At 63.5% G+C, this 55,245-nt stretch carries 62 protein-coding genes (2 of these 62 running past the window's edge); 40 read left to right on the forward strand and 22 right to left on the reverse strand.

Annotated features, from left to right (window positions below):
* From rfaE1 to P9230_RS06310, 3 genes are all read right to left on the reverse strand, one after another.
* Positions 1-707, reverse strand: the 5' end (the start) of a protein-coding gene (gene rfaE1 / locus P9230_RS06300; RefSeq protein WP_082953958.1) for a D-glycero-beta-D-manno-heptose-7-phosphate kinase. The gene continues 784 nt to the left of window position 1, outside the view; only the first 707 of its 1,491 coding nucleotides appear in the window; it begins with the start codon at positions 705-707; its stop codon lies off the left edge, out of view.
* A gap of 152 nt (positions 708-859) precedes the next feature.
* Positions 860-1,492, reverse strand: coding sequence for a LysE family translocator (locus tag P9230_RS06305; RefSeq protein WP_067326679.1), 633 nt, complete (start codon positions 1,490-1,492; stop codon positions 860-862).
* Positions 1,493-1,539: 47 nt separating this feature from the next.
* Positions 1,540-2,058 (reverse strand): thioesterase family protein, encoded by a 519-nt coding sequence (locus tag P9230_RS06310; RefSeq protein WP_278117945.1) that lies wholly within the window; start codon positions 2,056-2,058, stop codon positions 1,540-1,542.
* Positions 2,059-2,215: 157 nt separating this feature from the next.
* Between P9230_RS06310 and rfaD the strand changes: the two genes are divergently transcribed.
* From rfaD to waaC, 3 genes are read left to right on the forward strand one after another with little or no spacing between them, the layout of a single operon-like run.
* Positions 2,216-3,166 (forward strand): ADP-glyceromanno-heptose 6-epimerase, encoded by a 951-nt coding sequence (gene rfaD, locus P9230_RS06315; RefSeq protein ID WP_278117947.1) that lies wholly within the window; start codon positions 2,216-2,218, stop codon positions 3,164-3,166.
* A complete protein-coding gene (gene waaF / locus P9230_RS06320; RefSeq protein WP_278117949.1) occupies positions 3,139-4,146 on the forward strand; it encodes a lipopolysaccharide heptosyltransferase II in 1,008 nt (335 codons plus the stop codon). The genes rfaD and waaF overlap by 28 nt, the downstream gene beginning before the upstream one ends.
* Positions 4,143-5,117 (forward strand): lipopolysaccharide heptosyltransferase I, encoded by a 975-nt coding sequence (waaC, locus tag P9230_RS06325; RefSeq protein WP_278117951.1) that lies wholly within the window; start codon positions 4,143-4,145, stop codon positions 5,115-5,117. The genes waaF and waaC overlap by 4 nt, the downstream gene beginning before the upstream one ends.
* A gap of 3 nt (positions 5,118-5,120) precedes the next feature.
* On the opposite strand, the gene greA is transcribed toward waaC, so the two are convergent.
* Positions 5,121-5,594, reverse strand: coding sequence for a transcription elongation factor GreA (gene greA, locus P9230_RS06330; RefSeq protein WP_027168132.1), 474 nt, complete (start codon positions 5,592-5,594; stop codon positions 5,121-5,123).
* A 276-nt stretch (positions 5,595-5,870) separates the two neighbouring features.
* Positions 5,871-6,410, reverse strand: coding sequence for a tetratricopeptide repeat protein (locus P9230_RS06335; protein WP_095781311.1), 540 nt, complete (start codon positions 6,408-6,410; stop codon positions 5,871-5,873).
* 179 nt (positions 6,411-6,589) lie between these two features.
* Between P9230_RS06335 and P9230_RS06340 the strand changes: the two genes are divergently transcribed.
* The 5 genes from P9230_RS06340 (at position 6,590) to P9230_RS06360 (ending at position 11,369) form a co-directional block, all read left to right on the forward strand.
* Positions 6,590-7,015 carry a DUF3775 domain-containing protein gene (locus P9230_RS06340; protein WP_067326696.1) on the forward strand — a complete coding sequence of 142 codons (426 nt, stop codon included), beginning with the start codon at positions 6,590-6,592 and terminating at the stop codon, positions 7,013-7,015.
* Positions 7,016-7,208: 193 nt separating this feature from the next.
* Complete coding sequence (locus P9230_RS06345; RefSeq protein ID WP_278118349.1) at positions 7,209-8,243, forward strand: extensin family protein; 1,035 nt, start codon at positions 7,209-7,211, stop codon at positions 8,241-8,243.
* Between the two features lie 185 nt (positions 8,244-8,428).
* Positions 8,429-9,181 carry an extensin family protein gene (locus tag P9230_RS06350; RefSeq protein WP_245299594.1) on the forward strand — a complete coding sequence of 251 codons (753 nt, stop codon included), beginning with the start codon at positions 8,429-8,431 and terminating at the stop codon, positions 9,179-9,181.
* Between the two features lie 72 nt (positions 9,182-9,253).
* Complete coding sequence (locus tag P9230_RS06355) at positions 9,254-9,961, forward strand: LssY C-terminal domain-containing protein (protein ID WP_067326649.1); 708 nt, start codon at positions 9,254-9,256, stop codon at positions 9,959-9,961.
* A gap of 94 nt (positions 9,962-10,055) precedes the next feature.
* A complete protein-coding gene (locus P9230_RS06360; protein WP_127217375.1) occupies positions 10,056-11,369 on the forward strand; it encodes a hemolysin family protein in 1,314 nt (437 codons plus the stop codon).
* A 35-nt stretch (positions 11,370-11,404) separates the two neighbouring features.
* Here P9230_RS06360 and P9230_RS06365 read toward each other — a convergent pair whose 3' ends face one another.
* Complete coding sequence (locus P9230_RS06365) at positions 11,405-11,827, reverse strand: GNAT family N-acetyltransferase (RefSeq protein ID WP_278117955.1); 423 nt, start codon at positions 11,825-11,827, stop codon at positions 11,405-11,407.
* Positions 11,828-11,863: 36 nt separating this feature from the next.
* On the opposite strand from P9230_RS06365, the gene P9230_RS06370 reads away from it, so the two are divergent.
* Positions 11,864-12,364: a gamma-glutamylcyclotransferase family protein gene (locus tag P9230_RS06370; RefSeq protein WP_278117957.1), complete on the forward strand. Its 501-nt coding sequence runs from the start codon at positions 11,864-11,866 to the stop codon at positions 12,362-12,364.
* Between the two features lie 117 nt (positions 12,365-12,481).
* On the opposite strand, the gene P9230_RS06375 is transcribed toward P9230_RS06370, so the two are convergent.
* Entirely contained in the window at positions 12,482-13,087 is a 606-nt protein-coding gene (locus P9230_RS06375) for an NADPH-dependent FMN reductase (RefSeq protein WP_067326641.1), read from the reverse strand.
* Between the two features lie 92 nt (positions 13,088-13,179).
* Here P9230_RS06375 and P9230_RS06380 point away from each other — a divergent pair, with 92 nt between their 5' ends.
* A complete protein-coding gene (locus P9230_RS06380; RefSeq protein WP_278117960.1) occupies positions 13,180-13,548 on the forward strand; it encodes a helix-turn-helix domain-containing protein in 369 nt (122 codons plus the stop codon).
* Between the two features lie 478 nt (positions 13,549-14,026).
* On the opposite strand, the gene P9230_RS06385 is transcribed toward P9230_RS06380, so the two are convergent.
* Positions 14,027-14,422 (reverse strand): acyl-CoA thioesterase, encoded by a 396-nt coding sequence (locus P9230_RS06385; RefSeq protein WP_066994459.1) that lies wholly within the window; start codon positions 14,420-14,422, stop codon positions 14,027-14,029.
* A 187-nt stretch (positions 14,423-14,609) separates the two neighbouring features.
* On the opposite strand from P9230_RS06385, the gene P9230_RS06390 reads away from it, so the two are divergent.
* Genes P9230_RS06390 through P9230_RS06400 form a run of 3 tightly spaced genes read left to right on the forward strand, consistent with a single transcriptional unit; the run spans position 14,610 to position 18,354 of the window.
* Positions 14,610-16,226, forward strand: coding sequence for a GMC family oxidoreductase N-terminal domain-containing protein (locus P9230_RS06390; protein ID WP_278118351.1), 1,617 nt, complete (start codon positions 14,610-14,612; stop codon positions 16,224-16,226).
* The gene (locus tag P9230_RS06395) at positions 16,223-17,434 is read left to right on the forward strand and encodes a mandelate racemase/muconate lactonizing enzyme family protein (RefSeq protein WP_278117963.1); all 1,212 of its coding nucleotides are present in this window, start codon (positions 16,223-16,225) and stop codon (positions 17,432-17,434) included. Before P9230_RS06390 ends, P9230_RS06395 begins: the two co-directional genes overlap by 4 nt.
* Positions 17,431-18,354, forward strand: coding sequence for an NAD(P)-dependent oxidoreductase (locus P9230_RS06400; protein WP_127215777.1), 924 nt, complete (start codon positions 17,431-17,433; stop codon positions 18,352-18,354). The genes P9230_RS06395 and P9230_RS06400 overlap by 4 nt, the downstream gene beginning before the upstream one ends.
* Before the next feature lie 72 nt (positions 18,355-18,426).
* Here P9230_RS06400 and P9230_RS06405 read toward each other — a convergent pair whose 3' ends face one another.
* Complete coding sequence (locus tag P9230_RS06405) at positions 18,427-19,365, reverse strand: diacylglycerol kinase family protein (protein WP_066994447.1); 939 nt, start codon at positions 19,363-19,365, stop codon at positions 18,427-18,429.
* Between the two features lie 828 nt (positions 19,366-20,193).
* Between P9230_RS06405 and P9230_RS06410 the strand changes: the two genes are divergently transcribed.
* Positions 20,194-20,715, forward strand: a complete 522-nt coding sequence (locus tag P9230_RS06410; RefSeq protein ID WP_095826559.1) for a hypothetical protein — start codon at positions 20,194-20,196, stop codon at positions 20,713-20,715.
* 56 nt (positions 20,716-20,771) lie between these two features.
* Here P9230_RS06410 and P9230_RS06415 read toward each other — a convergent pair whose 3' ends face one another.
* Entirely contained in the window at positions 20,772-21,260 is a 489-nt protein-coding gene (locus tag P9230_RS06415; RefSeq protein WP_278117966.1) for a hypothetical protein, read from the reverse strand.
* A 251-nt stretch (positions 21,261-21,511) separates the two neighbouring features.
* On the opposite strand from P9230_RS06415, the gene P9230_RS06420 reads away from it, so the two are divergent.
* A complete protein-coding gene (locus P9230_RS06420) occupies positions 21,512-22,036 on the forward strand; it encodes a DUF2314 domain-containing protein (RefSeq protein WP_347403972.1) in 525 nt (174 codons plus the stop codon).
* Positions 22,037-22,110: 74 nt separating this feature from the next.
* Here the strand turns inward: P9230_RS06420 and P9230_RS06425 are convergent, their stop codons facing one another.
* Positions 22,111-23,154: a CapA family protein gene (locus P9230_RS06425; protein WP_278117968.1), complete on the reverse strand. Its 1,044-nt coding sequence runs from the start codon at positions 23,152-23,154 to the stop codon at positions 22,111-22,113.
* A 119-nt stretch (positions 23,155-23,273) separates the two neighbouring features.
* On the opposite strand from P9230_RS06425, the gene P9230_RS06430 reads away from it, so the two are divergent.
* The 6 genes from P9230_RS06430 (at position 23,274) to P9230_RS06455 (ending at position 31,020) form a co-directional block, all read left to right on the forward strand.
* Positions 23,274-24,524 (forward strand): hypothetical protein, encoded by a 1,251-nt coding sequence (locus P9230_RS06430; protein ID WP_278117970.1) that lies wholly within the window; start codon positions 23,274-23,276, stop codon positions 24,522-24,524.
* A gap of 118 nt (positions 24,525-24,642) precedes the next feature.
* Positions 24,643-27,720 carry an excinuclease ABC subunit UvrB gene (gene uvrB / locus P9230_RS06435; protein WP_278117972.1) on the forward strand — a complete coding sequence of 1,026 codons (3,078 nt, stop codon included), beginning with the start codon at positions 24,643-24,645 and terminating at the stop codon, positions 27,718-27,720.
* A gap of 393 nt (positions 27,721-28,113) precedes the next feature.
* Positions 28,114-29,640, forward strand: coding sequence for an ABC-F family ATP-binding cassette domain-containing protein (locus P9230_RS06440; RefSeq protein ID WP_278117974.1), 1,527 nt, complete (start codon positions 28,114-28,116; stop codon positions 29,638-29,640).
* A 158-nt stretch (positions 29,641-29,798) separates the two neighbouring features.
* Positions 29,799-29,981, forward strand: coding sequence for a hypothetical protein (locus tag P9230_RS06445; RefSeq protein WP_067326607.1), 183 nt, complete (start codon positions 29,799-29,801; stop codon positions 29,979-29,981).
* A 163-nt stretch (positions 29,982-30,144) separates the two neighbouring features.
* Positions 30,145-30,561 carry a glyoxalase/bleomycin resistance/extradiol dioxygenase family protein gene (locus tag P9230_RS06450; RefSeq protein ID WP_066994423.1) on the forward strand — a complete coding sequence of 139 codons (417 nt, stop codon included), beginning with the start codon at positions 30,145-30,147 and terminating at the stop codon, positions 30,559-30,561.
* A 105-nt stretch (positions 30,562-30,666) separates the two neighbouring features.
* Positions 30,667-31,020, forward strand: coding sequence for a DUF1428 family protein (locus tag P9230_RS06455; protein ID WP_067326604.1), 354 nt, complete (start codon positions 30,667-30,669; stop codon positions 31,018-31,020).
* Positions 31,021-31,161: 141 nt separating this feature from the next.
* On the opposite strand, the gene P9230_RS06460 is transcribed toward P9230_RS06455, so the two are convergent.
* Together P9230_RS06460 and P9230_RS06465 are read right to left on the reverse strand one after the other, a co-directional pair.
* Positions 31,162-32,802: a tetratricopeptide repeat-containing sulfotransferase family protein gene (locus tag P9230_RS06460; RefSeq protein ID WP_278087240.1), complete on the reverse strand. Its 1,641-nt coding sequence runs from the start codon at positions 32,800-32,802 to the stop codon at positions 31,162-31,164.
* A gap of 170 nt (positions 32,803-32,972) precedes the next feature.
* Positions 32,973-33,368: a Kazal-type serine protease inhibitor domain-containing protein gene (locus P9230_RS06465; protein ID WP_067326597.1), complete on the reverse strand. Its 396-nt coding sequence runs from the start codon at positions 33,366-33,368 to the stop codon at positions 32,973-32,975.
* Positions 33,369-33,824: 456 nt separating this feature from the next.
* Here P9230_RS06465 and P9230_RS06470 point away from each other — a divergent pair, with 456 nt between their 5' ends.
* From P9230_RS06470 to P9230_RS06480, 3 genes are all read left to right on the forward strand, one after another.
* Positions 33,825-34,037: a cold-shock protein gene (locus tag P9230_RS06470; protein ID WP_006202520.1), complete on the forward strand. Its 213-nt coding sequence runs from the start codon at positions 33,825-33,827 to the stop codon at positions 34,035-34,037.
* Between the two features lie 238 nt (positions 34,038-34,275).
* Positions 34,276-34,488: a cold-shock protein gene (locus P9230_RS06475; protein WP_006202521.1), complete on the forward strand. Its 213-nt coding sequence runs from the start codon at positions 34,276-34,278 to the stop codon at positions 34,486-34,488.
* Positions 34,489-34,678: 190 nt separating this feature from the next.
* Complete coding sequence (locus tag P9230_RS06480) at positions 34,679-35,089, forward strand: BA14K family protein (protein WP_066994411.1); 411 nt, start codon at positions 34,679-34,681, stop codon at positions 35,087-35,089.
* Between the two features lie 66 nt (positions 35,090-35,155).
* Here the strand turns inward: P9230_RS06480 and P9230_RS06485 are convergent, their stop codons facing one another.
* The 3 genes from P9230_RS06485 to P9230_RS06495 form a co-directional block, all read right to left on the reverse strand.
* Positions 35,156-35,797 (reverse strand): MBL fold metallo-hydrolase, encoded by a 642-nt coding sequence (locus P9230_RS06485; RefSeq protein ID WP_278117976.1) that lies wholly within the window; start codon positions 35,795-35,797, stop codon positions 35,156-35,158.
* A 66-nt stretch (positions 35,798-35,863) separates the two neighbouring features.
* Positions 35,864-36,001: a hypothetical protein gene (locus P9230_RS06490; protein ID WP_164763686.1), complete on the reverse strand. Its 138-nt coding sequence runs from the start codon at positions 35,999-36,001 to the stop codon at positions 35,864-35,866.
* A gap of 139 nt (positions 36,002-36,140) precedes the next feature.
* Positions 36,141-37,034: a branched-chain amino acid aminotransferase gene (locus P9230_RS06495; RefSeq protein ID WP_278117979.1), complete on the reverse strand. Its 894-nt coding sequence runs from the start codon at positions 37,032-37,034 to the stop codon at positions 36,141-36,143.
* A 262-nt stretch (positions 37,035-37,296) separates the two neighbouring features.
* Between P9230_RS06495 and P9230_RS06500 the strand changes: the two genes are divergently transcribed.
* Genes P9230_RS06500 through P9230_RS06520 form a run of 5 tightly spaced genes read left to right on the forward strand, consistent with a single transcriptional unit; the run spans position 37,297 to position 41,271 of the window.
* Positions 37,297-37,830, forward strand: a complete 534-nt coding sequence (locus P9230_RS06500; protein ID WP_095777371.1) for a MarR family transcriptional regulator — start codon at positions 37,297-37,299, stop codon at positions 37,828-37,830.
* Positions 37,817-38,536, forward strand: coding sequence for a response regulator transcription factor (locus P9230_RS06505; RefSeq protein ID WP_059188911.1), 720 nt, complete (start codon positions 37,817-37,819; stop codon positions 38,534-38,536). Before P9230_RS06500 ends, P9230_RS06505 begins: the two co-directional genes overlap by 14 nt.
* A 51-nt stretch (positions 38,537-38,587) precedes the next feature.
* A complete protein-coding gene (locus P9230_RS06510) occupies positions 38,588-40,003 on the forward strand; it encodes an ATP-binding protein (RefSeq protein ID WP_082953957.1) in 1,416 nt (471 codons plus the stop codon).
* A gap of 54 nt (positions 40,004-40,057) precedes the next feature.
* Positions 40,058-40,219, forward strand: coding sequence for a hypothetical protein (locus tag P9230_RS06515; RefSeq protein ID WP_164746746.1), 162 nt, complete (start codon positions 40,058-40,060; stop codon positions 40,217-40,219).
* Positions 40,207-41,271: a glycosyltransferase family 1 protein gene (locus P9230_RS06520; protein ID WP_278117982.1), complete on the forward strand. Its 1,065-nt coding sequence runs from the start codon at positions 40,207-40,209 to the stop codon at positions 41,269-41,271. The genes P9230_RS06515 and P9230_RS06520 overlap by 13 nt, the downstream gene beginning before the upstream one ends.
* Here P9230_RS06520 and P9230_RS06525 read toward each other — a convergent pair.
* The 3 genes from P9230_RS06525 to P9230_RS06535 all read right to left on the reverse strand — a co-directional run bounded on the left by P9230_RS06525 (position 41,263) and on the right by P9230_RS06535 (position 42,765).
* Complete coding sequence (locus tag P9230_RS06525; RefSeq protein ID WP_066994400.1) at positions 41,263-41,622, reverse strand: tRNA-binding protein; 360 nt, start codon at positions 41,620-41,622, stop codon at positions 41,263-41,265. The two genes, P9230_RS06520 and P9230_RS06525, sit on opposite strands and share 9 nt — an antisense overlap.
* 18 nt (positions 41,623-41,640) lie before the next feature.
* Entirely contained in the window at positions 41,641-42,141 is a 501-nt protein-coding gene (locus P9230_RS06530) for a YbjN domain-containing protein (protein WP_066994911.1), read from the reverse strand.
* Between the two features lie 321 nt (positions 42,142-42,462).
* Positions 42,463-42,765, reverse strand: a complete 303-nt coding sequence (locus P9230_RS06535; RefSeq protein ID WP_066994397.1) for an accessory factor UbiK family protein — start codon at positions 42,763-42,765, stop codon at positions 42,463-42,465.
* Between the two features lie 132 nt (positions 42,766-42,897).
* Between P9230_RS06535 and lgt the strand changes: the two genes are divergently transcribed.
* The 6 genes from lgt to P9230_RS06565 all read left to right on the forward strand — a co-directional run bounded on the left by lgt (position 42,898) and on the right by P9230_RS06565 (position 48,633).
* Positions 42,898-43,752: a prolipoprotein diacylglyceryl transferase gene (gene lgt, locus P9230_RS06540; RefSeq protein WP_082953956.1), complete on the forward strand. Its 855-nt coding sequence runs from the start codon at positions 42,898-42,900 to the stop codon at positions 43,750-43,752.
* A complete protein-coding gene (locus tag P9230_RS06545; RefSeq protein ID WP_278117984.1) occupies positions 43,749-44,816 on the forward strand; it encodes a class I SAM-dependent methyltransferase in 1,068 nt (355 codons plus the stop codon). Before lgt ends, P9230_RS06545 begins: the two co-directional genes overlap by 4 nt.
* A 107-nt stretch (positions 44,817-44,923) precedes the next feature.
* Positions 44,924-45,712, forward strand: coding sequence for a peptidoglycan editing factor PgeF (pgeF, locus tag P9230_RS06550; protein WP_127245966.1), 789 nt, complete (start codon positions 44,924-44,926; stop codon positions 45,710-45,712).
* Positions 45,713-46,864 (forward strand): Xaa-Pro peptidase family protein, encoded by a 1,152-nt coding sequence (locus P9230_RS06555; protein ID WP_067326575.1) that lies wholly within the window; start codon positions 45,713-45,715, stop codon positions 46,862-46,864.
* Positions 46,865-46,919: 55 nt separating this feature from the next.
* Positions 46,920-47,534, forward strand: a complete 615-nt coding sequence (locus P9230_RS06560) for a hypothetical protein (protein WP_095801664.1) — start codon at positions 46,920-46,922, stop codon at positions 47,532-47,534.
* A gap of 163 nt (positions 47,535-47,697) precedes the next feature.
* On the forward strand, positions 47,698-48,633 hold the full coding sequence (locus tag P9230_RS06565; protein ID WP_066994382.1) for a ribose-phosphate pyrophosphokinase: 936 nt from the start codon (positions 47,698-47,700) through the stop codon (positions 48,631-48,633).
* Here the strand turns inward: P9230_RS06565 and P9230_RS06570 are convergent.
* Positions 48,630-49,514, reverse strand: a complete 885-nt coding sequence (locus P9230_RS06570; protein ID WP_095801665.1) for a helix-turn-helix transcriptional regulator — start codon at positions 49,512-49,514, stop codon at positions 48,630-48,632. The two genes, P9230_RS06565 and P9230_RS06570, sit on opposite strands and share 4 nt — an antisense overlap.
* A 131-nt stretch (positions 49,515-49,645) precedes the next feature.
* Here P9230_RS06570 and P9230_RS06575 point away from each other — a divergent pair, with 131 nt between their 5' ends.
* Positions 49,646-50,875, forward strand: coding sequence for an MFS transporter (locus P9230_RS06575; protein WP_278117987.1), 1,230 nt, complete (start codon positions 49,646-49,648; stop codon positions 50,873-50,875).
* Positions 50,876-50,947: 72 nt separating this feature from the next.
* Here the strand turns inward: P9230_RS06575 and P9230_RS06580 are convergent, their stop codons facing one another.
* Positions 50,948-51,811, reverse strand: coding sequence for an alpha/beta hydrolase (locus P9230_RS06580; RefSeq protein ID WP_278117988.1), 864 nt, complete (start codon positions 51,809-51,811; stop codon positions 50,948-50,950).
* Positions 51,812-51,961: 150 nt separating this feature from the next.
* On the opposite strand from P9230_RS06580, the gene P9230_RS06585 reads away from it, so the two are divergent.
* Positions 51,962-52,405 (forward strand): MarR family transcriptional regulator, encoded by a 444-nt coding sequence (locus P9230_RS06585; protein WP_278117990.1) that lies wholly within the window; start codon positions 51,962-51,964, stop codon positions 52,403-52,405.
* A 130-nt stretch (positions 52,406-52,535) separates the two neighbouring features.
* Here P9230_RS06585 and P9230_RS06590 read toward each other — a convergent pair whose 3' ends face one another.
* Complete coding sequence (locus tag P9230_RS06590; protein WP_278117992.1) at positions 52,536-53,189, reverse strand: glutathione S-transferase family protein; 654 nt, start codon at positions 53,187-53,189, stop codon at positions 52,536-52,538.
* Positions 53,190-53,646: 457 nt separating this feature from the next.
* Here P9230_RS06590 and P9230_RS06595 point away from each other — a divergent pair, with 457 nt between their 5' ends.
* The 3 genes from P9230_RS06595 to ychF form a co-directional block, all read left to right on the forward strand.
* Positions 53,647-54,291 (forward strand): 50S ribosomal protein L25/general stress protein Ctc, encoded by a 645-nt coding sequence (locus P9230_RS06595; protein WP_066994365.1) that lies wholly within the window; start codon positions 53,647-53,649, stop codon positions 54,289-54,291.
* 24 nt (positions 54,292-54,315) lie between these two features.
* On the forward strand, positions 54,316-55,038 hold the full coding sequence (gene pth, locus P9230_RS06600) for an aminoacyl-tRNA hydrolase (RefSeq protein WP_278117994.1): 723 nt from the start codon (positions 54,316-54,318) through the stop codon (positions 55,036-55,038).
* A gap of 94 nt (positions 55,039-55,132) precedes the next feature.
* On the forward strand, positions 55,133-55,245 hold the beginning of the coding sequence (ychF, locus tag P9230_RS06605; protein WP_095777301.1) for a redox-regulated ATPase YchF. It continues 991 nt past the right edge of the window; 113 of the gene's 1,104 nt are visible here — the first part of the coding sequence; it begins with the start codon at positions 55,133-55,135; the stop codon falls past the right edge of the window.

Here is a 55,245-nt window from a genome sequence, read left to right on the forward strand (position 1 = left end):
AGGTCGCGTGCCGCAGCGACGATCTCGTCATCGCCGAAGACCGGGCGTCCGACCGCCTCGCCGAGTTCCTTGCGGTTGGGCGTGACCGCCGTCGCCCCGGCATAGCGCGCATAGTCGCGGCCCTTCGGGTCGATCAGCACCGGCTTTCCGGCATCGCGGCAGATCGCTATCAATTCGGCCGCCACGCCGTCGAGCAGGATGCCCTTGCCGTAGTCGGACAGGATGACGATATCGGCACGCGCAAGGGCAGCCTGGAAATGCTCGACAAGCGTCGTCCGCTCGCCACTGGACAACGGTTTGATTTCCTCCTCGTCGAAACGCAGCACCTGCTGGTTAAGCGCGCTGAAGCGGCTCTTCGACGAGGTCATGCGGTCCTGCCGCTGTGCAAGGCCGTCCGTATCGGCGCCAAGATCGCCGAGCATGCGCATGAGATTGTCGCCGGCCTGGTCGGCGCCGATGACGGACACCGGGATGGCGGCGCCGCCCAGTGAAACGATGTTGGAAACGACGTTGCCGGCGCCGCCCAGGGCCACCACCTCGCCCCGCCCATGCAGCACCGGGATCGGCGCTTCAGGCGAGATCCGCTCGATGACGCCGTTGACGAAACGGTCGAGGATGAAATCGCCGACCACCAGCACGGTGACCTCGCCGAAGTGGGCGATGGTGCGATGCAAGGGCTCCGGGGAAGGCAGATGGTGCTTGATCATCTCACTGGCGCGCGCCGAGAACGGCGGTTCTTGATCGGGGTTGCAGCGCCGGAAAACCGGCGCTCTTCATTCTTCGCGATGCCGATATACCGCAATCGGGGCCAGCGCAACGGCGGGCCGGTGCACGCGCGCCGGCCAAGGCACCGGACGGATCAGCTCTTCTGCAAGGCGACATGGACGCCGAGACCGACAAGCACGGCGCCACCTGCGCGCTGCATAAGGCGCTGCGCGCGACCGGAGCGCCGCAGCCGCGCAATCATCGCGCCGGCGAGAAAGACGCAAACGATGTCAGCCGACGAGAACATCAGGTTGACGACGGTTCCCAGCACCACGAACTGCAGCCAAACCGGAAAGGTCGCCGAGGCATCGATGAACTGCGGCAGGAACGCCATGAAGAAGATGGCTGTCTTGGGATTGAGCACCTCGACCGTGATGCTTTCGAAAAAGGCGCGACGCGCCGATTTTCGCTCTATGGCAGGAAGCGTTCCGTTTCCCTGGATCTTGGCGCGGAACAGCGAAACACCGAGCCAGATCAGGTACAGCGCGCCGACAAGTTTGACGGCCATGTAAAGCGGCGGCACGGCGTGGAACAACACCGACAGCCCGGTTGCGGCGGCAAGGACATGGACATAGCCGCCGAGATGGATGCCGAGCGCCGCCGTCAGCCCCGACCAACGCCCGCGGGCCATGGTCTGCGCGGCGGCATAGAGCATGGCCGGTCCGGGAATGTAGGCGAAGATAGCCGTGGTGACGAAAAAGGCGATAAGCAGTTCGGTCGACGGCATCTTGATCCCTCACGATAGGAGCCGACTGAAGCGGGAGCTTTGCGGCCTCACTGTGGCGACGAACCGGTCTGCCCTGATTTGGCAAGAACACGCGCCATGAACTTGTCATGGTCGACGACCGCGCGCTCGTGGAAACCTTCGCCGATCAATCCATTCTCGTCGCTGCACGATACCTTGAAGCGCAGCTTTCGCCCCTGCACCGCGACAAGCTCGACATCGGCGGTGACGGTCATGCCGACGGGCGTCGCGGCGACATGGCTGACGTCGATATGGGTGCCCACGGTTCTCTCATGGCTGCTCAGGAACGGACGCAATGCCTCGACGCATGCCCATTCGATGAAGCCGACCATGAAGGCGGTGGCGAAAACCGGCGGCATGTCGCCGAAACCCGCAAAGGCCGTTGCCATGGCCGGAACCGTCAGGGAGTCGTCGACCCGCAGGGTTTGAAGGTAGTGAAGGCCGGGCTTTAAATCGGATGTCATGGCTGATACCAACGGCAAGAACGCACACCGACGGCTCATGCCACGGCCCTCAAAGGCACCATAGCTTGCTTCGACTGAAGACATATCGTTCGGCGCGCCAGAGCTTATCTCGCGAGCCGTTCTGCCGATCCATCCCTACATTCGTCGTAGCCGACGCTCCGCAACCGGCGACCTTTTATCGACACTCTCTCGCGCCTCCCCTATAAGGGCCGGAATCGGCAACGAAACAAGGCTCACAAGGATGATCATCGTCACGGGCGGCGCCGGCATGATCGGCTCCAACATCGTCGCCGCGCTGAATGCCGAAGGGCATGACGATATCTTGGTCGTCGACGATCTGACCGACGGCCACAAGATCGCCAATCTGGCCGATCTCCGCATTGCCGACTATCTCGACAAGGACGAGCTTCCGGCCCGGCTCGAGGATGGCAGGCTGGGCCGCATCGACGCCGTCTTCCATCAGGGCGCCTGCTCGACCACCACCGAATGGAACGGCAAGTTCATGATGGACGTGAACTACGCTTATTCGAAGCGCCTGCTGCACGCCTGCCTGGCACTGCGCGTGCCCTTCCTCTATGCCTCCTCGGCTTCGGTCTATGGCGGCGGCAGCGAGTTTCGCGAAGAGCCCGAATTCGAACGGCCACTCAACGTCTACGCCTATTCTAAGAAGCTGTTCGACGACTATGTCCGCCGCAATGTCTTCGACACCGATCACTCGCAGGTGGCCGGCCTGCGCTATTTCAACGTCTACGGGCCGCGCGAGGCGCATAAGGGCGCCATGGCCTCGGTCGCCTTCCATTTGTTCAACCAGGTCGAGCAGGGCCAGAACCCGAAGCTGTTCGGCGCCTATGGCGGGTTCGGCCCCGGCGAGCAGAGCCGCGACTTCATCCATGTCGGCGACGTCGCCGACGTCAATCTATGGCTATGGAAGCGGGGCTCAAGCGGCATCTTCAACTGCGGCACCGGCCGTGCCCAGCCGTTCCGCGCCATTGCCGAGACGGTGATCGATACGCTCGGCAAGGGTGAGATGGAGTTCGTTCCCTTCCCCGAACACCTGAAGGGCAGCTACCAGAGTTTTACCGAGGCGGATATGTCCCGCTTACGCGCGGCCGGCTACAATGGCCAATTCCGCACCGTCGAAACCGGCGTCAGAGACTATGTCCAATGGCTGAAAGCCCAACGATCCTCGTGATCGGCCCACGCTGGGTGGGCGACATGGTCATGGCCCAGTGCCTGTTCGCGGCGCTGAAGGAAAAGCATCCGAATGCCGCGATCGACGTGCTCGCGCCGGCTTGGGCAGCGCCCCTGGTCAAGCGCATGCCCGAAATACGCTGCCAGATCGACTTTCCGCTGATGCCCGGCACGCTCGAATTCCGCAGCCGCAGGCGCTTCGGCCGCCTGCTGCGCGGCCGCTACGACATGGCCTATGTGCTGCCGGGGAGCTGGAAATCGGCGCTGATCCCGTTCTTCGCCCGGATTCCGCGCCGCGTCGGCCATCTGAGGGAAATGCGCTACGGCCTGCTGACCGACATCGTTCCGCTGCCCGATGCGGTGAAGCGGCGCACGGCTCAGGCCTATTTCGGCCTGGCGCGCGGCGGCACCTTTCGCCCGCCGAAGCTCACCGTCGATATGGCCAATCAGGCCGATCTGCTGGCGCGGTTCGGGCTCAGCGCAAAAGAATTCGTCGCCCTGTTGCCGGGCGCCGAGTTCGGCCCGGCAAAGCGCTGGCCGAGCGAATACTATGCCGAGCTAGCCCGCGGGATGATGGCAAAAGGCCTGGGCGTCGCCTTGCTCGGCTCGAAGAACGATGCTGAGGTTACCGGCGAGATCGCGAGGCTTGCGCCGGGCTCCGTCGACCTTGCCGGCAGGACGAAGCTGGAGGATGCCATCGACCTGATCGCCGCGGCGAAGCTAGCCGTCTCGAACGACAGCGGGCTTATGCATGTGGCCGCCGCCGTCGACACGCCAATCATCGCCGTCTATGGCTCGACCTCGCCCGAAAACACGCCGCCGCTGACCGATCGTTCGGAACTGATCTGGCTGCACCTCTCCTGCTCGCCCTGCCACAGCAAGGTCTGCCCGCTCGGCCATCTCAACTGCCTTAAGACGCTCGATGTCGCGCGGGTCGCCGCCGCAGCCGACCGGTTGCTTGAAATTCCTGCGACCGCATGAGGGTTCTGATCGTCAAGACATCATCGATGGGGGATGTCATCCACACCTTCCCGGCCGTCGAGGACGCGCTCCGCAATCGCCCGGACATAAGCTTCGACTGGTGCGTGGAAGAGGCCTTTGCCGCCGTCGTCGACTTGCATCCGGCGATCGGAACCATCCACAAGGTGGCGATCCGGCGCTGGCGCAAGAAGCCGTTCGACCGCGGCACATGGCGCGAGGTGGCGGGCCTGCGACGTGCGCTTCGCTCGGGTCGCTATGACCTGGTCATCGATGCACAGGGGCTGGTGAAATCGGCCGTGGTCGCCAAGCAATCCGGCGCGCCGATCGCCGGCTTCGACCGCTCCAGCGCCCGCGAGCCCTCGGCGACGCTGCTTTACGAGCGCAAATACGCCGTGCCGCGCGAGTTGCACGCCATCGAGCGCACCAGACGCCTGTTCGGCCTGGCGCTGGGGTATCAGGCGGACCTCTCGACGCTCAACTCCGGCATAGTGCCGCCGGCAGGCGGACTTTCCGGCGTCGAAGGCAAAACGGCTTTCCTGCTGCACGGCACCAGCCGCGAAGACAAGAAATGGCCGGTCGAAGACTGGGTCGAGACTGCGCGCCGACTGGTGTCGCAGCAATTTACACCGATCGTCACCTGGTCGAACGAAGCGGAGAAGCGTGTTGCCGAGGCGATCGCCGGCGCCGTGCCGGAAACGGTGCTGGTTCCGAAATCGCCGCTAGCGGATGTCGCTGCGATCCTCGGCCGGTCGACGCTCGTCATCGGCGCCGACACCGGCCTCACCCATCTCGCCAGCGCTTTCGGCCTGCCGACCGTCGCCATATTCCTGGCGACGGAGCCCGGCCTGACCGGCCCGCGCGGGCCGTTTTCATCGACACTGCTGGCGCCCGCCGGCGGCAAAGTCACGCCGGCCGAAGTTATGGCTGAAGCAGAGCGGCTGCTCGTGCTTAGATCGGAAACGCCAGTCTAGCCCTCAAATAAATTGCACCTGGACGATCTCGTAACCCCGTGCGCCGCCCGGGGCGTTGACCTCGATGGCATCGCCGACTTCTTTGCCGATCAACGCGCGCGCGATCGGCGAGGAGATCGAGATACGGCCGGACTTCACGTCCGCTTCCTGGTCGCCGACGATTTGATAGGTCTTCTTTTCCTCGGTGTCCTCGTCGACCAGCACGACCGTGGCGCCGAACTTCACCTTGTCGCCGCTGAGCTTCGAGACATCGATCACCTCGGCGCGCGCGATCAGGTCCTCGAGCTCGTTGATACGGCCCTCATTGTGGCTCTGCGACTCTTTAGCCGCGTGGTACTCGGCATTTTCGGACAGGTCGCCATGCGAGCGCGCTTCGGAGATCGCCTCGATGATGCGTGGACGCTCTTCCTGCTGGCGCCAGCGCAGTTCTTCCTTCAATGACGCGAACCCCTCGCCTGTCATCGGGACCTTGATCATGATGCCTGACCTTTCCTGCCACTACCCCCGCTTTTCGGGAATAGCCTTGTCGTTGGGTACAAAAAGAAAACGGTCCGGCAGCCTCGGGCTAACGGAACCGTTTCACCACAATTTCCCTGAATATAGCGATCTCCGCGCGATTTTCACGCTCAAAAATGAAGTTCAGTAAAATCACCACCGCTTTCGCAAGGCCATCCGGCGCTAAATCCGCAATGCCGGCAGCAAAAAACCGGCTGCGATTGCTCGCAGCCGGCCTCGAAAAGCATCTGAGAAGAATCAGCTCCTCAGGAAACGCTCGATCTGTTCTGACAACATGCCGTATTCGCGCGAGCCTTTGCCGGTCCGCTTCTCGATTTCCTTGAGCTGCTCCTGCGCGCCGGCAAGATCGCCGATTTGCAGATGGGCCTCGCCGAGATATTCGCGCACCAGCGTGTAGTCGGGGTCGATGCGCAGCGCTTCCTCGTAATAGCCGAGGCCGACCGTGACACGGCCGGAATGGCGATGCGAATAGCCGAGATAGTTGAGAATGCGCGGATCCTGCTTGTTGGCGGCGAGCGTCAGCACCGAGATCGCCTCGTCGTAGCGCCCGGCCATCGCCAGATCGTGGCCTGCCTCGTAGATGCTGTCGTCATCCAGCATGCCGTACTGCGGCACGACGCATTTCTTCTTTTTCTTGTCCCAGACCTGACCCTTCTTGCATTGAGTGGTAGTCTGGCTGCCACCGCCACCGCCCTCGCCGGCGGTGAATGCAGGCGCCGCGAACAGCGGCAGGCTAACGGCAGCAGCCAAGACCTGAACAAGCAAACGTCTGCGCATCGGAGCCTCCTTGAGCGTGACAACGGCAGATTAACGCCGCTTCGATGCGGTTTCATCCCGAAAACCTGTCAAAAGCCAAACTATTTGGAGGTCAGGCAGCGCATCGCCTCTGCGAACGGATGTGACGCGGGCCGCAAATCCGCTATCATCAGTCGAGCGCACGACGAGGAGAAAGGCCAGTGCAGCAGCGCCTCGAGAAGGAATGGGAGCTTTCCATCGACCCGGATACCGTGCGCCTGTTCATCCTGAAGGCCAAGGCGCTGAGCGCAGCCGTCAACGAGGACTACGACGACGGCGCCGAGCACGAGGTCGAGTTCGATGGCGACAGGCACGACAATCATCATCACGACGGCCTTGTCGAGGAGGCATCGGAAGACCTCACCGAGGAGGAATTCCGCGAGCTTATCAACGACCTCAATGTCGATGAAGCGGCCGAGCTCGTAGCGTTGGCCTGGGTGGGCCGCGGCGACTACGAAGCTTCCGAATGGGTCGACGCGGTGGCGGCCGCGCGCGAGCGCGCCAACAAGCGCACCGCAAAGTACCTGCTCGGACTGCCGCAGCTCGCCGATTGGCTGGAGGAAGGCCTGGAGGCGATCGGCGCGTAACGAACCGGTAACCGATTTTGATCGCAGCGCCGCAGCGTCCAAGGCAACCTTGCGATGCCGGGCCCGTTTCCGGCCGATGGCGAGGCTGAGCTTTTGCGGATTTTGCAGACTGGCGCTGCCTTTGGCGGCGGGGATTTTGCTGGTCACGCCGGCCGATGCCAAGCATCGTCACAGGCAGCCGCTGACACCGCGCATGGAGCAGCCGTTGACGCAGCGGGCGGATCAACCACTGCGGCTGAGGAGCAAGCACCGCGTGAGACCGCGCGGCAAGCAGCAAGTCGCGCCAAAGCTGGCGCAACAGCAAACGCAGGACCAGCCGATCTTGCCCGCCGATGCTCTGGTGCCAGAACCACGGCCCGCGGAAGCGCAAAAGGCCGGCACCGCAACGCTGGAAGAGCAGAAGGCTGCCGGTCCAAAGGACGCTGACGCATCTGACCCGATCAATCAGGAAAAGTCTCGTGAGGGAAAGCGGCAGCATCCCGAGCCTTCGGCCACCGAGCCGTCAACCGACACGGAAGGCGAACCTGAGGCGCCGTCTGCGGTGCCGATTCCGACGCAACGACCCGACATCGCGGAACCGAAGCCGCCCGCTGCCGCACCGAAGCCACCTGAAAAGCCGGCTGATACCCACGACAACAAAATACTGCCCGATCCGCGCTCCGCTGAGCTGCCAGCCGACAAGATGCCGGCGGAGGAGGTTGCCTGCCGTGAGCGCCTCAAGACGCTCGGCGTCGAATTCGAGGAGCACAAGGCCGAGCACGACGCCGAGATCGGCTGCTCCATTCCCTATCCCATCGTCATGAAAACATTAGGAAAATCGATCAGTATAGGCGCCGGAGCCGAACTCAACTGCCAAATGGCGGAGGCTGCGGCACGATTTGCCGTCGAAGTCATCCAACCCGCCGCGAAGGCCGAATTTGGCGCCGATCTCAAATCGATCGGCCAGGCCTCCGCCTTTGTTTGCCGCCCGCGCAACGGTGGTGGAAAGCTTTCGGAGCACGCCTTCGGCAATGCGCTGGACATCGCGTCCTTCACACTCTCCGACGGCAGGACGATCGAGGTCGGCCCGGTGCCGCCCGAAAAAGATGCAAACTTCCTGAACACGATCCGCAAGGCCGCCTGCGGGCCGTTCAAGACGGTGCTCGGCCCAGGCAGCGATCCGGACCACGCGCTGCACTTCCACTTCGACCTCGAGCCGAGACGAAATGGCGGAACGTTCTGCCAATGAGTGGGTGCGAAGAACAGATGCCGCAATTCGGCCCCAGGCGTGAATGCCGGCGCTGATCTTTCCTTTACTCTTGCCGACTAGACTTGTGCCATCCGGGGACAGGATGCCTTTCGATGGCCGCAATATTTGGCGCCAGCCTCGCCTTGGCGCGACTAAGCACTCGTGCGCGCTCCGTTGCCGTCAGAATGACAACGGGGCTCGCAATCACAGCGGTCTCGGCCTGCACCACCGGCGATGTCTTTTCGCTGCAGCCGGCCGTCGACGTCGGCAGCCAGACCTCCGCCATGCCCGAGGCTCCGCAATATTCCGGCATGCAGAGGCTTGTTCCGTCCGATCCCTACCTGACCCAGGCAGCCTATCCGCGCATGGATGAGCCCTTGTCTTCGCCCGAGCAGATGCCGGCCGGCGAGATCGACTGCCGCAATGAATTGAAACGGCTTGGCGTCGTTTACCAGGACATCCAGCCTATCCACGAAGGCCAGTGCGGCATCGACTTCCCGGTGAAAGTTTCAGCCATCGGCAGCGTCGAGATGAAACCGGCAGCGACACTGACCTGCAACATGGCCGCGACCTTCGCCGCCTGGACCAGGAACGAGCTCGTGCCGGCAGCCCGCTGGCGCTATTTCTCCGGCGTCAGGGCGATCCACCAGGGCTCGAGCTATTCCTGCCGCAAGATCGCCGGCGAGGGCGTCTTGTCGGAGCACGGCAAGGGCAATGCGCTCGACGTCATGAGCATCGAGCTCAACAATGGCAACGACATCGACGTTCGCAAGCCTGGCCTGTTTGCGTTCCGCACCCGCGGCTTCCTCAACAATGTTCGCGCCGACGGCTGCCAATATTTCAACACGGTCCTCGGCCCGGGCTACAATTACGACCACCGCAACCACTTTCACTTCGACGTCAAGAATCGCAGGAACGGCTACCGCGCCTGCCGCTGACCTTCGGCCTACTGCCCAACCGGCCCAACACCGCATAGAGTGGGCCGGGCACAGGCTTGGGAGTGGTCTCTCGTGGGTGAGCGAAGCCTTAGGCGACGCGCGGCGATCTGGCTGGCGGCTTTCTGTGCTTTCTATCTTGGCTTTGCCTACCTTGCCGCGCCGGAATTCTGGACCTGGCGGGAGCACGGCTTCCGCACGCAGCGCTTCGAGATGGTGACGCATACGCCGCAGGGCATTCCCGGCGACCCTATCAATGTTGGACTTGTCGGCACCGAGAAGGAGGTGGTCCACGCTTTTGCCGTGGCCGGCTGGGACACGGCCGACGCCGTCACGCTCAGGACAGCGATCGACATCGGCGAGAGCGTCCTGTTCTCCCGACCCTATCCCGATGCGCCGATCAGCCGCCTGCTGTTTGAAGGCCGCGCCCAGGACCTCGCTTTCGAAAAGCCCGTCGGCGACAGCGCCGACCGGCGCCACCACGTCCGCTTCTGGCAGACAAATACCGTCGGCGATGACGGCCGCCCGCTCTGGCTGGGTGCCGCCAGCTTCGACCGCGGCGTCGGCTTGAGCCACGACACCGGTGCCATCACTCACCATATCGGCGCGGACATCGATGCCGAGCGCAACTTGCTGATCGGCGACCTCAGCACCGCAGGCATGCTGACATCGACCAGCGAGATCCCGGGGATCGGCGCGACGAAAAACGGCAGGAACGGCGGCGGCGATCCCTATTTCACCGACGGTATGGCGGTGGTTGGCGTGTTGAAGCAATTGCCCTAGCGCATCCGGCATTCTCGAAGCGGCAAACGGCGCAATTCGAAAAACGCCCAACCCGCTATTTTCGAATGCACCGCAGCAATGCTATTGACGCCGCATGCTATACGTCGAAATCGCCGTTGTGGCCGCCCTCATCCTGGTGAACGGCCTTTTGGCCATGTCGGAGCTGGCTATCGTCTCGTCGCGCCCGGCCCGCCTCAAGGCGATGATCGACCGCAATGTCAGGGGTGCCGGCCGCGCGCTGGCCCTCGGCTCCAACCCCGGCAAGTTTCTGTCCTCGGTGCAGATCGGCATCACCCTGGTCGGCGTCCTTTCCGGCGCCTTTTCCGGTGCCACGCTCGGCGAGCGACTGGCTCAATACTTGGCCTCGACCGGCATCCGCGAGAACATCGCCGACCCCATCGGCGTCGGCATTGTCGTCGCGGTCATCACCTACGCCTCGCTGATCGTCGGCGAGCTCGTGCCGAAGCAGATCGCGCTCAGGGATCCTGAGCGCGTCGCAGTCCGCGCCGCGCCGGCGATGACCATTCTCGCCAAGGTATCGGCGCCGCTCGTCTTTCTGCTCGACATTTCCGGCCGCGCGGTTTTGTGGTTGCTCGGCCAGGCCGGCGAGGCGGAAGAGAAGGTCACGGACGAGGAGATCAAGATGCTGGTCGCCGAGGCCGAGCATCACGGCACCATCGAATCCGACGAGCGCCGCATGATCGCCGGCGTCATGCGCCTTGGCGACCGCGCCGTGCGCGCCGTGATGACGCCGCGCACCGAGGTCGACTGGATCAACCTGCAATCCGACGAGGCGGCCATCAAGCGGCTTCTGATGGAGAGCCAGCATTCGCGCCTGCCTGCGGGCGACGGCAATGTCGATGCCATGATAGGGGTCATCCAGACGCGCGACGTGCTGGCCGCCCTTCTTGCCGGCAGGGTGTTGGATCCGCGCCAGCATGTGCGCACCGCGCCAATCGTCCATGATCAGGCCGACGCACTCGACGTGCTGCAAAGGCTGCGGGAATCGGACGTCCCCATGGCGCTCGTCCATGACGAATACGGCCATTTCGAAGGCATCGTCACGCCGGCCGACATCCTGGAAGCGATCACCGGCGTCTTCCGCTCGGACCTCGACGCCGGCGAGGAAGAGAACGCGGTCAAACGCGAGGACGGCTCATGGCTGCTTGCCGGCTACATGCAGGCTGACGAGATGGCCGAGGTGCTGGGCATCGACTTGCCGGAGAACCGCGACTACGAGACGGTGGCCGGCTATGTGCTGTCGCATCTGCACCACCTTCCCGCTACCGGCGAATGCGTGGACGCGCAAGGCTGGCGCTTCGAGGTGGTCGACCTCGACGGCCGGCGTATCGACAAGCTGATCGCCACCCGCCTGCCCGACGGCCACCGTCCGATGGCGCGCCGATAGCGAGCCTGGATCTGCCGGGTTTTCCCAACATCCATTCAGGCCAGTTCCTTGCGAAGAAAGACGCGGGCCTGCCCATCGAACCCGAACGGAACGCGGCCGAATTCCACATAACCGTGGCGGATGTAGAATCCAGGCGCCTGAAAGCTGCTTGTCTCCACGACGGCGCGTCTGCAGCCCCGCGCCTTTGCCTCTTCTTCGACGGCGGCAAGCAACCGGGCGCCGTAAGACAGACCGCGTAAATGCGCGGGCACGAAAAACATGTCCAAGAACAGAAGACCGAGTTCGGTACTTCCCCATAGGCCGCCCAAAGCTTTGCCCGAGCCAGCACACAATACGGCGCCTATGGGAATGCGGTCGTCCGTCCCTGTGATGGCGACGTTATAGCGGTAGAGCGCCGCGGCGGCCTCGGCTTTCGCGGCTTCGTCCGCAGACAGGATGATTGGGAATTCTTGAGTCATGCGGATTTGCGCCTGCCCTGAACATGGCGAAAACGGATGAACTTCCAGCTTCGGCCGGCGTTCCGGAGAATGCTCGTCAACCTCTTCGTGTTCGGAACCTTGAAGAGAGGGTTTCCTCTTCACAAGGCGGGTTTGTCCGGGGCCGCGTGCATCGGTGCCTGCAGGACCCGTGAGCGTTTCCCGATGCTGATTGCCGGACCTCGCTTCGCTCCGATGATGTTCAATGAACCGGGTCTCGGCTTCCACGTCAGGGGCGAGCTCTACGCGGTCGACGACCGCGCCCTGGCCGGGCTTGACCGGATCGAATCCGTTGGCAAGCCCGGCAACCTGCGCGTCCCGATCGAGGTTGAGCCCATTGAAGGCGGTCCGCATGTCCTGGCGCAGGCTTACATGAAATCCCGCCGTCTCGCGGATCCGTCCATTCGGGATATCTGGATTTCTACGACGATCGGCGTTTCAAACTTCACGCGAACGCCTAAGGTTGCGCCCGAAGGATGCCCAATTGAGATCCGACTTTCTCCAGTATGTCTGACATAAAAGCGGCAACAGAGCGAAATCCTTGAGCGATCCTCTGTCGAACGACCGAGGCTTCCGCAAATAAAAGGGGCGGCGCAAGCGCCGCCCTTAGATGATATTTTGGGAGGATGAAGCGGCTTAAGCCGCCTGGGCTTCACTGGCGATCGCGTCGGCGGCGCGCGCCGCCTTCAGCACCTTCGCCCACCAGGCAACGTCATTGATGAGCGCCGCCGCCGCCTGGTTCAGATGTTCGATCTCTTCCAGCTTCTTGTCGCCCTGGCGGACCGCAAGGAAATCGCCCCAGGCGATGTGCACTGCCGACTTGACCGGCGCCATTTGTAGCTCGACGGCGATCAGGCGAAGCTGCTCGACGGCGCGCGCGCCGCCGACGCTGCCATAGCCGACGAAACCAGCCGGCTTCTTGTTCCATTCATTGGCGGCGTAATCGATGGCGTTCTTCAAGACGGCGGTCGGCGCGTGATTGTATTCAGCCGCGGTGAAGATGAAGCCGTCGAACTCGGCGACCTTCTTCTGCCAGCGCTGCGCCACCTCGTTCTGCGACGGCGCCCAGGCCGAGGATGCGACCTCATCGAAGAACGGCAGCGGCCAGTCGCGCAAATCAACGACTTCGACGTCGATATCGGCATGCGTCTTGGCAATCTTGGCGATCCACTGCGTCGGGACGTCGGCGAAGCGGGCGGCGCGCGTCGAACCGACGACAATGGCGATTTTGGGTTTGGACATAAGCGGGCTCTCCTTGCGGGGGAATTTCGGTATCGTTTGGATACCGGCGCTATATGTGATACTGACAAAGTGGCGCGCAAGGAGGCACATTTTTGTTACCGAGGCACCCGTACAACACTGAGGACTGCCGGGCCGTATCGGAAATCCTGCAACGGGTCGGCGACAAATGGACCGTTCTGGTGGTCGGCAAGCTGGGCGGCGGACCGATGCGCTTCAATGAATTGCGCACGGCCGTCGGCGGCATCTCACAGAAGATGCTGACCATCACCTTGCGCGGTCTGGAGCGCGACGGCTTTGTCACGCGCAAGGTTTTCCCGACCATTCCGCCGCGCGTCGATTACGAGCTGACCGCGCTCGGCCACGAGTTGCTGGTGCCGGTTGGCGCGCTCGGCGAATGGGCACGAAAGAATACCAATCGAGTACGCGCGGCGCGCGCGAAATTCGATGGCGAGCATCCCTGAAGGCCTTGAAGCGCAACGTGTTGCGAGCATCGCTCCGCAGCGTTGCTGACTGAGCAAGGAGTCTGCAGTTGTGTCTTTTTGACTTGTCGTATTCGAGGGCACATCAACCTTGATGCCCGCCCGACCCTGACGGCTTTGGTCGCGCCTGAGAGGAGCACTCAGGCTTTTGACGTGGTACTGCCACGGGGCGCCAAGGAGCAGACTGCGCACATCGCTCCCTGACTCTGGTCCGCCCCGAAACCATGCACCCACGCGGTGCGCGGGAGCTCTTTTTTCACTTCTGCATAGGCAGTTATGCCGAGCAAGCAGGTAAGTGCGAGAAGGGCTGCCACGAGCCAGCCGTTCAGCATATGTTGACGCATTGTCTTTCCTCCAGCGGCACGCACCGTCGGGTGCGGAAGCAACCATCGGTTGTCGTCGGACGCACGTCCCGCGCAAGAGTTGTTACAAATTTGCCTGTCCGGGGAATCGTTCGCCGTCAGCTTTCGGCTGGGACCGGCTTCGGCTTGCCGTCGCCGTCGAGCGCCACCATGACGAAATCGGCATGGGTGACCTTCTCCATCAGGTCGGCGAGATAACGCTGCGCCCAGGCCTCAACCTTGAGCGTCATCGAGGTGCGGCCGACGCGCTCGACATGGGTGTAGATGCAGAGCGTGTCGCCGATCTTCATCGGCTTGGCGAAGGACATCTCCTTGACCGCCGCCGTCACCACACGGCCCTTGGCCCGTTCGGCCGCGCGGATGCCGCAGGCCAGGTCCATCTGCGCCATCACCCAGCCGCCAAATATGTCGCCGGCGGCATTGGCATCCGACGGCATGGCGAGCGTCCTCAATGTCAGGTCGCCGAGCGGCTTGCCGTCCGCGTAGTGCACCATCAGGGGTCCTCCAGCCGCTGCTTCCTGAAGCCGTACCAATGCCATCGCGATGTCGCAAGCTTTGCTGAAGGCGAAGGACGCGTCGCGGCTCGGTCGCTTTTTTCACAAGCCATGCCGGAAGCCCCGGCGACGACGTGAGCCGGCAATGTCTAGGCTAAGCCCGGATCTCGGAGCCCGCCCGCGCATCATGCAGACTTATCATTTCATTATCGTCGGCTCCGGCTCGGCCGGTTCGGTGGTCGCGGAAAGGCTCTCGGCTTCCGGCCGCTTTTCGGTACTGGTGCTGGAGGCAGGCGGAACCGACCGCCGTTTCTATGTCCAGATGCCGCTCGGCTACGGGAAGACCTTCTTCGATCCGGCCGTCAACTGGAACTACAAGGCCGATCCCGATCCCGGCCTCGGCAACAATGCCGACCACTGGCCGCGCGGCAAGCTGCTCGGCGGCTCGAGCTCGATCAACGCCATGGTCTTCATTCGCGGCGCGCGCGAGGACTTCGATTCCTGGGCCGCCGCCGGCAATGCGGGCTGGAGCTATGACGACCTGCTCCCCGCTTTCAAAGCGTTGGAGGACAACGAGGCCGGCGCCGACCAATGGCGCGGGGTCGGCGGCCCCTTGCACATCACCGATTGCTCGAATGCGGTGCATCCGCTGACCAAGCGCTATCTGGCGGCCGCCCAGCAGGCCGGACTGCCGTTAAATCCGGATTTTAACGGCGCCTCCCAGGAGGGCGTCGGCGTCTACCAGATCACCACCAGGAACGGCCGCCGCATGTCCGCCGCCCGCGCGTTCCTGCGCCCGGCGATGAAGCGCAACAATGTGCGCGTCGAGACCAACGCGCTGGCGACGAAAATCCTGTTCGAGGGCAAGCGCGCCGTCGGCGTCGAGTACCAGCAAAACGGCGAAACCAAGAGGGTCCGCGCGGGCCGCGAGGTGATCCTCTCCGGCGGCTCGATCAACTCGCCGCAACTGCTGCAGCTCTCCGGTGTGGGCCCGTCGGCGCTGCTCGGCGATCTCGGCATCCCAGTCGTCCACGCCAACGACAATGTCGGGGCCAACCTGCAAGACCATGTCGGCATCAACTACACCTTCAAGGGCAAGCTGCCGACGCTGAACCAGATCCTGCGGCCATGGTGGGGCAAGCTGCTGGTGGGCATGCAGTACATCCTGCTGCGTTCCGGTCCGCTGTCGTTGTCGATGAACAATGCCGGCGGCTTCTTCCGCACCGACCCGTCGATGGCGCGGCCGAACATGCAGCTCTATTTCCAGGCCTTCTCGACCGTCATCCCCAAGAGCGGCGAGCGCCCGATCCTGACGCCCGATCCGTGGCCGGGCTTCTCCATCGGCCTTTCCAATTGCCGGCCGTCGAGTCGCGGCGAGATCATGATCCGCTCGAAGGATCCGCGCGACTATCCGAAGATCACGGCGAACGCCTATTCGACCAACGCCGATGTCGACGAGATGCTGGCGGCGGTGAAGTTCGTGCGCAAGATCGCCTCGATGCCGGCGATGGCCGAGATCATCGAGGAAGAAGTTTTGCCTGGTCCGTCAATTACTTCCGATGCCGATCTGATTCAGGATTTCAGGAAGCGCTCGGGCACCGTCTACCATCCCGTCTCGACCTGTCGCATGGGTCCGGACGCTTCGCGCGCCGTCGTCGATCCCCGACTTCGGGTGCATGGGCTCGAGGGCTTGCGTGTGATCGACGCATCGATCTTTCCCGACAACATCACGGGCAACACCAACGCCGCCGCAATCCTCACCGGATGGAAAGGCGCCGAGCGGGTTCTGGAGGATCAGAAATGAAAGTCACCGACGTCAAGACCTGGGTTGTCGGCAACCCGCCGCCCGGCATCGGCGGCAAGTATTTCATCTTCGTCAAGCTCACCACCGATGGCGGCGTGGTCGGCTATGGCGAGGCCTACAACGCCACCTTCTCGGCGCATGTCACTGCCAAGATGATCGAGGATATGGCCGAGCGCTACCTCATCGGCCGCGATCCGCACGATATCGAGAACCTCTTCCGCCGCGTCTATTCCTCCGGCTTCACCCAGCGTCCCGACGTTTCCGGGATGGGGTGCTTTTCGGCACTCGAAATGGCCTGCTGGGACATCATCGGCAAGGAGGCCGGCAAGCCGGCCTACAAGCTGCTCGGCGGCCAGGTGCACGAGACGCTGCGCTCCTACACCTATCTCTATCCGCACACCGGCAGCGTCCATTCGGAAGACGCCCGCGGCCAGAACGTCTACAACGATCCCGACATGGCCGCGGCCTGCGCTCTGGAATATGTCGAGCAGGGATTCAACGCCGTCAAGCTCGACCCGGCCGGGCCTTACACGGCCTATGACGGCCATCAGCCGCGCCTGATCGACATCGACCTCTCGGCGCGCATGATCAAGGCGATCCGCGAGGCGGTAGGCACCAGGGCGGACATCCTGTTCGGAACCCATGGCCAGTTCACCGCCTCCGGTGCGCTTCGTATGGCCCGTGCAATCGAGCCCTACGATCCGCTGTGGTTCGAGGAGCCGGTGCCGCCGGACATGCCCGAGGTGATGGCGCAGGTCGCTCGCGGCACCTCGATTCCTATCGCCACCGGCGAGCGGCTGACGACAAAATTCGAATTCGCGCGCGTCATCGAGAACCGCGCCGCGACCATCCTGCAGCCGGATCTCGGCCGCTCCGGCGGCATTCTCGAAACCAAGAAGATCGCCGCCATGGCCGAGGCCTACCACATCCAGGTCGCGCCGCATTGCTATTGCGGGCCGATCGTCGGCGCCGCCAACATCCAGCTTGCGGTGACTCTGCCCAACTTCCTCATCCTGGAATCGTTGAAGCAGTGGGACGGTTTTCACGCCACGCTGCTCAAGAAGAAGATCGAATGGCAGGATGGCCACGTCATCCCGTCGAAGGAGCCAGGCCTCGGTGTCGAGCTCAACGAGGAAATCTGCGAGGCGCACCCCTATAGCGGCAAGGACCTGCATCTGCAGATGATGCAGACGCCGCTGATGCCGTGACCGCGCGCCTCGCCTACGCCTTCATCGGCCTTGGTCATCTCGGCGGCAACCTTGCCGCCAGCCTGCTGCGCCACGGCTTCGCTGTTGCCGTTTTCGACCGTGACCCAGCGGCGGTTGCGCGTTTGGTCGCGCTCGGCGCAACGGCGGCGGCGAGCCCGGCCGATGCCGCGACCCGCGCCGGCAATGCGATCACCTGCCTGCCCTCGCCGAAAGTGAGCGAAGCTGTGCTCGCCGGTTCTGACGGATTGCTGGACGGCCTGGCCGCCGGCGGCACCTGGATCGAAATGTCGACCAACGGCCGTGACGAGATCCTGCGGCTGGCCGCACTTGCTTCGGCGAAAGGTATCGAGACGCTGGAATGTCCGGTCACCGGCGGCGTGCACCTGGCGGCGGCAGGAAAGATCACCGCGCTGGTCGGCGGCGACGCCGCGCTCTACGAGCTCCACCGACCGGCCATCGAGGCGATGTGCGCGAAGTCGTTGCTGATGGGTCCTGTCGGCTCGGGGGCGGTGATCAAGGTCATCACCAACATGCTGGCCTTCATTCATCTGGTCGCCGCCGGCGAAGCATTGATGCTCGCCAACCAGGGCGGGCTCGACCTCGCCCAAGCCTATCACGCCATCGTCGCGTCTTCCGGCAACAGCTTCGTCCACGAGACCGAAAGCCAGCTCATCCTGAACGGCTCCTACGACATCGGCTTCACCATGGACCTGGCTTTGAAGGATCTCGGTTTCGCGTTGGGCATGGCCAGGGATTTTCGCGTGCCGCTGCAACTGGCACCACTCGTCAACCAGATTTTCGAGGTCGGCAGGCAGAAGTATGGCGGTGGCGCCTGGTCGACCCAGATCGTCAAGCTTCTGGAGGATGCGGTCGGCACGGAGCTTCGCGCGCCAGGCTTCCCGGCCAAGCTCGAACTGTAATCCGCCAAAACTTTAGCCAGCTATTTCAATCGCCTAATCACACCGGCGGAATCAAACCTTCAGGCAGGTGATTCAACACCTGAGCGTCAATGCGCCGGGCAATATCTCGAAAGTTGCCGGAATCCGACCTGGCGACTCGCCGTCTATGTCGACTAGCGCTCCGTTCTTCTCAACGTCGCCTAGCGGTTCGACCAGCACCTTGCGACCGCGCAGGATGGTGATCGCCGGATGGTTGCGGTGGCGCCCGCCATAGAGGAGACGGATGTCGCGGATCAGCCCAAGCTTGCCGGCGGCGCGCAGGATGACGACATCGAACTGGCCGTCGGACAGATCGGCGTCCGGCGCAATCATCATGCCGCCACCGAAGAATTTCCCGTTGGCTACCGCCACCAGCGCCATGCGCGCCTCGACCGGCTCGCCGTCGTCTATGGTGATCCTGACCTCCTGGAAGCGATAGCGGATGAATTCCAGCACTGTGCGCCAGAAGAAAAGCGCTTTGGCCGAGACCCTGCCCTTGCGCTTGTCCGCATTGACCGCGCGATCGGTGGCGCCGGAGAGGCCGAGGCTGGCGATGTTGATGAAGTGACGGCTGGCGAGCGCGCCGTGGTCGTCGATGTAGCAGACGCGGCCGGCATCGACCTTGCGCGCGCCGGCGCCGGCGATACGCGCCAGTGCTTCCTCGATTTCGTCGGGCAGGCCGAGCCCTCTGGCGAAATCGATACCGGTGCCGCAGGGCAAAAGGCCGAGCGCGCTGGTCCGGCCGGTCTCATGCTCTGCCTGCAGCAGCCCGTCCGCCACCTCGCTGGCGGTGCCGTCGCCGCCGGCCGCGATCACCAGATCGCACCCGCTGGCCGCGAGGTCGATTGCCAATCGCTCGGCGTCGCCGCTGGTCTGCGTCTCGCGCAGCTCGAAATCTCCGAAATGCCTCTTGAGCGATGCGGCGGCTTCGGACCAATGCCGCTTGAGCTTGCCCCCTCCCGCTATCGGATTGAGAACCACCCCGACCTTCAACCTGATCTCCCCCGAGGCATATTGCGTGGAAGCGCAAGGCGACTCGGCTGATGCAGCGCCACAGCACTTTGCCGGCATTCAAACGCGGGCCGACTGGCGGGGCAAGGCTCATCGTCGAAAGGACCGCGGAAAGGGGACAGGCTGTCTAAGGCGTTCGGCCCGCAAATTCCGAGACTTGTCGCATCGGTCCCCGATAATCCCGCTATCCACAGGTCCGCGTCTATTCCGCAAATTCCTTACCCGGCATACATTGAACCCATCTCAGGCGGCTACCGAACGCCCCGGCCGAAAGGCAGAAGCGCAAGGCGGATTTCCTGAGGCCCGTACGGCCCAGAACGAGAGCAGGTTCGCCTGCTGGAGGGACGGATGCCGAGACCTACGGGTGCCGCGGAAAGCGTGCGAACGCCGACGGCGGACCGATGCTGCCATGAAGGCGGGTGAAACCTTCGATGGTGCGCCGGCAAAGCCCGCAAGGGTGGAGATCGGCGTGGTCTGGAACGGACGCTGCCTTCGGGTGGCGACTGGCAGGACCGTCAAAATCAAGGCCGGCCTGGCGCGACGACTTTACGGAAGTTGCTGCCGTAACCGGTTCCTGATCTGACAGGGAGGCGCTGGGAGCAATCCCAGCGCCGACTGTTTTTTGGGCTGCCCCTTTCACCGGCCCTTTTCCCAGCGTCCTGCACCTCCCCAGCATCTGCCACTGATGCTTCCCCGCCACAGTCGCAAGCCAAGCAACGCGCCGACACTCTCAATTCACAATCGCGGCCAAATCCCGCCTTGTTCCCCGGCGATTGATCGCCTGGGAACGAAGTTCAAAGGGACAAGACCGTGATCAAGACCGCCCTTGTCGCCATGACCATTGTCGGCTGCGACTGCGACGCCAAGCTCTGCGAGTATATCGGCGAGACTCCCGCCAAATGGGCGACGATTGCCGACTGCGAAGCGGCGATGAAGAGCCAGATGCTGCATCAGCGCAATTTCAATTATCCGCTGGTTTCCGGCATCTGCCGCACCAAAGGGTCGGCATCGACTTCGGAGCTCGCAGCCAAAGCGTCAAGGCCGGAGCTGAGGCCGCCGAACCGCGTCGTCGAACCCATTGCCCCATTGCCGCCCGAGCTCAGCCGTCGGCCGAGCGTCCCGGTCGGCACGACGGTGACGGCGAGCGAGACGGAAGCCGCGCGGCCTGTTGCCTTCGAGGCCGCGGTCGACGGCGGCAGCGCCGTGCTCTATCGCACCAAGGCTGGTTATGCCGTGGTCAAGACCGATCTCGGCCGCGCGGCCAACGCGACGGTGGACATGGCAAAGCGATCGGCGAACTGGCTGGCGGGACTGGTGCCGAGCGGGCTGTAATCCAGCACCGGAAGCGCACGAAACCGGTATTCCAGGCACTTGAATATCAGCGCGCCTTACAGTTTGACCTTCAGCGTCTGCCAGAATTTGTCGATCATCGGTTGCTCGGTTGCGGTGTCCTGATCGCCGATGCGCGTGATGAACAGCAGCCCCTGATCGGCAAGACCGAAGCCGACGATCTCGAAATCGGCCTTGTCGGTACGCGTCTTCACGGTTGTCTTGATGCCGGTCAACTGCTTGCCGTAGGCGAGCTTGCGGGTCGTCGGCTCCTGTATCAGCGTGCCGCCCGCCTGAACCGACTCCTTGGTCATCTCCTGCAGCATCAGCTGATTGAGCGACACCGGATCCATCTTGCCGTATTCCTGCACCACGACGACGGTGCCGAGGGCCGAGGCAGCGAGGTATTGGGTGATGCTCTCGCCGAGATCCGTCTTGGTGACGGAAATGCTGCTCGGATGAACAAAGGAAAACCTGCCGCCGGAGAAAGTGGCGAAGTCGTTGCGGTCGAGCCGCACCCTGGCCCTCTTACCGCCGGGCAAGGTCACGTCTGCATCCTCGCCGGGATCATCGCCGTGGCACCAAGTTTCATTCGCATGTCCTGTCCTCTCCGGCGCTCGGCGCTTTCGACTCTTTGACGACCGAGAGCGCTTCCGTTCCCGTTACCATCCGCTCGTGACGGATAGACTGACCACCCCGCAAAAACCATAGGGGTACCGGAACGCTGCAGACGAAGGCCGCCGCTGGCGCGCCGGAACAATGCAGTGCCTGATTGATAATGCCGGCACGATGCGGGAAGATGAGCGCCTACCTGGAGTTGGGGGGCTTCATGACCTTTGCCGTTCGCGCCACACTAAGCTTGTTACTGGCACTCGCGCCCTTGCCTGTTCGAGCGCAGGACACCGATCAAGGTGACGACAAAACGGTGATGGTAGCCCCGGACGATGCCGAAATGGCGGCGGCGATTGCAAAGGCACGATCCAGCCTGGACGACTTCCTGGCTTTGTCCGACGCGCCGCCGCCGGGAACCGGCAGGTTCAAGCTGAAGGTCATGGTGGTCGACGGACATGCGACGGAGCATTGCTGGGTCATCCCCTTCAAGCGGACCGCCACCGGCTTTGTCGGCATATTGGCGAACGAGCCGAAACTCGTCCGCAACGTGGTATTCGGCCAGAACATCGAATTCTCCAAGGACGATATCTCCGACTGGGGATACACCAGGGACCGCCATCAGGTCGGCAGCTTCACCGTCTGCGTGATGTTCAAGAAAATGTCCAAGGAAGAAGCGGATTACATGCGCACCCAATACGGCTTCGACTGCTGAACTGCATCCAAGGCATTACAGCTGCCTTTGCGGCAAGCTCGCCGCAGCCAGTCGGCCCGGTCAGCAGTCGGCTGTCAGCCGGAAAAGATCGCGCTCAGGCGTTCGGTAACCTTCCGCTTCAACAATTCCTCCTTCAGCGCCTCCACCGGCACCAGCTGCTCATGGCCGCCTTTGGCGAGGCGCATGAAGAAATGCAGTTTGTAAGCGGCAATCTTGCCTCGCGCGGCTGCGTCCGTGCGGACGTCGACGACCAGGATCGAACCGATGCGGCCGGGCCATGGCTGCCTGGCAAAAGCCGTGCCGAGGAAGTCGCCGAGACCGTAGGCCACGAGCGCATCGCCGATGCGCTCGAGCGGCTGCACGACATGGGCGTGGTGGCCGGCGATCAGCCGCACGCCGTAACCCGCCAGCCGTCGCGCCAGTGCCCGCGTCGCAGGTCTCGGAAAATGTCGGAACTCCCAGTCCCAATGCGGCACCGCGCAGAGCAAGTCGACGTCCGCGAGGATCCCGAGCGGCCATTCGGCCGGATCGCCCGCCATGGAAATCCGCGCCCGAAATTCGGCCTCGTCAGCGTTGCGCCAAAGCGTGAACGCGGCGAAGCCGATCGTCAGCGGCCCGGCGGCCTGGTGTTGGACCGGGCCGCCGGCCGCGGTGCCGATGGTGCGGATGCCGAGCCGCTTCAGCGCCGCGACCGTCTCGTCGAAGCCGGCAACGCCCTGGTCGAGGACATGATTGTTGGCGAGCGACAGCACGAGCCTGTCACGGGCAATGCCGACGGCTGCCAGCGAATCCGCCAGGAAGCATTCGCTCATCGCGTGATGCGTGCCAAGCCGCGTGCCCGCCACCGCGCTCGGCCGCTCGACGATCGGGCTTTCGCAATTGCCGACCACGAGATCGGCCGAAGCGAGCAGCGCCGCGATCGCAGGGTCGCATTCCGGCACCGTGCGATTGGCGACCGCCGACAGGTCGCCGATGAAGGCAAGCCGCACAGTTTGCGTTGGCCCCGGCACCATCAGCGTCGCTGCCGGCGCCGCGAAACCGTTTCTGTCGCCGCCAAGCGACGGCTTCAGAAAACGCGGCAGCCACGACAATTTGTAGGAGAGCGGATAATTCGACACGCGATGCCTCAACCGTTTGCCATCGTGTGTAGACCGTCTTCGCGACAGGAGAAAGCTGCAGGCGAAGCGCCGCAAATCCGTATATTGTGGCTGGCGGGATTGGGACGGGAGGATCCATCGTGAAGCGACTGTCGGGCCTTGTGGCACTCACACTCTTGCTGCTCCTGCCGTTTGCTTACGCCAAAGCGGCTAGCCCCGACCCGGCCGCCCTGTTCGAGGCGAAGACCGTAGCGGATCGGAATACTGCCTTGGCGGCACTGGAGGCGGCGGCACCGGGCGATCCGGCATCGGCCTATGCCGCCGGCGCCGGCGAATTCTTTACCGCGCTGGAAATCCTGGCCAGCGGTCTGCATCGGCACGGTTTCGAGAGCCCGCAATCCTTCATGCTACCGCTGATGCGGCTGCCCGTGCCGGACAATCCCAGTCCCGAGCCGCTGACCTATGAAAAGTTCCGCGCCATCCTGATCGCTTTCCGCGACCGTCTGGAGAAATCCGCCGCCACGCTGGGCTCGGTGCCCGCCGATGCCGATATCGGCATGGTGGTCGACCTCGCTCATGCCGGTATCGATCTCAACGAGGACGGCAACATCGCGCCGGACGAAAGCATCGCCGCGATCATGGCCTCGCTCTCACGCGGCGTCGACGCGAGCGATGCCGCCCCTTCGCTTGCCTTCCGCTTCGACCGCGCCGACGGCTTCTGGCTGCAAGGTTACGCCGAGTTCCTGATGGCGCAGGCCGATTTCTGGCTGGCGCATGATGTCAGAGCCATGTTCGACGGCTCTTTCCACATGCTGTTTCCGCACGCGAAACTGCCGCTGCAGGACGCGCTGGTCCCGCCGGATGGCGGCATGAGCGGCAGCATCTTCGCCTCGGAATGGCGCTTTGCCGACTTCATCTCGCTGGTGCATCTCGTCAACTGGCCGGTGATCGAGCCGGAGCGCCGGAAGGCGGCGCGCCGTCACCTGCTGGAGATGATCCGGCTTTCGCGCGAGGACTGGAAAGCGATACTCGCCGAAACCGACAATGACCGCGAATGGCTGCCGGGACCGCAGCAGAAGGGCGTCAACCCGCTCACCGGCCTCGAGGTCGGCGAGGCGCAAGTGAAGGCATGGCTTGCCGCCCTGACCATGGCAGAGGACCTTCTTGAAGGCCGCGTACTGCTGCCGCATTTTCGCATCATCGGCAAAGGCATCAACATGAAGCGCTTCTTCGACGAGCCGAAACCTTTCGACCTCGTCCTGTCGATCACCGGCCCGGCCATCGCGCCCTATCTCGAAAGTGGAAAAATCCTCACCAGCGACGATTTCAATCAGATTCAGCGCGAGTTCGGCGGCGCCGGCTTCCTGATATTCGCGCTGTGGTTCAACTGAAACGAAACAGCGCGTGCGACATGCCTCCTGACAGCCTTCTGTCAGCAGGCTCGGCAGCGCGCACCCGCCATTCCACTCCGCTCTTTCCATTTCGGCCGAGTCCTCCCATATTCGGGCCATGGCCAAACGCACCGACAAGAAAACGCCCTCGCCGGCGCAAGAGGGCGCGCCGAAACGGCGCAGTCCGCTGACCGAATTCCTCGACGCCGCCGAGCCCCTGGAGCGCGGCGGCTTCGCCGAAGCGCCGCAAAGCGAGTTCTCCGGCGCGCCTCTCACCGGCTCGATCTCCGATTGGGCCGGACAGATCGAGCGCGAGGCGCAAAAGCAGCCGAAGGCCAAAGCGCCGAAGAAAATCCCCGAGCGCTCTGCTGCGCCCGGGCGCACGGCGCGCGGCACCTCGATGGGCGGCGCGGCATCGGCGAAAGAACGCGCCGCCGCCGGCCTCAACCCGGTGGCCGGCCTCGACATCAGCCTGGAGGACGCCGAGCAGGTTTCCTCGAGCGGTGTGACCGCGACCGTCGCCGCACTGTCGAGGCTCATCGAATCCGGCAATCCGCTGCACAAGGATGGCCAGCTTTGGACGCCGCACCGGCCTGCCCGGCCGGAAAAATCGGAAGGCGGCATCGCCATCAAGATGGTGTCGGATTTCGAGCCCGCCGGCGACCAGCCGACCGCCATCAAGGACCTTGTCGAGGGTGTCGAGCAAAGCGACCGCACCCAGGTGCTGCTCGGCGTGACCGGCTCCGGCAAGACCTTCACCATGGCCAAGGTGATCGAGGAAACGCAGCGCCCTGCCCTGATCCTGGCGCCGAACAAGACGCTGGCCGCGCAGCTCTATGCCGAGTTCAAGAAATTCTTCCCCGAAAACGCGGTCGAGTATTTCGTCTCCTATTACGACTACTACCAGCCGGAAGCCTACGTCCCGCGCACCGACACCTATATCGAGAAGGAATCCTCGATCAACGAGCAGATCGACCGCATGCGCCACTCGGCGACGCGCTCGCTGCTGGAGCGTGATGACGTCATCATCGTCGCCTCCGTCTCCTGCATCTACGGTATCGGCTCGGTCGAGACCTACACGGCGATGACCTTCCAGATGCAGGTCGGTGACCGGCTCGACCAGCGCGCCTTGCTTGCCGACCTCGTCGCCCAGCAATACAAGCGCCAGGACATCAACTTCGTGCGCGGCTCGTTCCGCGTGCGCGGCGACACGATCGAGATCTTTCCGGCCCACCTCGAAGACCGCGCCTGGCGCATCTCGATGTTCGGCGACGAGATCGAGGCGATCACCGAGTTCGATCCGCTGACCGGCCAGAAGACCGGCGAGCTGAAGAGCGTCAAGATCTACGCCAATTCGCACTATGTGACGCCGCGGCCGACCTTGAATCAGGCTATCAAGTCGATCAAGGAAGAGCTGCAATACCGCCTGCAAGAGCTTGAAAAGGCTGGCCGTCTGCTTGAAGCGCAACGTCTCGAGCAGCGCACGCGCTTCGACCTCGAGATGCTCGAGGCGACCGGTTCCTGCGCCGGCATCGAGAATTATTCGCGCTATCTCACCGGTCGCCAGCCGGGCGAGCCGCCGCCGACCCTGTTCGAATATGTGCCGGACAATGCGCTGATCTTCATCGACGAGAGCCACGTCACAGTGCCGCAGATCGGCGGCATGTATCGCGGCGACTTCCGCCGCAAGGCGACGCTGGCCGAGTACGGCTTCCGCCTGCCCTCCTGCATGGACAACCGGCCGCTGCGCTTCGAGGAATGGGACGCCATGCGCCCGCTGTCGATCGCCGTCTCGGCGACGCCGGGCGGCTGGGAGCTCGACCAGTCCGGCGGCGTCTTCGCCGAGCAGGTCATCCGCCCGACCGGCCTGATCGACCCGCCGGTCGAGGTGCGCCCCGCCAAGAGCCAGGTCGACGATGTCGTCGGCGAAATCCGTGAGACGACCAGGCTGGGCTACCGTACGCTGGTCACGGTTCTCACCAAGCGCATGGCCGAAGACCTCACCGAATATCTGCATGAGAACGGCATTCGAGTCCGCTACATGCACTCCGATATCGACACGCTGGAGCGCATCGAGATCCTGCGCGACCTGCGCCTCGGCGCCTTCGACGTGCTGGTCGGCATCAACCTGCTCCGCGAAGGCCTCGACATTCCCGAATGCGGCTTCGTCGCCATCCTCGATGCCGACAAGGAAGGTTTCCTTCGTTCGGAAACCTCGCTGATCCAGACCATCGGCCGCGCCGCCCGCAACGTCGACGGCAAGGTCATCCTCTACGCCGACCAGATCACCGGCTCGATGGAACGGGCGATGGCGGAGACCAACCGCCGCCGCGAGAAGCAGATGGAGTGGAACGCGGCCAACGGCATCACGCCGGAATCGGTCAAGTCGCGCATCGCCGACATCCTCGACTCCGTCTACGAGAAGGATCACGTGCGCGCCGACATCTCGCAGTTCACCGACGATGCCGGCGCCATGATCGGCAACAATCTGAAAACCCATCTCGAGGCGCTGGACAAGCAGATGCGCGATGCCGCCGCCAATCTCGACTTCGAGAAGGCCGCCCGCATCCGCGACGAGATCAAGCGGCTGCGCGAAATGGAGCTGTCCATCTCGGACGATCCGCTCGCCCGCTACGCCGACATGGAAAGCCCGGTTTCCGGCCGCGAGAAAGGCAGGCACAACAAGGGACGTGCGGTGCACCGCACCGTCGATGACGACGGCAAGGGCCTGTTCCGCAAGCCGGATCTCGATGAGATGGGCGCGGACGGCGCGGTGCCGGTGAAGAAGCCTCTTTTCGCCAGGCCCTCGATCGACGACATGGGACCGGGCACCGATATGGCAACACCCGCTGGCGCGGTCTCGCGTTCGCTGTTCAAGAAGCAGTCGGCGCAGGAAGCGCATGGCTCCGACTTCGGCATCCCGGGCGATCGCACCGGGTCGCTGTTCCGCAAGAACTCGCTCGACGAGATGACGGTGCGCCGTACCGAAAAACCCGTCGAAGGAACGGTGCCTACGAAGCCACGGCCAATCTCCCCCCTTGTGGGGGAGATGTCCGGCAGGACAGAGGGGGGCGCGAAGGAACGCGACGATAAACCCATCGTCCGCCAGCGCTCTGGCATCGGCTCTTACGAAGACCCAGCCGATGAGCGCCGTCAAAAGCGCCGGCCGAGCAAGACTGGGCGGCCGGGGCACTGATTTCTGAAGAGATTGATGTTGACATGCCGGCGGGACAGCGCTCTGTCCTGCCGGACATCTCCCCCACAATGGGCCCACAAGAGGGAGGTCGGCAGTTTCAGCGCTCCGCTCTGTCCTGCCGCCCCTTGCCATGTCCCCCTCCCGAGGTGTACCCAGTTTCCCAATTCGAACATCTGGAAAGGAGGGCTGCGTGTCTATCGATCACCACCGTCAGCGCGGCCCTGTCTGTGCCCTGCGAGCTTGCTTGCAGGGCTGACCAGGACGGTCCGGGAATTTTCCCCCGCTTCGATTTTTGGTCTGCCCTTCGTGGTGCCGCTGATCTCGGCCTGATGGCCTACCGGCGCACCGTCAAAGTGCATTGAGCCGGGCTCCGGCAAGACCAGAGAAATCGACATGGCCCTGATCAGCCTCAAATCCCTCGGCGTCACCATGAGTGCGCCGCTCTTCTCCAACCTCGACCTCATCATCGGTGCCGGCGACCGGCTGGGCATCGTCGCGGCGAACGGCCGTGGCAAATCCACCCTGCTCAGATGCCTGGCCGGCGAGCTGGACGCCACGAGCGGCGATATCACCCGGACGCGCGGCTTGCGCGTCGGCCATGTCGAGCAATCCGTCCCCGACGCGCTGCTCGACCGCAGCTTCCATCAGGTGGTTGCCGATGCCTTGCCGCCGGAGCAGCTTGGCAGCGAGCTTTGGCGCGTCGACGTGGTGCTGGATTCGCTCGATGTGCCTGAGGACATGCGCGACAGGCCGATGCGGGCCTTGAGCGGCGGCTGGCAAAGGCTGGCGCTGATCGCCCGCGTCTGGGTCACCGACCCGGACGTGCTTCTGCTCGACGAGCCGACCAACCATCTCGACCTGGCCAGGATCAGCCAATTGGAAACCTGGCTGAACGCGCTGCCACGCGATGTGCCGGTGATCATCGCCAGCCACGACCGCGCCTTTCTCGACACCACCACGAACCGCACGCTGTTCCTGCGCCCGGAAGAATCGCCGGTGTTTTCGCTGCCCTATTCGCGCGCCCGGCAGGCGCTCGACGAGGTCGACGCCTCGACGGCGCGGCGGTTCGAGCGCGACATGAAGGTCGCACAGCAGTTGCGCCGGCAGGCAGCCAAGCTCAACAACATCGGCATCAATTCCGGCAGCGACCTGCTGACGGTCAAAACCAAGCAGCTCAGGGAGCGGGCCGAAAGGCTGGAAGATGCAGCCGTGGCAGCGCATCGCGAGCGTTCGGCCGGCGCGATCCGATTGGCGAACCGCGGCACTCACGCCAAGGTGCTGATCACGCTCGACGACGCGGCGGTCGAAACGCCCGACGGCACGCTGCTGTTCAGGACCGGCAAGCGCCATATTTGCCAAGGCGACCGCATCGTGCTGCTCGGCCGGAACGGTGTCGGCAAATCGCGCTTCATTGCGATGATCCGCGCCGCCATCGCCGAACCGGGGTCGGAAGACAGCATCAAGGTGACACCGTCGACCGCGCTCGGCTACAGCGACCAGGCTCTGTCCGGCATCGGCGGCGGCGACACCCCACTGGCGATGGTCTCGCACCGCTTCGAAATCGGCGAGCAGCGGGCGCGCTCGCTTCTCGCCGGCGCCGGCGTCGCCATCGAGATGCAGGAGAAAAGGATCGCCGCGTTGTCGGGCGGACAGCGGTCGAGGCTGATGTTGCTGGTGCTGCGGCTCCTCAACCCCAATTTCTACCTCCTCGACGAGCCGACCAATCACCTCGACATTGACGGCCAGGAAGCGCTGGAGGACGAGTTGCTGAAGCATCAGGCAAGCTGCCTGCTCGCCTCGCACGACCGCTCCTTCATCCGCGCGATCGGCAACCGGTTCTGGCTGATCGAGAAGCGGCGGCTGACCGAAGTCGACAGTCCGGAAGGGTTCTTCCGCTCGGTGGCCGCGACGGAGCGCTGATAGCCACGACAAGGCCGGCCTATACGGGGGGCCGGCCTATACGGGCCGGCTTTCCGGGCGCGCATGAAAAATTCCGGTGACCTGTCGGATTGCCGCAGCATTCCTCGTCCTTGGGATGCCGACACGGTGCTGACGGCACCAACCAGGGAGAGTTTATCATGTCCATCTTGTCATCCATCAGCCGCATCGCCAGCCAATATGCGACGGCGCGCGCCCGCTACCGCAGCGAGCGCATTCTGCTTTCGCTGCCGGCCGACCTGCGCAAGGACATCGGTTTTCCGGAAATTCTCGACACGCGAAACGGCCGCTGCACAGCCACCTTCTCGACCGACGTCATTTGAAAGCGACCAACGGGTTCATGCGACGGTCATCGGCTTCACCGGCTGCGCGGCCGGTCCGGGCCCGGGCCCGCTAAAAAAATTCCGCTGCCCGTGTAGGATTGCTGTCGCCTCGTCCGTCTTTTGATCGCAACGCCCAATCAACCCGTGAAGAGGAACACGTGAAATGACCGACCAGAACCCGCCCCGCGCCAAAGTTCTTGGCGGATTGACCCCCTATCTGCAGGTCGACGGCGCCATCAAGGCGGCCGAGTTCTACAAGAAGGCTTTCGGGGCCGAGGAAGTCTTTGCCTATCCGCCGGACGACAAGGGCCGCACCATGCATATCCATCTCTATGTCAACGGCTCGACGCTCATGCTGGGCGACGCCTATCCCGAGCACGGCCATCCGCATCAGGCGGCGCAGGGTTATACGCTCCAACTCCATCTCGGTAGTGACGACGTCGATGCCTGGTGGAAGCGCGCGGTAGACGCCGGCTGCGAAGTCGTCACGCCCCTCCAGGTAATGTTCTGGGGCGACCGCTGGGGCCAGGTGAAGGATCCCTTCGGCGTCGCCTGGGCGATGAACGCGCCGGTAAAATAGGTTTCCCAGCAAGCGTCGGCCGCCAATCCCAGGGCTGACGCGCTCACCCGCGCCGGGTCGTATCCCCGCCGGCCCGGCGCTCGTTTTCAGCGAAGGAGTTTACCCATGTCCTATGTCGATGGTTTCGTGCTTGCCGTGCCGAAGGCAAATCTTGATGACTACAAGAAAATGGCTGCGAATGCCGGCGCCGTCTGGAAGGAGCACGGCGCGCTCGCCTATGTCGAATGCATCGGCGACGACGTGCCCTATGGCGAACTGACCTCGTTCCCGCGCGCCGTGCAGGCGAAGGACGACGAAGTCGTCATCTTTGCCTGGGTCGTTTACGAATCCAGGCAGAGCCGCGACGCGGTCATGGCGAAAGTGATGGCCGACGAACGTCTCAAGATGGACTGGTCGACAATGCCCTTCGACGGGAAGCGCATGATCTTCGGCGGCTTCCAGCCATTTATCGAGGTTTGAGCACAGCCGATTCGGTCCTCATCCAGGGCGGAGCAGGAACGGAGCTCCTGCTTCCCCCTGGAATGACGAGGTTGCGAGGCAGCGGCTAATCTCACAGGCCTGCGATGGCTGAGAGCAAGCGGCCTACCATCCAACCCGGCCCTATCCGTTCTGGAGCTTGACGAGCAGCGGCTTCAGCCGCTCCCCATAACGCTTCCACAGGTCGACCGAGCCCTGATACATCGGCTGGCGCACCTGCGCGGCCGACGCCGTTCGCACCGGCCGGTCGGTCTCGTGGAACGCCAGCACCTTGTCGTCCCAAGGCAGGCCGAGATGCGCCATCAGCGCCCGCGTCTGGCCTTCCTGATCGGCGACGAAATCCTCGTAGCGGACGTCGTGGACGACGCCGGGCAGAACTTTGTGCCAATGCGCCATGATATCGGTGTAGAGGTTATGGAAATCGGCGAGCTCGCCGAGATCGTAGCCGTAACGATGGCTGTCGCCGCGGAAATGCACTTTGAAGATCGACAGGCACGTGGCCGCGGCGTCGCGCGCGCAATGCACGATCTTCGCCTTCGGCAGCATCATGTGCAGGAAGCCGACCAGCAGGAAGTTGCCCGGCATCTTGTCGGTGACATGGCGGAAGCCCGGATACCGGGCATGCAGCATGTCGATATAGGCCTGCCCGGCCTCGGCAAAGGCCTTGTCCGGCATGTCGGCTATCCCTGAGGGAAAACCGCCCGGCATGCTCATCGGAAACTGCTTGCCGACGACCGACTTCAGGATGCTGAGCTCGCCCGCGCCAAAGACCTGCGGATGGCTGGCTATGATCTGCTCGACCAGCGTCGTGCCGGAACGCGGCATGCCGACGACGAAGATCGGCGTGTCGTCGGAAATGTCGCTCGGCCTGTGCTTTTCGAAGAAGGCCTTGTCGAAGGCCGACTTCATCGCTTCGAACTCGTCGCGCGTTCTCACCGGGTCGTAGTCGATGCCCTTGCGGCGGATCGCATTGCCCTCGGCGAAATAGTCGAAGGCGCGGCCATAATCCTTCAGATCGTCATTGGCCTTGCCGAGGCCGAAGGAAAGCTGCATGCGCGCAAGGCTGTCCTGCGGCGCCTTGGCGTGCTCGGCCTCCATGCCGGCAAGCTCGGCGTCGCGCTCTGTCTGGCGCTTGACCTGGGTCAGCAGAAGCCAGGCTTTCGCCATCGCCGGAGCGATCGCCACCGCCTGGCGGGCAAGATCGGCGGCCTCGGCGAGCTTGCCCTTCTCCATCAGGGCGACGCCCAGTCCGTAGAGCAGCTCGGCATCCTTGGGCCGGATCGACAGCGACTCGCGGAAGAGCGCAATCGCCTCGTCGAGCCGCCCGGCTTCCTGCAGCGTTTCGGCAAGGCCGATGCGGGCGCGGACATGGAACGGGTTGCGGCCGATCGTGCTGCGATAGATCTCCTCAGCGCCATCGAACTGGCCGAGCTGCTTCAGCGACGAGCCGAGATTGTCGCGTGCCGCGAGTTGGTCCGGGCGGATGTCCACCGCGCCACGGAAGAAATCGACGGCGGCGGCAACGCGGCCGAGGTCGCGCATCACCGTGCCCATGTTGTTGAGGAAATCGGCATTTTGGGGCTGCAGCGTGACCGACTGCTCGATGAAGTCCAGCCCTTCCTCGCTGCGACCGGTCTGGTGCAGGAGGAGCCCGAGGAAATGCAGCGCGGCGGCATGATTAGGCTGCTGCCCCAGCACCTGCCGGTAAAGCGACTCCGCCTCCTGCCGGCGTCCTGCCTGGTGCAGCTGCAGCGCCCGTTGCACATAGGGATCGAGGGGGCTCGCCGATCCTGGCTTGCCGCCCGCGTTTGCCGCTCTTCTCTGATCTCTGTTAATGGGAAACCTGCCGTGTTTGTCCGCCCGCCGGACCTAAGCCAAGCGGGCGGCAGATGCAAGTGTGTGGGCAGCGCTCCGGCGACTTGCCCGCAATGCCGCTAGCAAGGCCCGTCGCCGATGATGCGATAGTCCGCCGCGCGGGCCTCGCACGCATTCGGGAAAGTGCGCACCTCGCCGTAGCGTCTGGCGCAGACCGGCGCGTATTCGCGGGTGCAGAAGGTTTGCTCGCCGCCACCGCCGCCATCCCGGCAAGGCCCGTCACGCACGATGCGATACCCTGCCCGCTCCGCCAGGCAGGCATTGGCGAAGGTCTGGCGGTCGCCGCCGCGTCTTGCGCACACCGGTTCGTATTGCATCGTGCAGAGCTGCGGATGCGGCCCCGGCGGACGCGGACGCGGTCCTTCGTCGACGACCACGGTACAGGCCGCCAGCAATGCCGACAGTAGCAGGGCGACAAGGCCCTGCCGCGAAACGATTGCCGCAAGAAATCGCATAGGTCCCTCTCCTATCTGGCTCAGGCGCGATCGCGCCAGCTCGCGCAATTCCTCGCCATTTTGGGATCGAACGCAACCCCGGCTTGTGCTTTGCCCGGGCGAAATTTATCGCCGGTCGGCTTCTCGCACTGGCCCATGCCCGGCTTTTCACTGGCCGATGACCGGTCATGGCGCCGGGTCTATCGATGGCCTGGCGTTGGGCGCGCCGAGGGCGGCCCGCGGTGCTGTCTTGCAACCATCACATTTCCGTGTAATAAATTTGGTGTTCGGGCATTTGCGACCCGGAGAGCGGCACGTTTTGGACGACCTTTCCCCGATAGTGTGAATCTCTGACGGCCCCGTTTTTCGGCGGGGGCTTTGACCATGCGCGAATGCATGACTGCCGAAGCAACACCGGGATCAGCCCAAGGAAGCGGGCGAGCCCACGAGACTGATACGGGTGAAGGAGTTTCCCCCATGGCCCAGACCGGCACCGTAAAGTTCTTCAACGCCACCAAAGGCTTCGGCTTCATCACGCCTGACGGCGGCGCCAAGGACGTGTTCGTCCACATCTCCGCGATCGAGGCCTCCGGCCTGCGTACGCTCGTCGACGGCCAGAAGGTCACCTTCGACGTCGAGCCTGACCGCATGGGCAAGGGTCCGAAGGCGGTCAACCTCCGCGCCGCCTGAGCGGGCGACGCTGCCTGTCTTCCGCTGATGAACGGCGCGGCAGGATCATGAATCGGCTTCGCAGGAAGCTTGAGTTTTCGAGGGCGCGACGGTTCCGTCGCGCCCTTTTTTGTCCGGCAAATAGTTGTATTGGCAGGCGAAAACTTTCTCTTGCCGATAGCGCTAAAATAAAGGACAAATTTCCTCTCGGGCAGTTTGCCGGCCCGAGACTGACTTGATGGGATCAAAGGAGCTTCCCATGCCGCAGACCGGCACCGTCAAATTCTTCAACCATGCCAAGGGCTTCGGCTTCATCACGCCCGACGATGGCGCGAAGGACGTCTTCGTCCATATTTCGGCCGTGCAGGCGTCGGGCCTTCCCGGTCTTGAGGATGGGCAGAAAGTGACATTCGACACCGAGCCCGACAAGCGAGGCAAGGGTCCGAAGGCCGTCAACCTGTCTATCGGCTAAGCCGGCTCAAGACAGATCCGACGGAGACTGAGCAGGCGGGGCGCTCCCGCAGAGCTCGGAATTTTGTCGAGCCGCGAAATCGTTCGCGCAGTGCCGTTCAGCCTCCGTTCAGCCACGGTCTTCTACTAACCCCTGCTAAAGCCGACCCGCATCCCCTGAAATACGCGGGCCGGCGCGAAGGAGACCGAAAATGAACCGAATTCTCAAGACCGCCATTGTGACCGCCGGCGTCGCCGCGACCACTTTGGCCACCTTCTCGGCGGCAAATGCTGATGATTGGCGCTGGCGTCGTCATCATCACAATGGCGGCGACGCCCTTGCCGCGGGCGTTGTCGGCCTGGCGGCGGGCGCCCTGATCGGTAGTGCTCTCAGCAACCCTGGGCCGAGATACTACGATCCCGCCTATGATGACGGCTATTATGTCGACCGCCCCGTTCGCCGCTACTATGTACAGCCGCGCGTCGTCTATGCCGACCGCTATGCCGAGCCGTGGACCCGCGAATGGTACGAGTATTGCTCCGACCGCTACCGCACCTTCAACTCGCGTACCGGCACATTCACCGGCAACGATGGCGAACAGCATTTCTGTGTTGCCAACTAAGACTTAGGTTTCCAGTCCAGGCAAAAGCGCCGCCCTCGAGCGGCGCTTTTTTCTTTGCGCAGAGGATCAGGCCAGGAAGGGATTCGTCCGGCGCTCCTCGCCGAAGCGGCCGCCCGGACCGTGACCGCAGATGAAGCCGATATCGTCTCCGAGCGGCAGCAGCTTGTCTTTGATCGAGGTGATCAGCGCGGCGTGATCGCCGCCTGGCAGATCGGTGCGGCCGATAGAGCCGCGAAACAGCACGTCGCCGACATGGGCGAATTTGGCCGCGCGGTTGTAGTAGACGACGTGGCCCGGCGCGTGCCCCGGACAATGCAGCACCTCGAACGAATGCTCCCCGAAAGAGACCGTGTCGCCTTCGCTGACGAAACGGTCTGGAATGCAATTGCGCACCGGATCGGTAAGGCCGAAGCGCTTGGCCTGGTTCTCGAGATTGGCAAGCAGCGGCCGATCGGCCTCGTGCGGGCCGATGATGTCGATGCTGAGTGCATCCTTCAGATCCATCGCGCCGCCGGCATGATCGATATGGCCGTGAGTGATCCAGATCGCCTTCGCCGTGATCGCGTTGTCCTTGAGTACCGCCAGAATCTTGTCGACGTCGCCGCCGGGATCGACGACGACACCCTGTTTGTCGTCCATGTCGAAGAGAATGGTGCAATTCTGCTGGAAGGGCGTGACCGGCACGATGCCGGCATTGAGCTGACCCATGGCTTTCCTTTCGAGGTGTTGCCCTGATGTAGAGAGCACAGCCGACTGCGTCCACCGGTGATCCCTCTAAAAGAAATGGGCGGCCATAGCCGTCCATGGGAAGCCTGAAATTCTGCCAAGCCTATTCTTCATCACGGTCATGACCGCGCGCATGATGTCGGTGAGGATGGCGCCGGCGCCGACGATGATGCTTTGTATGCCCATCGCCCTGCCAGTCCCACCGGCTGCTCCGCTGCCGTCGCCGGATCGCCCGCACCCATGAGACGCCGAATTGCTGCGCAGGCGCCTAAATAAAAGGGGCGGCCCGAAACCGCCCCGTTGCACAAAAAGGCTGTGACTATCGCTATTCTGCGGCGATGGCGTGCTTTGGCTGCACCGCGGCAGAATAGTCGTTCATCAACGTCTTGGCGATCTCGCCGACCTCGAATCGGTACGGGCCGATTTCCGAGACCGGCGTGACTTCCGCGGCCGTGCCGGTAAGGAAGCACTGCTCAAAGCCATCGAGCTCTTCGGGCATGATGGCGCGCTCGATCACCTCGAAGCCGCGGTCCTTGGCCAGGCCGATGACTGTGCGGCGGGTGATGCCGTCGAGGAAGCAGTCGGGCGTCGGGGTGTGGATTTTGCCGTCCTTGACGAAGAAGATGTTGGCGCCGGTGGCTTCCGCCACCTGGCCGCGCCAGTCGAGCATCATGGCGTCGGCGTAGCCCTTGGCCTCGGCGGCGTGCTTGGAAAGCGTGCAGATCATGTAGAGGCCGGCGGCCTTGGACTTGGATGGCGCGGTGCGCGGGTCGGGCCGGCGCCATTCGGCGACGTCGAGACGGATGCCCTTCAGCTTCTGCGCCGGGTCGAAATAGCTCGGCCACTGCCAGATGGCGATGGCGCAGTTGATGCGGTTGTTCTGCGCCGAAACACCCATCTGCTCGCTGCCGCGCCAGGCGATCGGACGCACATAGGCGTCCTTGAAACCCTGCTTTTTCAGAAGCTTGCGGCAAGCCTCGTCGATCTCGCCGACCGAGTAGGGAATCTTGAAGCCGAGCAGGCGCGCCGATTCATGCAGGCGCTCATTGTGCTCGGTGAGCTTGAATATCTGGCCGCCATAGGCGCGCTCGCCCTCGAAGACCGCGCTGGCATAGTGCAGGCCATGGGTCAGCACGTGGATCTTGGCCTCGCCCCATTTGACGAACTCCCCGTTTATCCAGATGAAACCGTCCAGTTGATCGAAGGGAACGGATGCCATGGAAACCTCCCGCGGGCGGGCGCCCGCCAATCGTTGTGTCATATAGCCTTTCGTATCGGCCCCGCCACTGGGTCCGAAACCGCCGGCCTGTGTCTGGAAGCGTAGGCGGATATTCAATCCCTGGCAAACTTAGGAAGTTCCGGAAAAACGGCTTCCGCTTGCCTTTTCGTTCGCAATCCGCCGAAAAGCTTGTCAAAAATTATCATTTGCGGGAAATTACGTCAACAGTACTGACGTAATTCCCGCTTGGCATGGAGAAATGATGACGGAACGAAGCCCCGCAGCCGGAAAACCGATCAGGACGGCGATCACCGACGAGGACGGCATCGACTTTGCCATCATCGAGCTGTTTTTCTTCGCCTATCGCGACTTCACCTCCGATCCCGACCAGATCCTTGCCGATTACGGCTTCGGCCGTGCCCATCACCGCGTCCTGCATTTCGTCAACCGCAGGCCCGGACTGACGGTTGCCGAGCTGCTCGACGTGCTGAAGATCACCAAGCAGAGCCTGGCGCGGGTGTTGAAGCAGCTGATCGACACGGACCATATTGTCCAGGTGCAAGGGTTGCGCGACCGCCGGCAGCGCGAGCTCTATCCGACTGCCAAGGGCCGCGCGCTGGCACTGGCGCTGGCACGGCCACAGTCGCGCCGCATCCGTGCTGCATTGGAGGATTCCGGGACCGCCGAGCGCGCCTCGATCGAGAGATTCCTCGAGGCGATGGTCAATCCGGAACTTAGAGCGCAGATCGACATTGTGCCTGCGCAAACATCGGGGAAGAAAAATGGAGACCACTGAGAAGGTTGATCATCCGGCAGCGCCCGGCGATGATGCGCCGCATCTGCTGGTGGTCGACGATGACACCCGCATTCGCAATCTGCTCAAGCAATATTTGTCCGAGAACGGTTTTCGGGTCACCGTTGCCGGCAACTCCGGCGAGGCCCGGCGCAAGCTCGCGGGGCTGGACTTCGACCTGCTCGTGCTTGACGTCATGATGCCCGGCGAAACCGGCGTCGACCTCACCAAGGCGCTACGGGCCGAGAAGAACGTGCCGATCCTGATGCTGACGGCGCTGTCGGAAACCGACAGCCGTATCACCGGGCTCGAGGCCGGCGCCGACGACTATCTGCCGAAGCCCTTCGATCCGCGCGAGCTCATACTGCGCATCAACAACATCCTGCGCCGCGGCGGCCCGGCGGCGACGCCGAAAGTCGAGCAGCTCGTCTTCGGCCCCTACACGTTCCAGATCGCCAAGCGCGAACTGAAGCGTGGCGGCGAGGCGCTGAAGCTGACCGACCGCGAGCAGGAAATCCTGGCGATCTTCGCCGCCCGGGCGGGCGAAACCATACCTCGGCACGAGCTCGTCGGCGACGAATCGGATGTCGGCGAGCGGACCATCGATGTCCAGATCAACCGGCTGCGCCGCAAGATCGAGCGCGATCCGTCAAATCCGGTGTGGCTGCAGACCGTGCGCGGTATTGGGTATCGGCTCAGCGTGGAATAACATGCTCGCAGACGGCCTTGGCTGAATGGCCGTCTACGAGCGGAAGGGCGAATGGCGACCACGCAACTGGAAAAGCCCAAGACCGGGAGCCTCGGCGATCTCGCTTTGCGCACGCTGAGGGCGATGCCGCGCGCCTGGAACCGGTTCTGGCGCCTGGTCGCGCTCTACATGCCGAAGCGGCTTTATGCCCGCTCCCTGATCATCGTCATCGCGCCGATGATCCTTTTGCAGTCGGTCGTTGCCTTCGTCTTCATGGAGCGCCACTGGCAGACAGTTACCCAACGCCTGTCGCAGGCGACGATCGCAGACATCGCTGCCATCATCGACATGATGGAGACCTATCCCCACGACGCCGATTACGCCAACATCATTCGCATCGCCCAAGACCGTATGCAGCTGAAAGTGGATCTGCTGCCGCCCGATCCCCTGCCGGCCCCCGGACCGAAGCCGTTCTTCTCAATCCTCGACACGGCCCTGTCGTCGGAGATTACTCGGCAGATCAACCGTCCCTTCTGGATCGACACGGTCGGCAACTCAAATGTCGTCGAGGTCCGCGTCCAGCTCGAAGGCAAGGTCCTGCGCGTCTTCGTGCGTCGCAGCCAGGCTTATGCCTCAAACACCCATATCTTCCTGATCTGGATGGTCGGCACCTCGCTGGTGCTCTTGATGATCGCCATCCCCTTCCTGCGCAATCAAATAAGGCCGATCCTGACATTGGCCGAAGCCGCCGAGAGCTTCGGCAAGGGCCGGCCGATGCCGCGCGATTTCCGTCCGCGCGGCGCGGAGGAAGTGCGCCGCGCCGGCTTCGCCTTCATCCAGATGCGCGAGCGCATCGAGCGCCAGATCGAGCAGCGCACCGCCATGCTGACCGGCGTCAGCCATGATCTCAGGACCATTCTGACCCGCTTCAAGCTGCAGCTGGCCCTGGCCGGCGGCAAGGCCGAGACCAAGGCCGCGCTGAACCAGGACATCGACGACATGCAGTCGATGCTGGAGGGCTATCTCTCCTTTGCCCGCGGCGAGGCGGCGGAAGACACCGGCCGCTTCGATCTCGATGCCTATTTCCAGAAGCTTGGCGAGGAAGCGCAACTGCGCAAATGCAAGCTGTCGACGACACTGACCGGCGATCCGACCGTGCATGTGCGGCCGAACGCCTTTGCCAGGTTGATGTCCAATGTCATCGGCAATGCCTTCCGATATGCCAAGACGGTCGAGGTCCATGCCAATCACGGCCGCGGCTCGCTGACCGTCACCATCGACGATGATGGTCCCGGCATCGCGCCGGACAAGCGCGAAGAAGTGTTCAAGCCATTCCTGCGGCTCGACGAAGCGCGTAATCTCGATGCCAGCGGCACCGGCCTTGGTCTGTCGATCGCCCGCGACATCGCCCGAACCCATGGCGGCGACATCATGCTTGAAGACAGCCCGCTGGGCGGTTTGCGAGCCGTGATCAAGGTGCCGGCTTAGTCGGACAAAGACGGCCTTCATCCCCCCGTCATGAAATCATGGTCAAGAGCGCGCATGAAGCGCGCGACCTTTATCGATTCGGCCATGCCGCCCCGCTTCGATCCCGCACCCGCCCGGGTGCGCTGGAGCGAAGCGCGAGCTGCAGCCTGGCTGCCGTTCCGCCATCGTGCCGGCGCGCCCAAGAATCTGTGCGAAGGGTCGCCATGCGAATCCTGATGGTCACCGATGCATGGCGACCGCAGGTCAACGGCGTGGTTCACACGCTGGAGCGGCTTACCGAAACGCTGAAATCCTTCGAAGTCCAGGTCGATTTTCTGACGCCGAACATCTTCCGCACCTTGCCGCTGCCGACCTACCCGGACATTCGGCTCGCCTTGACAACCCCCAGTCATGTCGCGCGGCTGATCGAAGCGGGAAAGGCCGACCACATCCACATTGTCACCGAAGGGCCGCTCGGCATCATGGCGCGCCGCTACTGCCGCAAGGCCGGCCGTCCCTTTACCACCAGCTACCACACGCGTTTTCCCGAATATCTCAGCGCCCGCCTGCCGGTGCCGGAGAGGTGGGCCTATAACTGGCTGCGCGACTTCCACAATTCCGGACAGGGCACGCTGGTCGCCACGCAATCGTTGGCGGACGACCTTGCCTCGCGCGGCTTCGATAAGCTGAGGCCCTGGACTCGCGGCGTCGACACCGATCATTTCCGGCCGGACAAACGCAAGGACACCAGCTTTCCCCGCCCCATCTTCCTCTGCGTCGGCCGTGTCGCGATCGAAAAGAACCTGACCGCCTTCCTCGATCTCGATCTCCCCGGCAGCAAGGTGGTGGTCGGCGAAGGGCCGGAACTGGCAAAGCTCAGCGCCCGCTATCCGAACGCGCATTTCCTCGGCCATCGCCCGAACGACGAACTGGCGGAAATCTACGCTTCGGCTGACGTCTTCGTCTTTCCGAGCCGCACCGACACCTTCGGCAACGTCATCATCGAGGCTCTGGCCAGCGGCGCGCCGGTGGCCGCCTATCCGGTGACCGGACCGATCGACATCGTCGGCGACGGCGTCGGTGGGGCCGTATCCGAGGATTTGCGCGAGGCGGCGCTCAAGGCGCTTCACATTGACCACGCGGAGGCGCGCCAGCGCGCACTGCGCTACAGCTGGAAGTCATGCGCCGAGATGTTCCTCGACGTTGTCGAAGAAGCGCTGGGAATGCCGCGCAAGCGCGCCGATCAGAACGCGGTGACGTCAGGCCGGCCCAGGCTGGTTCTAGAATAGACGCCCGCCGTCCGGCACTTTGCGCTCGATGGCGCCGAGCACGACGGCGCCCTCCTCGTCCGGAAAGCCAAGCGTCAGCACTTCCGACATGAACGGGCCGATCTGGCGCGGCGGGAAATTGACCACCGCGAAGACCTGCCGGCCGATCAGCGTCTCCGGCGCATAATATTTGGTGATCTGCGCCGACGACTTCTTCACGCCGATCGCCGGGCCGAAATCGATCTTCAGCTTGAATGCCGGCTTGCGCGCCTCCGGAAAGGGCTCAGCCTCGACGATCGTGCCGGCACGGATGTCGACACGATCGAAATCGGCAAAGCTGATCTCGGGCTTGCGCTCGCTGCTGGAACTCATCGGCGGTATTGGCTTCGCTCAGGCGCTTCCATGGGTTTCAAAGAGCACGCTGGACAGCGCGTCCTTGGCCGACGTACCCGACCAGACGACGAATTGGAAGGCCTGGAAATAGCATTCGCAGGCCTCTAACGCCGATGACAGAAGCACCTCGACCTGCTGGCTCGACGGCTCGACCCCGCCGGCAAGCAGCAGCGATTGCCGGAACATGATCGCGCCCTCCTGCTCCCACAGGTCGAAATGGCCAAACAGCATCTGTTCGTTGATCAGCGACAGGAGCCGCATCACTTCGAGCGCGCGCGTTTCCGGCACCTTGATGTCGAACGCGCAGGCCAGGTGCAGCGCCTCGAAATCTTCCATCCAGGAGAAGGAGACATGATAGTCGGTCCAGCTGCCTGTCACCGAAATCGAGATCTCGTCGTCGCCGGCGCGTTCGAAGGACCAGTCATTGTTGTGGGCCACCTGCTCGATGACGTCCACCGGGTGGATTTCGCGGGAGAATTCGAGTTCGAGGAGTTCCATGAATGCTTCCTGTCGTTCTGAGAGCGCCGCCACACGCTCCGCGAGAGAGGGCACGCACAACGAACAATCTTGTCTAGAACTCGGACGGCCAGGACTTTCCAAACGCAAAGACCCCAACCGGACCCCACCGCCCGGCGCATGACCCTGCTTCGAATCATGCAACAAATTCAGTCTATTGATCGGGAGTCGCGTGAACAGCCCAATTTTTCGCACTGCGTCATTCGCATGTGGAAAGGCGCTGTCAAAAAGATTCATGCAATGCCGGTAAGCGATTCACGGCAAAGCGATTTTTCGGATCGTGCTTTGTGGAAAAGTTTACGATTATTTTTTTGATCTGGGCTTCGCCGCAGCCGCAGGTGCGGCTTGCCCGGTCAATTCGGCGAGCTTGGCCTCGAGCGCTTCGACGCGCACCGCAAGCTGGATGTTGTCTTCTCTTGCCTTGACGGCCATCTCGCGCGCAGCCTCGAACTCCTCGCGTTTCACCACATCCATGGAGTTGAGCAGGCGCTCGGCCTGGCTGCGGAAAGCCGTCTCCATCTCGCGCCTGACGCCTTGGGCTGCCCCCGCGGCATCGGTCATCAGCTTGGCGAATTCATCGAGAATGCGGTTCGTTCCGGTCGACATGGCAAATCCTCGCTTGATTATTTTGACGTAGTGGCGCGCGGCACGGATTGCAAGCGAAGCGTGCCTTGACCCCGCCAAAACCCTGCCGCATGGTCCGCGCCCGATAGACGACCGCAACCGGAGCGACCCAGTTTGAGCGAATATTTCCTGCTGCCGCTGGCCTCCCTGCCCTTCCCCAATATCGACCCGGTTATCGTCCATATCGGGCCGCTGGCGGTGCATTGGTATGGCGTCGGCTACATCGTCGGCATTCTGTTCGCCTGGTGGTACGCCAAGCGCCTGGTCAGCAATGCCAGCCTTTGGCCGGACGGCAAGCTGCCGATGAAGCCCGAGGATCTTGACGATTTCATCGTCTGGGCGGCGATCGGCGTGGTGCTCGGCGGGCGCACCGGCTATGTCCTCTTCTACGACCTTCCACGCTATATCGCGCATCCGCTCGACACCTTGGCGGTCTGGCAGGGCGGCATGTCGTTCCATGGCGGACTGCTCGGCGTGATCCTCGCCATGACCCTCTTTTCGCTCAAGCGCGGCATTCATACCTGGACGCTGTTTGACGTCGTCTCGGCCGGCGTGCCGGTCGGCCTTGGGCTGGTGCGTGTGGCCAATTTCATCAATTCGGAGCTCTGGGGCCGTCCGTCGGACGTGCCCTGGGCGATCGAATTCCCCAATGGCGGCCCGTTCACCCGGCATCCCAGCCAGCTCTACGAGGCGCTGCTGGAAGGTCTTGTGCTCTTCCTGGTGCTGCGCTTTCTCACCCACTCGCGGCTGAAGCTGAAGACACCGCGCTTCGTCGGCGGCGCCTTCATCTGCGGCTACGGCCTGTCTCGCATCTTCGTCGAGTTCTTCCGCGAGCCTGACCAGCAGCTCGGTTATCTGCTCGGCACCAACTGGCTGACCATGGGCATGGTCCTGTCCTCGCCGATGGTGCTCGCCGGCATCTGGGCCATGGCCACCGCAAAGCCGACGACGCAGACGCAGCCGGCATGACCAGGCTGAAGGAGCGCATCATCGGCCTGATCGGCGCGGTGGGGCCGATCCCGGTCAGCGAATACATGGCGCTCTGCCTGTTCGACCCTGAGGACGGCTATTATACGACGCGCGAGCCCTTCGGCGCCGCCGGCGACTTCGTCACCGCGCCGGAGATCAGCCAGATGTTCGGCGAGCTTGTCGCCGTCTGGCTCTACCAGGCCTGGCAAGGCGGCGGGCGTCCGCTGCCAGCCACCTTCGCCGAAATCGGCCCCGGTCGCGGCACGCTGATGAAGGACATGCTGCGCACCTGGTCCCGCCTCGATCCGGCGCTTGCCGCCAAGGCTTCCTTCGCCATGATCGAGACCAGTCCGCGCCTGGCCGAAATCCAGAAAGAGACGCTCGCCGGCCAGAGCCCCGCCCTGAGCTGGCACCAAACCATCGACACGCTGCCGCAGCAGCCGCTCTTCATCGTCGGCAATGAACTCTTCGACGCCGTGCCGATCCGCCAGTTCGTCTATGTCGGCGCCGGCTGGCGCGAGCGCATGGTCGGGCTCGACGAACAAGACAATCTTCATTTCTTCGCCGGCGCGGGTTCCGTCGACCCGGCGCTGCTGCCGGCCGGCGCGGCCGATGCTCTGCAAGGCGCCATCGTCGAGGTGGCGCCGGCCCGCGCCGCGCTGATGGCAGCGATTGCCGAGCCTATCGCCGGCCATGGCGGCGCCGGGCTGTTCATCGACTACGGCCATCTTGAGCCGGGCTTCGGCGACACATTGCAGGCTGTGCGCAGGCACGATCACGAAGACGTGCTGGCCAATCCCGGCGGGGCCGATCTTACCGCTCACGTCGATTTCGCCGCGTTGGCTGCAGCCGTCCGGGAGCACGGCCTCCAGGCGGAACTGACCACGCAGAGCGAATTCCTGCTCGGCATGGGCTTGCTCGAGCGCGCCGGCGCGCTGGGCGCCCGGGCCGATGATGTCGCGCGTCAGGCGATTTCCGAGGCGGTCAAGCGCCTTGCCGGCCCCGATGCGATGGGCGAGTTGTTCAAGGTGATGAAGATCCTGCCAGCCGCGAAAACTGGCTGACATCGGCGGGCAACCCGTGCAAGCTGACCCTGCCACTTGCCCGAGCCTCACATCCCCAACCGAACTCCACCTTGACGAAATCGCCCACGCGGACAACAAACCCCTCCATGCTGAATCAGACCAGACCCGATCCAGTACGCTCGCCGCTGCTTGCGAAGGCGCCAGGCATACGCCACGGCTATTTCACCCGCATCGGCGGCGTCTCCGGCGGCATCTATCAAGGCCTCAACATCGGCACGGGCTCCGGCGATGATCAGACGCTGGTTGCCGAGAACCGTCGCCGCGTTGCCTACTGGATGGGCGTGCCGGCGGATCATCTCCTCACCGCGCACCAGGTCCATTCTCCCGATGTCGTCATTGCCAGGGAGCCTTTTGCCGGCGCTCGCCCCAAGGCAGACGCCATCGTCACCGACCGGCCGGGCATCGCTGTCGGCGCCTCGACGGCCGATTGCGGACCGGTGCTGTTCGCCGACGCGGAGGCGCGCGTCATCGGCGCGGCCCATGCCGGCTGGAAAGGCGCCCTCACCGGCGTGCTCGAAAACACCGTAGCCGCGATGGAAGGGCTCGGCGCCCGCCGCGATCGCATCGTCGCCGTGCTCGGCCCTTCCATCGGACCCGACAATTACGAGGTGGGACCGGAATTCGTCGCTCGCTTCGTCGAGGCCGACCCCGGCAATCAACTCTACTTCAGATCGTCGCAGAACCCTGGCCACTCGATGTTCGACCTCAACCAATATACGGTCGATCGGTTGCGCAAGGCCGGCGTGACCGCCGACGGGCTCGGCCGCTGCACTTACGCCGAAGAACACCTTTTCTATTCCTACCGCCGCACCACCCACCGCAAGGAAGCGGATTACGGGCGGCAGGTTTCGGCAATCGTTCTGGAGAAAGAGTAAATGGCGCTGCATTTCGAACGTTCGGAATTCGACGCGCGGCGCGACCGGCTGCTGATCGAGATGGCCGAGAAGAAGCTCGACGCCGTGCTTTTGTTCGCGCAGGAGAGCATGTACTGGCTGACCGGCTACGACACTTTCGGCTTCTGCTTCTTCCAGTGCCTGGTGGTGAAGGGCGACGGCTCGATGGTGCTGCTCACCCGCTCGGCCGATTTGAGGCAGGCGCGAAACACCTCGACCATCGAGAATATCGTATTGTGGACCGATCGTGATGGCGCCAATCCCGCGATCGACCTGCGCAACCTACTCAACGATCTCGATCTGCTTGGCGCCCGCATCGGCGTGGAATACGACACGCACGGCCTCACGGCCTACAATGGCCGTCGCGTGGACGAGCAGTTGCAGACCTTCGGCCAGATCGCCGATGCTTCCGGAATCGTCGGCCGGCTGCGTCTCTTCAAGAGTCCGGCCGAGATCGCCAAGGCCGAAAAAGCCGCAAGCCTCGCTGACGATGCGCTCGATGCCGCGCTGCCGCTGATCAAGCAGGGCGGCGACGAGGCGCTGATCCTGGCCGCCATGCAAGGAGCAGTTTTTGCCGGCGGCGGCGACTATCCCGCCAACGAATTCATCATCGGCTCCGGCGCGGATGCCCTGCTCTGCCGCTACAAGGCCGGCCGCCGCAAGCTCACCAAGAACGACCAGCTGACGCTCGAATGGGCGGGCGTCTTCCATCACTATCACGCGGCGATGATGCGCACCGTTTTGACCGGGAAGATCTCGAAGCGCCACCAGGAACTGTTCGATGCCGCCCGCGCGGCTCTGCTTGCAGTCGAGAAGGCGATGACGCCGGGCAATTCCTTCGGCGACGTCTTCGACGCGCATGCCCGCACGCTCGAGGCGCATAATCTGACCAAGCACCGGCTGAACGCCTGCGGCTATTCGCTCGGCGCCCGCTTCACGCCGTCCTGGATGGACATGCCGATGTTCTACCAGGGCAATCCGGAGCCGATCGCGCCCAGCATGACGCTGTTCGCGCATATGATCATCATGGATTCGGAAACCGATACGGCGATGACGCTCGGCCGCACCTATCTTACCACGGAATCGGCGCCGAAGCCGCTCTCGCGCCATGATCTCGACTTGATCGTGCAGTGAATCCATAATGGTTGGTTCACGCGGGGGCGTTCGCCACCAAGGAGTTGTCGGGCAAATGAGACGATCGCAGGTGACGACCGTGTCATTGCTTGCGGCGCTGGCGCTGGCCGCCTGCACCAACGCCAAGGACGTCCTCGATCCTTCTGCCGTCAAGCCGCCGGCGGGTTCGGCCCAGGCTCTGCCGGCCACCCAGGGCACGTCGGCCACCGCATCGCCAACAACGACCACCGCGCCCGCGCCCACAGCGACCGCGGCGGCTTCAACGCCTGCCACGCCGGCTCAGGCCGCCGCCATCGCCAAGACCCGGCTGCAGGTAGCGCCGATCGTCGGCGCCTCGGTGGAGGCCGCAGCACCCTTGACGGCGGAATTGCAGACGCGCGCCAGGCAGCGCGGCGTGACCCTTGTCGGCAGCACCGACCAGACGGCGACGCATGTGCTGAAGGGATATTTTTCGACGATGTCCGAAGGCAAGGAGACCACAGTCATCTATGTCTGGGACATCTACGATCCTTCGGGCAACCGCCTGCATCGCATCAATGGGCAGCAGAAAGCGGCCTCGGTCGGCAGTGGCGAAGGCTGGCCGGCAGTAGCGCCGGCGACCATGCAGGCCATCGCCGACCAGACGATCGACCAGTTCACCGCGTGGCTCGGCGGCGACGGCGCCGGTTGATCGACCAACCTGTTGCCGGCTTGCGATCCAGCCGGCCTTTGTTGCGCCTTGTCGAACGATTCCCGATCACGAGGCTTGCAATACCGGCGCGGGCCGCTAAAAGCCCGGCATAAAGGCTCATGAGAGTCTGTCCGGTCTCTCCATCCTTCACCAGGAACGGTGCATGAAGCTTTTTGCGGGCAATTCCAACAGGGTGCTGGCCGAAGCGGTCGCTCGCTATCTCAACATCCCGCTGGGGAAGGCCAGCGTCAGGCGCTTCGCCGATCAGGAGATCTTCGTCGAGATCCAGGAGAACGTGCGCGGCGAGGATGTCTTCATCCTGCAGTCGACCTCCTATCCGACCAACGACCATCTGATGGAGCTGCTCATCATGATGGACGCCTTCATGCGCTCCTCGGCAAGGCGCATCACGGCGGTCATTCCCTATTTCGGCTACGCCAGGCAGGACCGCCGCGCCTCAGGCCGCACGCCGATTTCGGCCAAGCTCGTCGCCAACATGATCACCCGCGCCGGCGCCGATCGCGTGCTGACGCTCGACCTCCACGCCGGCCAGATCCAGGGCTTCTTCGACATTCCGACCGACAATCTGTTCTCGGTGCCGGTGATGGCCCGCGACGTGAAGGCGAAATACAAGCAGCTCGGCAATGTCGTCGTCGTATCGCCCGACATCGGCGGCGTAGTGCGGGCGCGCGCGCTTGCAAAACGCTTCGATGCGCAGCTCGCCATCGTCGACAAGCGCCGCGAGCGGCCCGGCGAATCCGAGGTGATGAACATCATCGGCGCCGTCGCCGGCAAGGATTGCCTCTTGATTGACGACATCGTCGATTCCGGCGGCACGCTCTGCAACGCGGCCGATGCCTTGCTCGCCAACGGCGCGACCAGCGTCACTGCCTACATCACCCATGGCGTGCTCTCGGGCGGCGCGGTTGCCCGCATCAGTGGCTCGAAACTGCAGGAACTGGTGATCACCGATTCCATCCAGCCGAGCCAGGCCGTGCTCGACGCACCCAACATCCGCGTCATCTCGATCGCCGACCTGATGGGCGAGGCGATCTCGCGCACGGCGACAGAAGAATCGGTCTCAAGCCTGTTCGACTAAGCCGCGGCGCTGCTGGCTTGAACCGGGCCGCTTGATCGCTTTGGCCCCTCGCCTGACTCGCGCGCGCCGCGCATATAGCCGCGCGGCGAGCTGCCGAGCATGCGCTTGAACATGGTGATGAACGCCGGCACGCTGTCATAGCCAAGATCGAGCGCCACCCTGGTGATGGGTTCGCCGTCGGCGAGCCTCGGCAGCGCCGCGAACAGGCAGGCCTGCTGGCGCCAAGTGGAAAGCGACAGCCCGGTCTGGCGGTGGAAGGCGCGTGTGAAGGAGCGCCGGCTCATGCCAGCGGCATCCGCCCATTCGTCGATCGTCGCATGTGGCGAGGGCGCCGCGACAAAGCGCCGGCAGAGCGCCGCGAGCTTCGGATCCGACGGAAGAGGCAGGCCGAGCGGCCGCTCCGGCAGGTTCGGTATCTCATGCAGCAAGAGCCCCATGATCAGCCCGGCGCGTCCTTCGAGCTCGCCGCCCTGAGGCAGCTTCTCCGATTCCACGATCAGGCTGTGCATCAGCTCGGTAATGCCGACGACACGTAAGCCCTCCGGCAGGCCGGGAATTGCATCCGGCACCACATAAACCGAGCGCATCGAGACGTCGCCCAGCATCTCGACCGAATGCTCGATGCCGGCCGGTATCCACATCGCATGGTCGGGCGGCACCATCCAGCGGCCGTGCCTGGTCGTCACCAGCACGACGCCGACAAGCGCATGCAGCAACTGGCTGCGGCTGTGGCGGTGCCGCGGCACGTGGTAGCCGTCGGGATATTCGGTCGGCAGCGCGACCGCCGGCCCGACCGCCTGCTCCAACCATTGCCAGCGGCTTTCATGCAGCCGGCCGAGCTCGGCGGCATCGCCCCTGAAGATTTCCCGGCCATGCGGCATTCGATGTGGCCCACTTGCGAAACTATTGGACCAAACCACGAAAGAAGTCGCCATTCAAGCCGATTATAAGACAAGCGGCCAATAAAGCTGGCTGGCTGCGGTTCGCCGCCAAAAAGACCCGGAGCATTGCCTTGACCGATACGACCGCCACCGCCGTCGCCACCCCAACGCCGGCAAGCCACACCTCGGCGCAAGCGACGGCCTTCACCGTCATTCTTGCGGTGAGCTTCTGCCACTGCGTCAACGACATCATGCAGTCGCTGCTTTCGGCGATCTATCCGCTGCTCAAAGAGAATTACGGTCTCGATTTCTGGCAGATCGGCCTTCTTACGTTCACTTTCCAGGTGACGGCCTCGCTGCTGCAGCCTGTGATCGGCATGATCACCGACAAGCGGCCGATGCCCTATTCCTTGCCTTGGGGCATGGCCTCCTCACTGGTCGGGCTGGTGGTGCTCGCGCATGCCGGCCATTACTGGCTGCTCCTGATCGGCGCCTCGCTGATCGGTATCGGCTCGGCGATCTTCCATCCGGAATCCTCGCGCATCGCCCGCTTCGCCTCGGGCGGCCGCTTCGGTCTCGCGCAATCGCTGTTCCAGGTCGGCGGCAATTTCGGCCAGGCGATGGGCCCGCTGCTCGCCGCCTTCATCGTCGTGCCTTTCGGCCAGACGAGCATTTCCTGGTTCGCCGTCGGCTCGCTGATCGGCATCGTCGTGCTGTGGCAGGTTGGCGGCTGGTACAGCCGGCTGCGCGCCTCGATGGCCAGCCGCAAGCCGGCGGCTCACGTCTCGCCCTTCCCACGCAAAAAGGTCATGGGGGCATTGGCGGTGCTGACGCTGCTGGTGTTGAGCAAGAACGCCTATATCGCCTCGCTGTCCAGCTACTACACCTTCTACGCCATCCATAAGTTCGGCGTTTCGGTGCAGATGTCGCAGGTCATGCTCTTCCTGTTCCTCGGCGCCTCGGCGCTTGGCATCCTGCTCGGCGGCCCGTTCGGCGACCGCTACGGACAGAAGGCGATGATCTGGTTCTCGATCGTCGGCGTTCTGCCCTTCACGCTGGCGCTGCCTTACGCCAATTTGGAATGGACGATGGTGCTTACCGTTGTGATCGGCCTGATCCTGTCGTCGGCCTTCTCCAACATCGTCGTCTTCGCGCAGGAACTGGTTCCCGGCCGCGTCGGCATGATCGCCGGCATCTTCTTCGGCTTCGCCTTCGGCATGGGCGGCATCGCTGCGGCCGTGCTCGGCGTCATCGCCGACATGAAAGGCATCGACTTCGTCTACCACGTCTGCTCGTACCTGCCCTTCCTCGGCCTGCTGACCGTGTTCCTGCCGAACATGAAGGAGGCCAGGAAAGCCTGAGCCGGCCACTCCGGACGAGCTCCAGAGAGCAAAGCATCCGCGCGATGGCGGGTGCTTTTCTGGCGCTGGGACTCAGGCCTGGAAGAAAGCCAGGAGGTCGGCATTGATGACCTCCGCATGGGTCGTCGCCATGCCGTGCGGAAGGCCCTTGTAGACTTTGAGCTCGCCCTTCTTGAGCAGCTTGATCGCGAGCAGCGCCGAATCCGCGATCGGCACGATCTGGTCGTCGTCGCCATGCATGACTAGCACCGGTACGTCGATCTTCTTCAGGTCCTCGGTGAAGTCGGTTTCCGAGAACGCCTTGATGCAGTCGTAATGCGGCTTGGCGCCGCCCATCATGCCCTGTCGCCACCAATTGTCGACCACACCTTCGGACACCGTAGCGCCCGGACGGTTGAAGCCGTAGAAAGGGCCGGCCGGAACGTCGCGGAAGAACTGGGCGCGGTTCGTCGTCAGCGCCGAGCGAAAGCCGTCGAACACTTCGATCGGCAAGCCGTCGGGATTGGCATCGGTCTTGAGCATGATCGGCGGCACCGCGCCGATCAGCACAGCCTTGGCGACGCGGCCTCCGGAACCGTACCGCGCGACATAGCGCGCCACTTCGCCACCGCCGGTCGAATGCCCGACATGGATGGCGTTCTTGAGGTCGAGATGCGCAACCAGCGCCGTCACATCGGCGGCGTAGGTGTCCATCTCATTGCCGGTGTCAGTCTGGCTGGAGCGGCCATGGCCGCGGCGGTCATGGGCGATGACCCGATAGCCCTTGGAGAGGAAGAACAGCATCTGGGCATCCCAGTCGTCGCTGCTCAGTGGCCAGCCATGGTGGAAGACGACCGGCTGACCGGTGCCCCAATCCTTGTAGTAGATCTGCGTGCCGTCGTTGGTGGTGATCGTGCCGCTGCCCGAGCCGGCCTTCGCATGTGAAGCTTCAGTCATCTCAATCTCCATTTTAGATGTCGCGATAAATGATATCGCGATAATGATATGTCTAGCGCAACAATGACTTTTTGTCCACGATAATATGTATCGCGATATGATTTTTTGTGCTAAAGAGCCTCACGACGTCGACAAAAGGATCATGGCGCGATGCCTCTGCCCCTGGACAATCAGCTCTGTTTCGCGCTCTACGCCACGAGCATGGCGATCAACCGTACCTACAAGCCCATGCTCGACGAGATGGGGATCACGTATCCCCAGTATCTCGTGCTCAATGCGCTTGGAGAGGCCGATGGCATGTCGGTCGGCACCATAGCGCGCCGGCTGGCGCTGGATTCGAGCACCGTCACGCCGCTGGTCAAGCGCATGGAGCAGGCGGGTCTGGTGACCCGCCAGCGCAGCCATGACGATGAGCGGCAGGTGCAGGTTGATCTCACCGCGGCAGGCCGGGCGCTGCTCACGCAATGCAGCTGTCTGGGCGAAACGCTGGTCGAGCGTTCAGGCATGACCTCGGCCGAGATCGATGCTCTCACGCGAAAAGTCCGGGCGTTGCGCGATGCGTTGAGCGGCGACCAATCGGCTGATGGTGCCTGACCTCCAAACGCTGGACAAAGTCTGCTTAGTGCAGGCCACGGCCCGCGTCCCATCGCCGGGGCCATTTCCGCCGCGGCTTGGCAGGCACCTCAACGATGGTCCTTCGAGAAGGGCCGTTCAAAATCCTTGCTTAACCCGGCACGGCCTCTCTGCTGACCGGCGGCAGTGGCGGCGCATCCAGCCCCTGGAACGGGTCGCGCCAGGCATCGATATGCTCGATCCGCCGATACCAGCGGCTGAGCGACGGATAGTCGTCGAGAGGCAACTGGGCGGCATCATTGAACGCGAGAAAGGTCGCCATACGAAAGTCGGCATAGCAAACCGAATTGCCGACCAGCCATTGGCGCCCGCAAAGCTCGGCTTCAAGGATGGCGGCCGTCATGTGGAACTGCCTCAGCCCCTCCTCGACCAATGCCTTGTCGATCGGCCCCAGTCCCCAGCGCTGTTTCGTGCCGCGCTCGAAATGCACCATGTCGCAGGCCCTGACGAAATTCTCCTTGCCCCAGCTCAGCCAGCGGATCATCTGCGGCTCGTCGTCGCCGGTGCGCCAGAAATCCGAATGCATGTCGCGCGAGAGCCGGCATGCGATCGCATCGGCTTCCCACAGGCTCCATCCCCGGCCGACCAGGATAGGCAAGGTCAAATTGGGGTTAAGCGCGCGGTAGCGCTCGGCCTGCCCCGGTGCCATGGGCGAGGCGAATTCGAAGGCGACATCGGCCTTCAGATAGCGCGCTGCCGCGACCGCGAGGCGAGGATTGGGATTGCGGCTGAACAGTAGTTTCATGTCGATCTCCGGTCCTTCGATTGCCTGCCAAGGACGTTTGAAACCGGCCCGATGCTACATGACGCATGCGGGCGGGACCCGGCGCAACTCGCCAGATCCGACTTTGCAGCGGAGCAACGCGTCGGCTATGCCTCCCCGACTGGATATCATCGCGCAGCCTCCATCCGGCTGCCGATAAAACCGGACAACTCGTGCTACCTAATCTGGACAACTCATGTGCTTACGACACCTTGCGGTCCAACGGCTTGCGCCCCTGCCCGCCTTCCGCTATAGAGCCGCCACCCGCGTAGACACCCTTGGAGGCAACGCGGAGGAAGGCCGGCCAGGCCTGCATGATCCCCGAAGCGTTTGGACAGCCAAAAGCGTTGGATCGACCATGCAAGGCCGCGACGGCTTTCGACGTTTACGGATGGGCTTGCCCGCCGCGAACGCTCCATAACACGCGAAAGGAAATGCCATGAGCCACGAGGCTTACGAGCTCAAGGCCGAAGCGCGCGAACAGGTCGGTAAGGGGTCCGCCCGTGCAGTTCGCCGCAACGGCAAAGTGCCTGCAGTTATTTACGGCGACAAGCAGCCCCCCTTGGCGATCGCCCTCAACTATAAGGACATCTTCTACAAGATCCACGGCGGCGGGTTTCTGACCACGATCGCTACGATCGATGTCGACGGCAAGAAGATCCAGGTCCTGCCGAAGGATTTTCAGCTCGATCCGGTCAAGGACTTCCCGGTCCATGTCGACTTCCTGCGCATCGGCAAGGACACCGAGGTCAATGTCGACGTGCCCGTCCACTTCATCAATGAGGACAAGTCGCCCGGCATCAAGCGCGGCGGCGTGCTCAACATCGTTCGTCACGAAGTCGAGTTCCACTGCCCTGCCAACGCGATCCCGGAATTCATCACCGTCGATCTCGCCGGCACCGAAATCGGCGACTCGATTCACATTTCGGCGGTTGCCCTGCCGGCCGGCGTCAAGCCGGTGATCTCCGATCGCGACTTCACCATCGCGACCATTGCCGGCTCCGCGGCAATGAAGCCGGAGACGGAGGAGACTGCCGAAGCGGCGGCGCCGGAAGCTGAGGCCGCTGAGGCCGAAGAGAAGTAATTCTCTCGGCGCCAGGAGACGACGATGCTTGTCTTTGCAGGCCTCGGCAATCCGGGCGCGAAATATCAGAACAACCGGCACAATGTCGGCTTCATGGCGGCGGACGCGATAGCCCGCCGCCATTCCTTTTCGCCCTGGTCGAAGAAGTTCCAGGGCCTGATCGCCGAGGGCGCCCTGGGCGGCGAGAAGATCCTTTTGATCAAGCCGCAGACCTTCATGAATTTATCCGGCCAGTCGGTCGGCGAGGCGTTGCGCTTCTACAAACTCGATGCCGCCGCCCTCACCGTCTTCTACGACGAGATCGACCTTGCCTCCGGCAAGCTCAGGGTCAAGGTCGGCGGCGGTTCCGGCGGCCACAACGGCATCCGATCGCTCGACCAGCATGTCGGCAATGCCTATCGCCGGGTGCGCATCGGCGTCGGCCATCCCGGCGTCAAAGAGATGGTGCACGGCCATGTGCTCGGCGATTTCGCCAAGGCCGACCGTGAATGGCTCGACGTGTTGCTCGACGCGATCGCCGGCGACGCCGCACTGCTGGCCAAGGGCGACGACAACTCCTTCATGAACCGCATCACCCTGGCGCTGCGCGAGAAGCTCGTGCCGACCGGCGATGACGATCGGCCTCCGCCCAAGGCGCCAAAACAGCAGAGCCATATCCGCCAGGCCCGCCCGCAGCAGCCGCCGGCGAAGGTTCCCGAGAGCGGGCCGATGGCCGCGATGCTGAAGAAGCTGTTCGGAAAAGACTGAGCGTCGAAACGACCATGCCAAGGGCTTGACGATCGTCCGCGCTTTCGCCCATAGCCCTCACCAAATCTCGAATTCCCGATAGGACCGGACGAACATGGGTTTCAAATGTGGCATCGTTGGCTTGCCCAACGTCGGCAAGTCGACGCTGTTCAACGCGTTGACCAGGACGGCTGCCGCGCAGGCCGCCAACTATCCTTTCTGCACCAT

This window comes from Mesorhizobium sp. WSM4887 (assembly GCF_029625865.1).
Lineage (GTDB): Bacteria > Pseudomonadota > Alphaproteobacteria > Rhizobiales > Rhizobiaceae > Mesorhizobium.

Coding starts and splice junctions, on each gene's coding strand:
- waaC (WP_278117951.1), top strand. CDS start 4,143: ATGAGGGTTCTGATCGTCAAGACATCATCGATGGGGGATGTCATCCAC.
- P9230_RS06350 (WP_245299594.1), top strand. CDS start 8,429: ATGACAACGGGGCTCGCAATCACAGCGGTCTCGGCCTGCACCACCGGC.
- P9230_RS06445 (WP_067326607.1), top strand. CDS start 29,799: ATGTCCATCTTGTCATCCATCAGCCGCATCGCCAGCCAATATGCGACG.
- P9230_RS06365 (WP_278117955.1), bottom strand. CDS start 11,827: ATGACTCAAGAATTCCCAATCATCCTGTCTGCGGACGAAGCCGCGAAA.
- P9230_RS06420 (WP_347403972.1), top strand. CDS start 21,512: ATGAGCGCCTACCTGGAGTTGGGGGGCTTCATGACCTTTGCCGTTCGC.
- P9230_RS06395 (WP_278117963.1), top strand. CDS start 16,223: ATGAAAGTCACCGACGTCAAGACCTGGGTTGTCGGCAACCCGCCGCCC.
- P9230_RS06570 (WP_095801665.1), bottom strand. CDS start 49,514: ATGCCGCATGGCCGGGAAATCTTCAGGGGCGATGCCGCCGAGCTCGGC.
- P9230_RS06465 (WP_067326597.1), bottom strand. CDS start 33,368: ATGCGATTTCTTGCGGCAATCGTTTCGCGGCAGGGCCTTGTCGCCCTG.
- P9230_RS06475 (WP_006202521.1), top strand. CDS start 34,276: ATGCCGCAGACCGGCACCGTCAAATTCTTCAACCATGCCAAGGGCTTC.
- P9230_RS06505 (WP_059188911.1), top strand. CDS start 37,817: ATGGAGACCACTGAGAAGGTTGATCATCCGGCAGCGCCCGGCGATGAT.
- P9230_RS06485 (WP_278117976.1), bottom strand. CDS start 35,797: ATGGGTCAGCTCAATGCCGGCATCGTGCCGGTCACGCCCTTCCAGCAG.
- P9230_RS06500 (WP_095777371.1), top strand. CDS start 37,297: ATGACGGAACGAAGCCCCGCAGCCGGAAAACCGATCAGGACGGCGATC.
- P9230_RS06535 (WP_066994397.1), bottom strand. CDS start 42,765: ATGTCGACCGGAACGAACCGCATTCTCGATGAATTCGCCAAGCTGATG.
- uvrB (WP_278117972.1), top strand. CDS start 24,643: ATGGCCAAACGCACCGACAAGAAAACGCCCTCGCCGGCGCAAGAGGGC.
- P9230_RS06530 (WP_066994911.1), bottom strand. CDS start 42,141: ATGGAACTCCTCGAACTCGAATTCTCCCGCGAAATCCACCCGGTGGAC.
- P9230_RS06585 (WP_278117990.1), top strand. CDS start 51,962: ATGCCTCTGCCCCTGGACAATCAGCTCTGTTTCGCGCTCTACGCCACG.
- pgeF (WP_127245966.1), top strand. CDS start 44,924: ATGCTGAATCAGACCAGACCCGATCCAGTACGCTCGCCGCTGCTTGCG.
- P9230_RS06565 (WP_066994382.1), top strand. CDS start 47,698: ATGAAGCTTTTTGCGGGCAATTCCAACAGGGTGCTGGCCGAAGCGGTC.
- P9230_RS06515 (WP_164746746.1), top strand. CDS start 40,058: ATGAAGCGCGCGACCTTTATCGATTCGGCCATGCCGCCCCGCTTCGAT.
- P9230_RS06480 (WP_066994411.1), top strand. CDS start 34,679: ATGAACCGAATTCTCAAGACCGCCATTGTGACCGCCGGCGTCGCCGCG.
- P9230_RS06510 (WP_082953957.1), top strand. CDS start 38,588: ATGGCGACCACGCAACTGGAAAAGCCCAAGACCGGGAGCCTCGGCGAT.
- P9230_RS06370 (WP_278117957.1), top strand. CDS start 11,864: ATGAACTTCCAGCTTCGGCCGGCGTTCCGGAGAATGCTCGTCAACCTC.
- P9230_RS06590 (WP_278117992.1), bottom strand. CDS start 53,189: ATGAAACTACTGTTCAGCCGCAATCCCAATCCTCGCCTCGCGGTCGCG.
- P9230_RS06345 (WP_278118349.1), top strand. CDS start 7,209: ATGGAGCAGCCGTTGACGCAGCGGGCGGATCAACCACTGCGGCTGAGG.
- pth (WP_278117994.1), top strand. CDS start 54,316: ATGCTTGTCTTTGCAGGCCTCGGCAATCCGGGCGCGAAATATCAGAAC.
- P9230_RS06525 (WP_066994400.1), bottom strand. CDS start 41,622: ATGAGTTCCAGCAGCGAGCGCAAGCCCGAGATCAGCTTTGCCGATTTC.
- P9230_RS06470 (WP_006202520.1), top strand. CDS start 33,825: ATGGCCCAGACCGGCACCGTAAAGTTCTTCAACGCCACCAAAGGCTTC.
- P9230_RS06390 (WP_278118351.1), top strand. CDS start 14,610: ATGCAGACTTATCATTTCATTATCGTCGGCTCCGGCTCGGCCGGTTCG.
- P9230_RS06520 (WP_278117982.1), top strand. CDS start 40,207: ATGCGAATCCTGATGGTCACCGATGCATGGCGACCGCAGGTCAACGGC.
- P9230_RS06450 (WP_066994423.1), top strand. CDS start 30,145: ATGACCGACCAGAACCCGCCCCGCGCCAAAGTTCTTGGCGGATTGACC.
- P9230_RS06335 (WP_095781311.1), bottom strand. CDS start 6,410: ATGCGCAGACGTTTGCTTGTTCAGGTCTTGGCTGCTGCCGTTAGCCTG.
- P9230_RS06595 (WP_066994365.1), top strand. CDS start 53,647: ATGAGCCACGAGGCTTACGAGCTCAAGGCCGAAGCGCGCGAACAGGTC.
- rfaD (WP_278117947.1), top strand. CDS start 2,216: ATGATCATCGTCACGGGCGGCGCCGGCATGATCGGCTCCAACATCGTC.
- P9230_RS06385 (WP_066994459.1), bottom strand. CDS start 14,422: ATGGTGCACTACGCGGACGGCAAGCCGCTCGGCGACCTGACATTGAGG.
- waaF (WP_278117949.1), top strand. CDS start 3,139: ATGGCTGAAAGCCCAACGATCCTCGTGATCGGCCCACGCTGGGTGGGC.
- P9230_RS06495 (WP_278117979.1), bottom strand. CDS start 37,034: ATGGCATCCGTTCCCTTCGATCAACTGGACGGTTTCATCTGGATAAAC.
- P9230_RS06580 (WP_278117988.1), bottom strand. CDS start 51,811: ATGACTGAAGCTTCACATGCGAAGGCCGGCTCGGGCAGCGGCACGATC.
- P9230_RS06455 (WP_067326604.1), top strand. CDS start 30,667: ATGTCCTATGTCGATGGTTTCGTGCTTGCCGTGCCGAAGGCAAATCTT.
- P9230_RS06490 (WP_164763686.1), bottom strand. CDS start 36,001: ATGGGCATACAAAGCATCATCGTCGGCGCCGGCGCCATCCTCACCGAC.
- P9230_RS06560 (WP_095801664.1), top strand. CDS start 46,920: ATGAGACGATCGCAGGTGACGACCGTGTCATTGCTTGCGGCGCTGGCG.
- P9230_RS06310 (WP_278117945.1), bottom strand. CDS start 2,058: ATGTCTTCAGTCGAAGCAAGCTATGGTGCCTTTGAGGGCCGTGGCATG.
- P9230_RS06545 (WP_278117984.1), top strand. CDS start 43,749: ATGACCAGGCTGAAGGAGCGCATCATCGGCCTGATCGGCGCGGTGGGG.
- greA (WP_027168132.1), bottom strand. CDS start 5,594: ATGATCAAGGTCCCGATGACAGGCGAGGGGTTCGCGTCATTGAAGGAA.
- P9230_RS06440 (WP_278117974.1), top strand. CDS start 28,114: ATGGCCCTGATCAGCCTCAAATCCCTCGGCGTCACCATGAGTGCGCCG.
- P9230_RS06555 (WP_067326575.1), top strand. CDS start 45,713: ATGGCGCTGCATTTCGAACGTTCGGAATTCGACGCGCGGCGCGACCGG.
- P9230_RS06305 (WP_067326679.1), bottom strand. CDS start 1,492: ATGCCGTCGACCGAACTGCTTATCGCCTTTTTCGTCACCACGGCTATC.
- P9230_RS06375 (WP_067326641.1), bottom strand. CDS start 13,087: ATGTCCAAACCCAAAATCGCCATTGTCGTCGGTTCGACGCGCGCCGCC.
- P9230_RS06360 (WP_127217375.1), top strand. CDS start 10,056: ATGCTATACGTCGAAATCGCCGTTGTGGCCGCCCTCATCCTGGTGAAC.